The 54,713-nt window shown below is 73.8% G+C and carries 54 protein-coding genes and 2 pseudogenes (2 of these 56 only partly in view); 24 read left to right on the top strand and 32 right to left on the bottom strand.

The features are described from left to right. Positions 1-1,388: the 3' portion of a condensation domain-containing protein gene (locus tag AB0D48_RS10925; protein WP_362393499.1), read on the top strand. The gene continues 76 nt to the left of window position 1, outside the view; 1,388 of the gene's 1,464 nt are visible here — the last part of the coding sequence; the start codon falls outside the window, past its left edge; its stop codon occupies positions 1,386-1,388. Between the two features lie 37 nt (positions 1,389-1,425). Here the strand turns inward: AB0D48_RS10925 and AB0D48_RS10920 are convergent, their stop codons facing one another. The 4 genes and pseudogenes from AB0D48_RS10920 to AB0D48_RS10905 all read right to left on the bottom strand — a co-directional run bounded on the left by AB0D48_RS10920 (position 1,426) and on the right by AB0D48_RS10905 (position 4,482). Continuing rightward, the gene (locus AB0D48_RS10920) at positions 1,426-1,995 is read right to left on the bottom strand and encodes a S8 family serine peptidase (protein ID WP_362393497.1); all 570 of its coding nucleotides are present in this window, start codon (positions 1,993-1,995) and stop codon (positions 1,426-1,428) included. 376 nt (positions 1,996-2,371) lie between these two features. After that, positions 2,372-2,746: pseudogene (locus AB0D48_RS10915) on the bottom strand (hypothetical protein); the annotation flags it as partial. A gap of 100 nt (positions 2,747-2,846) precedes the next feature. Then, entirely contained in the window at positions 2,847-4,067 is a 1,221-nt protein-coding gene (locus AB0D48_RS10910; protein ID WP_362393788.1) for an RNA polymerase sigma factor, read from the bottom strand. Positions 4,068-4,125: 58 nt separating this feature from the next. After that, a complete protein-coding gene (locus tag AB0D48_RS10905; RefSeq protein WP_362393494.1) occupies positions 4,126-4,482 on the bottom strand; it encodes a YciI family protein in 357 nt (118 codons plus the stop codon). Between the two features lie 178 nt (positions 4,483-4,660). Here AB0D48_RS10905 and AB0D48_RS10900 point away from each other — a divergent pair, with 178 nt between their 5' ends. Continuing rightward, on the top strand, positions 4,661-5,038 hold the full coding sequence (locus tag AB0D48_RS10900) for a hypothetical protein (RefSeq protein ID WP_362393491.1): 378 nt from the start codon (positions 4,661-4,663) through the stop codon (positions 5,036-5,038). Positions 5,039-5,131: 93 nt separating this feature from the next. Here the strand turns inward: AB0D48_RS10900 and AB0D48_RS10895 are convergent, their stop codons facing one another. Next, positions 5,132-5,401 carry a hypothetical protein gene (locus AB0D48_RS10895; RefSeq protein WP_362393488.1) on the bottom strand — a complete coding sequence of 90 codons (270 nt, stop codon included), beginning with the start codon at positions 5,399-5,401 and terminating at the stop codon, positions 5,132-5,134. Between the two features lie 106 nt (positions 5,402-5,507). On the opposite strand from AB0D48_RS10895, the gene AB0D48_RS10890 reads away from it, so the two are divergent. The 5 genes from AB0D48_RS10890 to AB0D48_RS10870 all read left to right on the top strand — a co-directional run bounded on the left by AB0D48_RS10890 (position 5,508) and on the right by AB0D48_RS10870 (position 8,406). Next, a complete protein-coding gene (locus AB0D48_RS10890) occupies positions 5,508-5,846 on the top strand; it encodes a thioredoxin family protein (RefSeq protein WP_362393485.1) in 339 nt (112 codons plus the stop codon). A gap of 130 nt (positions 5,847-5,976) precedes the next feature. Then, complete coding sequence (locus tag AB0D48_RS10885) at positions 5,977-7,164, top strand: cytochrome P450 (protein ID WP_362393482.1); 1,188 nt, start codon at positions 5,977-5,979, stop codon at positions 7,162-7,164. A 20-nt stretch (positions 7,165-7,184) separates the two neighbouring features. Continuing rightward, a complete protein-coding gene (locus AB0D48_RS10880) occupies positions 7,185-7,379 on the top strand; it encodes a ferredoxin (protein WP_362393785.1) in 195 nt (64 codons plus the stop codon). Positions 7,380-7,480: 101 nt separating this feature from the next. Then, complete coding sequence (locus tag AB0D48_RS10875) at positions 7,481-7,834, top strand: DUF1304 domain-containing protein (protein ID WP_362393478.1); 354 nt, start codon at positions 7,481-7,483, stop codon at positions 7,832-7,834. Continuing rightward, a complete protein-coding gene (locus tag AB0D48_RS10870) occupies positions 7,831-8,406 on the top strand; it encodes a TetR-like C-terminal domain-containing protein (RefSeq protein WP_362393475.1) in 576 nt (191 codons plus the stop codon). The genes AB0D48_RS10875 and AB0D48_RS10870 overlap by 4 nt, the downstream gene beginning before the upstream one ends. Positions 8,407-8,645: 239 nt before the next feature. Here the strand turns inward: AB0D48_RS10870 and AB0D48_RS10865 are convergent, their stop codons facing one another. Beyond that, positions 8,646-8,852, bottom strand: coding sequence for a cold-shock protein (locus AB0D48_RS10865; protein WP_362393472.1), 207 nt, complete (start codon positions 8,850-8,852; stop codon positions 8,646-8,648). 205 nt (positions 8,853-9,057) lie between these two features. Further along, the gene (locus AB0D48_RS10860) at positions 9,058-9,426 is read right to left on the bottom strand and encodes an HGxxPAAW family protein (RefSeq protein ID WP_362393469.1); all 369 of its coding nucleotides are present in this window, start codon (positions 9,424-9,426) and stop codon (positions 9,058-9,060) included. 91 nt (positions 9,427-9,517) lie between these two features. Between AB0D48_RS10860 and AB0D48_RS10855 the strand changes: the two genes are divergently transcribed. Together AB0D48_RS10855 and AB0D48_RS10850 are read left to right on the top strand one after the other, a co-directional pair. After that, on the top strand, positions 9,518-10,036 hold the full coding sequence (locus AB0D48_RS10855) for a MarR family transcriptional regulator (RefSeq protein ID WP_362393466.1): 519 nt from the start codon (positions 9,518-9,520) through the stop codon (positions 10,034-10,036). A 168-nt stretch (positions 10,037-10,204) separates the two neighbouring features. Beyond that, positions 10,205-11,581 (top strand): DEAD/DEAH box helicase, encoded by a 1,377-nt coding sequence (locus AB0D48_RS10850; RefSeq protein WP_362393782.1) that lies wholly within the window; start codon positions 10,205-10,207, stop codon positions 11,579-11,581. A 60-nt stretch (positions 11,582-11,641) separates the two neighbouring features. On the opposite strand, the gene AB0D48_RS10845 is transcribed toward AB0D48_RS10850, so the two are convergent. The 7 genes and pseudogenes from AB0D48_RS10845 to AB0D48_RS10815 all read right to left on the bottom strand — a co-directional run. Then, positions 11,642-12,112, bottom strand: a complete 471-nt coding sequence (locus AB0D48_RS10845) for a hypothetical protein (protein ID WP_362393463.1) — start codon at positions 12,110-12,112, stop codon at positions 11,642-11,644. Then, positions 12,109-12,345, bottom strand: a complete 237-nt coding sequence (locus AB0D48_RS10840) for a hypothetical protein (protein WP_362393460.1) — start codon at positions 12,343-12,345, stop codon at positions 12,109-12,111. The genes AB0D48_RS10845 and AB0D48_RS10840 overlap by 4 nt, the downstream gene beginning before the upstream one ends. Before the next feature lie 107 nt (positions 12,346-12,452). Continuing rightward, positions 12,453-13,118, bottom strand: a complete 666-nt coding sequence (locus AB0D48_RS10835; protein WP_362393458.1) for a GNAT family N-acetyltransferase — start codon at positions 13,116-13,118, stop codon at positions 12,453-12,455. Between the two features lie 139 nt (positions 13,119-13,257). Beyond that, positions 13,258-13,833, bottom strand: coding sequence for an SRPBCC family protein (locus AB0D48_RS10830; protein ID WP_362393455.1), 576 nt, complete (start codon positions 13,831-13,833; stop codon positions 13,258-13,260). Positions 13,834-13,984: 151 nt separating this feature from the next. Continuing rightward, positions 13,985-14,617, bottom strand: a complete 633-nt coding sequence (locus AB0D48_RS10825; protein WP_362393452.1) for a hypothetical protein — start codon at positions 14,615-14,617, stop codon at positions 13,985-13,987. A 362-nt stretch (positions 14,618-14,979) separates the two neighbouring features. Continuing rightward, entirely contained in the window at positions 14,980-15,102 is a 123-nt protein-coding gene (locus AB0D48_RS10820; RefSeq protein WP_362393812.1) for a hypothetical protein, read from the bottom strand. 377 nt (positions 15,103-15,479) lie between these two features. After that, positions 15,480-15,539 (bottom strand): annotated as a pseudogene (locus tag AB0D48_RS10815) (hypothetical protein); the annotation flags it as partial. 1,704 nt (positions 15,540-17,243) lie between these two features. On the opposite strand from AB0D48_RS10815, the gene AB0D48_RS10810 reads away from it, so the two are divergent. Further along, positions 17,244-18,731: a hypothetical protein gene (locus AB0D48_RS10810; protein ID WP_362393449.1), complete on the top strand. Its 1,488-nt coding sequence runs from the start codon at positions 17,244-17,246 to the stop codon at positions 18,729-18,731. A gap of 29 nt (positions 18,732-18,760) precedes the next feature. On the opposite strand, the gene AB0D48_RS10805 is transcribed toward AB0D48_RS10810, so the two are convergent. After that, positions 18,761-19,816, bottom strand: a complete 1,056-nt coding sequence (locus AB0D48_RS10805; protein ID WP_362393446.1) for a WYL domain-containing protein — start codon at positions 19,814-19,816, stop codon at positions 18,761-18,763. A 78-nt stretch (positions 19,817-19,894) separates the two neighbouring features. Here AB0D48_RS10805 and AB0D48_RS10800 point away from each other — a divergent pair, with 78 nt between their 5' ends. From AB0D48_RS10800 to AB0D48_RS10790, 3 genes are all read left to right on the top strand, one after another. Next, positions 19,895-20,554, top strand: a complete 660-nt coding sequence (locus tag AB0D48_RS10800; RefSeq protein WP_362393443.1) for a TIGR03086 family metal-binding protein — start codon at positions 19,895-19,897, stop codon at positions 20,552-20,554. A 119-nt stretch (positions 20,555-20,673) separates the two neighbouring features. After that, entirely contained in the window at positions 20,674-22,449 is a 1,776-nt protein-coding gene (locus AB0D48_RS10795) for an RNA ligase family protein (RefSeq protein ID WP_362393779.1), read from the top strand. Then, positions 22,449-25,355: a poly(A) polymerase gene (locus tag AB0D48_RS10790; RefSeq protein WP_362393440.1), complete on the top strand. Its 2,907-nt coding sequence runs from the start codon at positions 22,449-22,451 to the stop codon at positions 25,353-25,355. Before AB0D48_RS10795 ends, AB0D48_RS10790 begins: the two co-directional genes overlap by 1 nt. A 14-nt stretch (positions 25,356-25,369) precedes the next feature. On the opposite strand, the gene AB0D48_RS10785 is transcribed toward AB0D48_RS10790, so the two are convergent. From AB0D48_RS10785 to AB0D48_RS10765, 5 genes are all read right to left on the bottom strand, one after another. Further along, complete coding sequence (locus AB0D48_RS10785) at positions 25,370-26,287, bottom strand: NADP-dependent oxidoreductase (protein ID WP_362393776.1); 918 nt, start codon at positions 26,285-26,287, stop codon at positions 25,370-25,372. A gap of 120 nt (positions 26,288-26,407) precedes the next feature. Then, a complete protein-coding gene (locus AB0D48_RS10780; RefSeq protein WP_362393437.1) occupies positions 26,408-27,847 on the bottom strand; it encodes a GH1 family beta-glucosidase in 1,440 nt (479 codons plus the stop codon). Next, positions 27,844-28,707 (bottom strand): carbohydrate ABC transporter permease, encoded by an 864-nt coding sequence (locus tag AB0D48_RS10775; RefSeq protein ID WP_362393434.1) that lies wholly within the window; start codon positions 28,705-28,707, stop codon positions 27,844-27,846. Before AB0D48_RS10775 ends, AB0D48_RS10780 begins: the two co-directional genes overlap by 4 nt. Then, positions 28,697-29,746 carry a sugar ABC transporter permease gene (locus AB0D48_RS10770; protein WP_362393431.1) on the bottom strand — a complete coding sequence of 350 codons (1,050 nt, stop codon included), beginning with the start codon at positions 29,744-29,746 and terminating at the stop codon, positions 28,697-28,699. Before AB0D48_RS10770 ends, AB0D48_RS10775 begins: the two co-directional genes overlap by 11 nt. Before the next feature lie 10 nt (positions 29,747-29,756). Beyond that, entirely contained in the window at positions 29,757-31,070 is a 1,314-nt protein-coding gene (locus AB0D48_RS10765; RefSeq protein ID WP_362393428.1) for a sugar ABC transporter substrate-binding protein, read from the bottom strand. A 175-nt stretch (positions 31,071-31,245) separates the two neighbouring features. Here AB0D48_RS10765 and AB0D48_RS10760 point away from each other — a divergent pair, with 175 nt between their 5' ends. Both AB0D48_RS10760 and AB0D48_RS10755 read left to right on the top strand, forming a co-directional pair. Then, complete coding sequence (locus AB0D48_RS10760) at positions 31,246-32,544, top strand: ROK family transcriptional regulator (protein ID WP_362393425.1); 1,299 nt, start codon at positions 31,246-31,248, stop codon at positions 32,542-32,544. A 27-nt stretch (positions 32,545-32,571) separates the two neighbouring features. Further along, positions 32,572-33,039: a GNAT family N-acetyltransferase gene (locus tag AB0D48_RS10755; RefSeq protein ID WP_362393422.1), complete on the top strand. Its 468-nt coding sequence runs from the start codon at positions 32,572-32,574 to the stop codon at positions 33,037-33,039. Between the two features lie 71 nt (positions 33,040-33,110). Here AB0D48_RS10755 and AB0D48_RS10750 read toward each other — a convergent pair whose 3' ends face one another. The 3 genes from AB0D48_RS10750 to AB0D48_RS10740 all read right to left on the bottom strand — a co-directional run bounded on the left by AB0D48_RS10750 (position 33,111) and on the right by AB0D48_RS10740 (position 36,568). Next, positions 33,111-34,187: an RNA ligase (ATP) gene (locus AB0D48_RS10750; protein WP_362393419.1), complete on the bottom strand. Its 1,077-nt coding sequence runs from the start codon at positions 34,185-34,187 to the stop codon at positions 33,111-33,113. Between the two features lie 136 nt (positions 34,188-34,323). Then, the gene (locus AB0D48_RS10745; RefSeq protein ID WP_362393416.1) at positions 34,324-35,127 is read right to left on the bottom strand and encodes a peptidoglycan-binding domain-containing protein; all 804 of its coding nucleotides are present in this window, start codon (positions 35,125-35,127) and stop codon (positions 34,324-34,326) included. A 196-nt stretch (positions 35,128-35,323) separates the two neighbouring features. After that, on the bottom strand, positions 35,324-36,568 hold the full coding sequence (locus AB0D48_RS10740; RefSeq protein ID WP_362393413.1) for an MFS transporter: 1,245 nt from the start codon (positions 36,566-36,568) through the stop codon (positions 35,324-35,326). Between the two features lie 235 nt (positions 36,569-36,803). Here AB0D48_RS10740 and AB0D48_RS10735 point away from each other — a divergent pair, with 235 nt between their 5' ends. Next, the gene (locus AB0D48_RS10735) at positions 36,804-37,220 is read left to right on the top strand and encodes a hypothetical protein (protein WP_362393411.1); all 417 of its coding nucleotides are present in this window, start codon (positions 36,804-36,806) and stop codon (positions 37,218-37,220) included. Between the two features lie 62 nt (positions 37,221-37,282). Next, positions 37,283-38,149, top strand: a complete 867-nt coding sequence (locus AB0D48_RS10730; protein WP_362393408.1) for a MerR family transcriptional regulator — start codon at positions 37,283-37,285, stop codon at positions 38,147-38,149. Positions 38,150-38,171: 22 nt separating this feature from the next. Here the strand turns inward: AB0D48_RS10730 and AB0D48_RS10725 are convergent, their stop codons facing one another. After that, the gene (locus tag AB0D48_RS10725; RefSeq protein ID WP_362393405.1) at positions 38,172-38,468 is read right to left on the bottom strand and encodes a hypothetical protein; all 297 of its coding nucleotides are present in this window, start codon (positions 38,466-38,468) and stop codon (positions 38,172-38,174) included. Between the two features lie 237 nt (positions 38,469-38,705). Here AB0D48_RS10725 and AB0D48_RS10720 point away from each other — a divergent pair, with 237 nt between their 5' ends. Beyond that, on the top strand, positions 38,706-39,080 hold the full coding sequence (locus AB0D48_RS10720) for a hypothetical protein (protein ID WP_362393402.1): 375 nt from the start codon (positions 38,706-38,708) through the stop codon (positions 39,078-39,080). Positions 39,081-39,476: 396 nt separating this feature from the next. Next, positions 39,477-39,995, top strand: coding sequence for a GNAT family N-acetyltransferase (locus AB0D48_RS10715; RefSeq protein ID WP_362393772.1), 519 nt, complete (start codon positions 39,477-39,479; stop codon positions 39,993-39,995). A 191-nt stretch (positions 39,996-40,186) separates the two neighbouring features. On the opposite strand, the gene AB0D48_RS10710 is transcribed toward AB0D48_RS10715, so the two are convergent. After that, on the bottom strand, positions 40,187-41,185 hold the full coding sequence (locus AB0D48_RS10710; RefSeq protein ID WP_362393399.1) for a transcriptional regulator: 999 nt from the start codon (positions 41,183-41,185) through the stop codon (positions 40,187-40,189). Positions 41,186-41,304: 119 nt separating this feature from the next. On the opposite strand from AB0D48_RS10710, the gene AB0D48_RS10705 reads away from it, so the two are divergent. Further along, positions 41,305-41,715 carry a DUF3224 domain-containing protein gene (locus AB0D48_RS10705; protein ID WP_362393396.1) on the top strand — a complete coding sequence of 137 codons (411 nt, stop codon included), beginning with the start codon at positions 41,305-41,307 and terminating at the stop codon, positions 41,713-41,715. A 91-nt stretch (positions 41,716-41,806) separates the two neighbouring features. On the opposite strand, the gene AB0D48_RS10700 is transcribed toward AB0D48_RS10705, so the two are convergent. Beyond that, positions 41,807-44,539, bottom strand: coding sequence for a DNRLRE domain-containing protein (locus tag AB0D48_RS10700; protein WP_362393393.1), 2,733 nt, complete (start codon positions 44,537-44,539; stop codon positions 41,807-41,809). 184 nt (positions 44,540-44,723) lie between these two features. Further along, complete coding sequence (locus AB0D48_RS10695) at positions 44,724-46,652, bottom strand: cellulase family glycosylhydrolase (protein ID WP_362393390.1); 1,929 nt, start codon at positions 46,650-46,652, stop codon at positions 44,724-44,726. A gap of 215 nt (positions 46,653-46,867) precedes the next feature. On the opposite strand from AB0D48_RS10695, the gene AB0D48_RS10690 reads away from it, so the two are divergent. Further along, positions 46,868-47,170, top strand: a complete 303-nt coding sequence (locus tag AB0D48_RS10690; RefSeq protein WP_362393387.1) for a hypothetical protein — start codon at positions 46,868-46,870, stop codon at positions 47,168-47,170. Positions 47,171-47,308: 138 nt separating this feature from the next. After that, positions 47,309-47,785 carry a cyclic nucleotide-binding domain-containing protein gene (locus AB0D48_RS10685; RefSeq protein WP_362393384.1) on the top strand — a complete coding sequence of 159 codons (477 nt, stop codon included), beginning with the start codon at positions 47,309-47,311 and terminating at the stop codon, positions 47,783-47,785. Here AB0D48_RS10685 and AB0D48_RS10680 read toward each other — a convergent pair. Together AB0D48_RS10680 and AB0D48_RS10675 are read right to left on the bottom strand one after the other, a co-directional pair. Beyond that, on the bottom strand, positions 47,777-50,221 hold the full coding sequence (locus AB0D48_RS10680; protein ID WP_362393381.1) for an ABC transporter permease: 2,445 nt from the start codon (positions 50,219-50,221) through the stop codon (positions 47,777-47,779). The two genes, AB0D48_RS10685 and AB0D48_RS10680, sit on opposite strands and share 9 nt — an antisense overlap. Continuing rightward, positions 50,215-50,952, bottom strand: coding sequence for an ABC transporter ATP-binding protein (locus tag AB0D48_RS10675; RefSeq protein ID WP_362393378.1), 738 nt, complete (start codon positions 50,950-50,952; stop codon positions 50,215-50,217). Before AB0D48_RS10675 ends, AB0D48_RS10680 begins: the two co-directional genes overlap by 7 nt. A 330-nt stretch (positions 50,953-51,282) precedes the next feature. Between AB0D48_RS10675 and AB0D48_RS10670 the strand changes: the two genes are divergently transcribed. After that, entirely contained in the window at positions 51,283-51,726 is a 444-nt protein-coding gene (locus AB0D48_RS10670; protein ID WP_362393375.1) for a subtilase-type protease inhibitor, read from the top strand. Positions 51,727-51,800: 74 nt separating this feature from the next. Here AB0D48_RS10670 and AB0D48_RS10665 read toward each other — a convergent pair whose 3' ends face one another. Genes AB0D48_RS10665 through AB0D48_RS10655 form a run of 3 tightly spaced genes read right to left on the bottom strand, consistent with a single transcriptional unit; the run spans position 51,801 to position 54,085 of the window. Continuing rightward, positions 51,801-52,649, bottom strand: a complete 849-nt coding sequence (locus tag AB0D48_RS10665; protein WP_362393372.1) for a GNAT family N-acetyltransferase — start codon at positions 52,647-52,649, stop codon at positions 51,801-51,803. Continuing rightward, positions 52,646-53,599 (bottom strand): ATP-grasp domain-containing protein, encoded by a 954-nt coding sequence (locus tag AB0D48_RS10660; protein WP_362393369.1) that lies wholly within the window; start codon positions 53,597-53,599, stop codon positions 52,646-52,648. Before AB0D48_RS10660 ends, AB0D48_RS10665 begins: the two co-directional genes overlap by 4 nt. A 42-nt stretch (positions 53,600-53,641) precedes the next feature. Beyond that, the gene (locus AB0D48_RS10655) at positions 53,642-54,085 is read right to left on the bottom strand and encodes a hypothetical protein (RefSeq protein WP_362393366.1); all 444 of its coding nucleotides are present in this window, start codon (positions 54,083-54,085) and stop codon (positions 53,642-53,644) included. Between the two features lie 179 nt (positions 54,086-54,264). Here AB0D48_RS10655 and AB0D48_RS10650 point away from each other — a divergent pair, with 179 nt between their 5' ends. Beyond that, on the top strand, positions 54,265-54,713 hold the 5' portion of the coding sequence (locus AB0D48_RS10650) for a Sir2 family NAD-dependent protein deacetylase (protein WP_362393363.1). Its footprint extends 283 nt past the window's final position; the window shows 449 of its 732 coding nt (coding positions 1-449); it begins with the start codon at positions 54,265-54,267; its stop codon lies beyond the right edge, outside the window.

The raw sequence follows: 54,713 nt of genomic DNA, 5'->3' as shown, positions 1-54,713 counted from the left end.
GTGATACGGCGGGCAGGAAGGCGTCCTTCAACCAGGACAAGCACTTCACCGTCGCCGAGGAGAGCCGGGCCGCCGACGACCCCGTCGCGTCGTGGATCGCGGTCACCTTCGAAGTGGCCGGGCGGTTGGACGAACCGGCCCTGGCGCAGGCCCTGCTGGCCTTCGTGCAGCGGCACGAGGTACTGAGGTGCGCGTTCCGGCGGCTGGCCGGGGAACTGGCCTGCGAGCCCTTCGACCCCGCCGAACTCGCCCTCGAAGCCGAGCACGTGGGCAGCTTCGAGACCTCCGAGCTGCTGCGGGGGTTCCTCGTCGAGCGGTTCACACGGAGCATCGACACGCTGTCCTGGCCGCTGTTCACCATGGGCGCGGTCCTGCGCGAGGACTCCGCGACGGTCTATCTCGCCTTCGACCACATCGTGTGCGACGGCATGTCGATGCCGATCGTCGTCCACGAGGTGCTGACCGCGTACGAGGCCCTGTGCCGCGACGAGGCCAGCGGGCTACCGCCGGTCGCCCCCAGCTACCTCGACTTCGCCGACGAGCAGCGGCGCCGCTACCTGTCCATCGACGCCCGCGACGAACGCCTGGACTACTGGAAGGAGTTCATCGCACGCGGCGGCGAGTTCTTCCCCCGTTTCCCGCTCGACCTCGGGGTGGAGCCGGGCCGGATGTACCCCATCGTCAACGAGGCCTCCCTGCTGCTGGACGCGGGCGAGGCGGAGGTGTTCGAGAAGACCTGCCTGACGGTCGGCGGCAAGCCGTTCATGGGGGTACTCGCCTCCGTCGCCGTGTGCCTGCGCGAGGCGGGCGGCCCCGGTGTCTACCGGGGTTTCATGCCGGTCAGCGAGCGCGGCCGGGAGGGCTGGGCGGACTCGGTGGGCTGGTTCGTCAACACCATGCCCATCGAGTTCGACGCCTCCCCAGGCCGGGACTTCGCCCAGGTCATGGCCGCGGTCCGGGCCGGATTCTCCGAAATGATCGGCCATGTCGACGTGCCGTTCGTCCGGGCGTGGGAGCTGCTGGCGCCCGAGGAGTTCGCCGCCCGCTCGTGGCCGTACCCGGTGAACTTCTTCTCGTACATCGACATGCGCAAGTGCCAGGGCGCCGAACGCCACGAGGAATGGCGGCCCGCCACCCACGTGTGGTCGGCGCGGGCCAACGGGGCCTGCTCGTGGTTCCAGCGGGACGCCGACGGACTGCACATGAACTCCCTGTACGTGGACACCGCCGCGGCCCGCCGCACCATGGGCGACTTCCAGGAGGCCCTGCGCCTGACGGTCCAGGAGATCGCCCGCTCGGGCGGATTCCGCCGGCCCGTCGCGCTGACCGCGCCGCGCCGGCCCGTGGGAACGCCGCTCGACGTCGCCGCGTTCGCCCGGCGCGGCTGACCTGGGACCGGGCCCGGCCGGCCGCTACCGGAGCTCGTTACGGCAGGTACAGGGTGTACAGGAGCCTGTTCGGCTCGACCGGCGGGGTGCCCTGGAGCACGCCGGACGTGGCGTTCGCGACAAGGCCCTGGCTGACCTGCGCGGGAGTGTCCCCCGGCCGGAAGGCGAGGTGGAGGGCGGCGGCTCCGGCCGTGTGGGCGGTGGCCGCCGAGGTGCCGCTGAGGGTGGCCGTGGCGGTGTCGCCGTCCTTCCAGGCCGAGGGGACGGCGACGCCGGGCGCGAACAGGGCCACGCAGTTGCCGTAGTGGGAGGACGAGGCCCGGCGGTCGAGGCGGTCGCTCGCGCCGACCGCGAGCGTCTCGGCCACCCGGGCGGGCGAGGTGGCACAGGATCCGTCGGGCCGACCGGAGCTGCCCGCCGCCACGGCGTAGGTGATCCCGGAGCGGATGGAGTTCCGGACGGCGTTGTCGAGCGCGGTGTTGGCGGCTCCGCCCAGGCTCATGTTCACGACGGCGGGGCGGACCGCGTGCGCGGTCACCCAGTCGATGCCGGCGATGACTCCCGACGCGGTGGCGGATCCCTGGCAGTCGAGGACGCGCACGGCCACCAGCCGGGCTTCCTTGGCCGACGCCGTAGGTCCGGTCCGCGACGATCCCGCCGACGTACGTGCCGTGTCCGTTGCAGTCCTCGCCGCCCCGGCCGTCGCCCACGGTGTCGGTGCCGACGGTGGCCCGGCCGCCGAACTCCGTGTGGGTGGTGCGCAGTCCGGTGTCGATCACGAACACGTGCACGTCGGGGGCGGTGGTGCGGTAGGTGTAGGTGGTGGAGAGCGGGAGCCGGCGCTGGTCGACGCGGTCCAGTCCCCACGGGGCGCCCGGCTGGCCGGCGTCCGGAGCCGCGGGGACGGCCCGCGCTGTGGCGTCCAGGGCCACCATGGTGTCCTGCTGGACCCGGGCCACGCGCGGGTCGGTGGCGAGCCGGGCGGCCTGCGCGCGGTTCATCCGCGCGGAGAATCCGTGGAGCGCGGACCGGTAGACGTGGCCGAGCCGCGCGCCGCCGCCCGCCGCCCCGGCCAGGAGTTCGGTGACGGCCCGGTCACCGGCGGCGGGTTCCTTCAGCGTCACGATCCAGCCGTCCGGGACCGCCGTCTCGGCGGGTCCCGCGAGCTGTAAGCCGGCGGTGGGAGCGGCGTCGGCGGACGCGGCGGCTGCGGCGGCGGCTGCGGCGGTTGCGGCGGTTGCGGCGGTTGCGGCGGTTGCGGCGGTTGCGGCGGTTGCGGCGGGAACCAACGGCAGGAGGGCGGCGGCGAGCAGGGCGGCGGACGGCAGCAGCCTCGGGAGGCGTCTGGTGGGGGTCATCTCCGGTGCACCTGGACCTTTCGTCGACCGGGTGTGGGGCGTCAGATTCCCCGTTCCCGTGCGAGGGCACAAGAGTGCGCTCCCGGCCTGTGCCGGTCGGTCAGAGCCGGGCCGCGCGGCGGCGGAGCAGGGCGCGTTCCCGCGCGTTGCGGGTGAGGGAGGCCGCCCGCTCGAACTCCGCGCGGGCCTCCGCCGGCCGGCCGAGCCGCTCCAGCAGGTCTCCCCGTACGCTCGGCAGCAGGTGGTAGGCGCGCAGGGCCGGTTCCCGCGCCAGCGCGTCGACGAGGGGCAGCGCCACCTCCGGTCCCTGGGCCATCGACACCGCCACCGCCCGGTTGAGTTCCACCACCGGGGACGGGACGAGCGTGACGAGCCTTCCGTACAGGGCGGCGATCGTGCGCCAGTCGGTGTCCTCGTAGCGAACGGCCGCCGCGTGGCAGCCCGCGATCGCGGCCTGTACGGAATACGGGCCGCTGCCGGCGTGGCGCATGGCCTCGATGCCCCGGTGGATGAGCATGCGGTTCCACCGGGCCCGGTTCTGGTCGGCGAGCAGGACCGGATCCCCGTCGGGGCCGGTTCGGGTGGCCATCCGGGACGCCTGGAACTCGAGCAGCGCGGCCAGCCCGTGCACCTCGGGCTCCTTGGGCATCAGGGCCGCCAGTACGCGGGCCAGCCGCAGGGCGTCCTCGCACAGGGCGGGGCGGACGAGGTCCTCGCCGGCGGTGGCCGAGTAGCCCTCGTTGAAGACCAGGTAGATGACCTCCAGGACCGAGGCGAGCCGCGCCTCGCGGTCGGCGCCGTACGGGACTTCGAACGGTACGCCGGCCGTGGCCAGGGTCCGCTTCGCCCGGACGATGCGCTGGGCGACGGCGGCCTCGGAGGCGAGGAAGGCGCGGGCGATCTCCTGGGTCGTCAGCCCGCCCATCAGGCGCAGGGTGAGCGCGATCCGGGCCTCGGTCGCCAGGACCGGATGGCAGGAGGTGAAGATCAGGCGCAGCAGGTCGTCGTCGATGTCGTCCGGGTCGGCCGGGTCGGCGGGGGGTGGTGCGTCCTCCAGGGTCCGGCCTACCTCGGCGAGTTTGCGCGCGTACGTCTCCTTGCGGCGCACGAGGTCGACCGCGCGGTGCTTGGCGGTGGCCATGAGCCAGGCGCCCGGCCGGTCCGGGACACCGGACTGCGGCCACTGTTCGAGCGCGGCGACGAGGGCGTCCTGCGCGAGTTCCTCGGCGATGCCGACGTCCCGCACGATCCGGGCGACACCCGCGATGATGCGCGCGGACTCGATCCGGAACACCGCTTCGACCGCCTGGGCCGCACTCACTGCCGTCACGGCCACCCATCAGAGCAGCCGTGACGTGGCAGGGCAAACGCGGCGCGGATCACATCTCCTGGATCTCCCGGACCTCGGCGCTGACGTTCCACTCCGCCGGGTGGATCTCCAGGAACCGCTTCGTCCACTCGATGGCCTCGGCCTTGTCCTTGCACTGGGTCAGGGAGTAACCGCCGACGACCTCCTTGGTCTCCGTGAACGGGCCGTCGGTGTAGCTGATCTTCCCGCCGGACCAGCTGAGCCGGGTCCCCTCGGAGGTGGGGAGGAGTCCGGCGGTGTCCAGCATGACCCCGGCCTTGGTGATCTCCTCCAGCAGGGCGCCCATCCGCTGCTCGAACTCGGGCGGGAAGTTCTCGGGGGGCAGGTTCTGCTCGTCGATGCGGATCATCGTCAGGAAGCGCGGCATGGTGACTCCTCGGTCGGAAGCGGCGGGGCTTTCCCCGCCTCTCACCCCTGCGTCGAACGGGAGGCGCCCGGATCGACAGCTCCTCGAAGATTCTTCGGAGAATTTTCGGGAGCGGCCATCCGGCACGCCCCTACTCGCGAGTAGGATCGCGGCCCCGGCCGCTTCCGAAAGGTCCCCCATGCCGCGTACGCCTTCCTCCCCGGCCGTGCTCGCCGGTCTCCTGGCCGCGGCGGCGGTCGCGCACGCCGCCGCGCCCCGGCAGTTCGACGCGATCGTCCCTCGCTCGCTGCCGGGCAGCCCGAGGCAGTGGACGTACGCGAGCGGGGTGGCCGAGCTCGCCCTCGCCGCCGGTATTGCCCATCCGCGGACCCGCAAGGCTGCGGCGCTGGCCGCGGCGGCGTTCTTCGTCGGCGTTTTCCCGGCGAACGTCAAGATGGCCGTCGACGCGCGCCGCCGCTCCCCCGCCGTGCGCGCCGCGGCGTTCGCCCGGCTGCCGCTCCAGGTCCCGCTGGTGCTGTGGGCCGGGAAGGTGAGCCGCGACGCCGCGGCCCACTGACCTGCTGCCCCAGTGACCCGCTTGCCCACTGACCCGCTGACGCCGACCCGCTGAACCGACGACCCGACGACCCGCCGACCCGTCCGGATCCGGTCAGCGGCTGTCGCCCGTCCAGTCCCAGCACCCCGGGTCGCCCGCCCGGCGGCGGTAGTGGGCGCGGCCGCCCGCCCCGTAGCGCCCAATCTCCGTGGGCAGCCGGGCCTCTTCCTCGAGCTGCGGGCCACTCCAGCCGGTGATGTCGAGGAGGAGCCCGTCGAGGGGACCGCCCACGAGTTCGCCGTAGACGTGGCCGGGGCGGGGGCCGGGGTCGGGGTCGTCGTGGTCGGCGCCGTACACCCGGCGCCGGAGCATCCTGTCGTCCATGCCTCCCAGCTTCACAGGGACCACTGACAATCGGGCCCCGCGCGCAGCGGCGATGATGGGAACCGCCTCCCGGTCGCGGGCGGCGTGGGAGCGAGGAGCGGATCGCATGGCACGTCGGGTACACCAGCCACTGGAGAACCAGGAGTTCGACTTCATCCTCTCCATGGCACCGGGGCCGGTTCTCGCCTATTTCTGCGGGACCTGGCCGAAGGCCCTGGAGGCGTGCCGGGCGATGGACGCGGTCGTCGGCGAGCTGTCCGAGGAGTACGGGACGCGGTTCACCGCCGTCCGCACCGACATGACCCGCTGCCCGGAGGCGACCAGGCGTTACGGCGTGACCGGCGCGCCGACCGCCGTGCTCATCAAGGACGGGGAGGCGGTCGCGAGCCAGGCCGGGCCGATGACGCGCGAGGAGTTCCGGGCGTTCCTCGACGCCCACCTCTGAGGACCGGGTCAGCCGATTGGGCCCTGTGGGCGAACTCGGGTGATCTGGCTGAAAGTGGCATAGGTGGGATAGGTGCCTTAGGCATGTAATGGAGTCCGGCGAGACGGAACCATCGCTTGCGAGGTGCTCCATGTCAGAGACCGTTGCCTTCCCTCAGGACCGAACCTGCCCCTACCACCCACCGGCCGCTTACGAACCCCTGCGGGAGAGCCGGCCGCTCTCCCGCGTCACCCTCTTCGACGGCCGCTCCGTATGGGTGGTCACCGGGCACGCCGAGGCGCGTGCCCTGCTCGCCGACGGCCGGCTCTCCGCCGACCGCCGGAACGCTGCCTTCCCGGCGCCGACCAGGCGGTTCAAGGGGCTGCAGATCCGTCGCGCCGCGCTGCTCGGCGTCGACGATCCCGAGCACAACACCCAGCGCCGGATGCTGATCCCCGGCTTCACCCTGAAGCGGACGGCCGCCCTGCGGCCGGGGATCCAGCAGACCGTGGACCGGCTGATCGACGAGATGGTGGCGGGCGGCACGCAGGCGGAACTGGTGGGCGCCTTCGCCCTGCCGGTGCCCTCGATGGTGATCTGCGCCCTGCTCGGAGTCCCGTACGAGGACCACGAGTTCTTCGAGGGACAGTCGCGGCGGCTGCTGCGCGGCCCGGAGCCGGCCGACGTGGAGGACGCCCGTCGCCGGTTGGACGACTATCTCGTCGGCCTGATCGAGCACAAGCGCCGGGAGCCCGGGGACGGGCTGCTCGACGAGCTCATCGCGCAGCGCCTGGAGACGGGCGAGGTCGACGTCGAGGAACTGGTCGCCCTCGCCGTGATCCTGCTGGTCGCGGGGCACGAGACGACGGCCAACATGATCTCGCTCGGTACGTTCACCCTGCTGCGCCACCCCGAGCAGCTGGCCGAGCTGCGGGCCGACCCGACGCTGATCTCCTCGGCCGTGGAAGAGCTGATGCGGTTCCTGTCGATCGCGGACGGGATGCTGCGGGTGGCGACCGAGGACATCAACGTGGGCGGGGTGACGGTGCGCGCCGACGACGGGGTGGTCTTCTCCACCTCCGTCATCAACCGCGACGACTCCGTCTTCGAGGAGCCGGACGCGCTGGACTGGCACCGGCCCACCCGGCACCACCTGGCCTTCGGCTTCGGCATCCACCAGTGCCTCGGCCAGAACCTGGCCCGTGCGGAGATGGAGATCGCCCTGGGCACGCTCTTCGAGCGGCTGCCCGGACTGCGGCTGGCGGCCGAGCCGGACCGGATCCCCTTCAAGCCCGGCGACACCATCCAGGGCATGGTCGAACTCCCCGTGGCGTGGTGAGGGCCGTGTCGGCCGAGCGACTGCGCATCGACATCGACACCGGCGTCTGTATCGGCGCGGGCCAGTGCGCGCTGACCGCGCCCGCGGTGTTCACCCAGGACGACGACGGGTTCAGCGAGCTGCTCCCGGGCCGCGCGGACGGGGCCGGTAGCGCGCTGGTCCGGGAGGCTGCCCGGGCCTGCCCCGTCTCGGCCATCTCCGTCCGGGAGGACTGACCCGGCCGGCGGGGCTGTAAGGCCGGACTGGATTTCCTGTACAGTTGTCCAGGAAATTCAGTCCCGGCCCCAGCCCCAGTCCCCGAGAAGTGGAGGCGGCCATGCACACGGTCGCTCAGATCCTGACCGGCCTCGTGGCCGCACTGCACCTGTACTTCCTGGTGCTGGAGATGTTCCTGTGGCAGCGGCCGCCGGGGCGCGCGCTGCACGGCTTCGACGCGGACACCGCCCGGCTCACCGCGCCCCTCGCCGCCAACCAGGGCCTCTACAACGGGTTCCTCGCCGCCGGCCTGGTCTGGGCGCTCGTCATCGACTCGCTAGCCACGCAGGTCTTCTTCCTCGTCTGCGTGATCGTCGCCGGGGTGTACGGGGCCGCTACCGCCAACCGCCGGATCCTCGTCGCGCAGGCCCTGCCCGGGGCGCTCGCTCTCGGCGCGGCGCTGCTGACCGCGTGAGTCCCCAGGACTCGCGCGCACCGGACCCGCGCACGGCCAGGACGAAGGCGCGACTGCGCGAGAGTCTGCTCGCGGAGTGCGCGGGCAGGCCGCTCGCCGAGGTGAGCGTCTCGGCCGTGGTCCGCGGGGCGCAGGTCGGCCGCGCCACCTTCTACCTCCATTACGAGGACCTCACCGCACTCGCGGTGGACGCCTGCGCGGATGTGGTGCACGCGGCGGTCGACGCCCTGCACGCCTGGCAGACGGGGCCCGGCTCGCTCCCCCCGGCCCGGCCTCCCGCCGCGCTGGCCGATTTCCTGGCGGACGCGGCGGACCGCGCGCCGCTCTACCGCACACTGCTCCTCCCGGGCGGCGGCGGCCCGCTCGGCGACCGCCTCCACCACGAACTGCGCGCCCGCGCGCACGCCGAGCGCACGGCGGCGGGCGCACCGCACTCCGAGCTCGTCGCCTCGGCGGTCGCCGCCGCCTTCACCGGCGTCCTCGCGGACTGGCTCCACGACGCCATCCCGGCGGATCCGACCGAACTGGCGGACCACCTCTGGCGGCTACTGCTGGCCCTCCATCGCGCCTGAGGACTGTCCCGTAACCCCCGGCGGGCGCACGACGCCGGCTACGGCACCCTCGCCGCGTTGTCGGAACGCCCGAATACGCCCGGTACGGGGGCGCCCCTCCGCCGTGGGATGCACCGCATCCGACGCCGTGCGCCTGACCCGCCAGGGATTACGGGACAGCTCTTGGGCCAGAGCCCCGAGAGCCCCGCCGGTTCGGACCGGCGGGGCTCCCGAGTCACGGGCTCTGCTCGTGAAGCGGACTACGAGAGGGGAACCACCCGCTCGGCCTGGGGGCCCTTGGGGCCCTGGGTGACGTTGTATTCGACCCTCGCGTTCTCTTCCAGCGACTTGAAGCCGGTGGTCTCGATGGCGGAGAAGTGCACGAACACATCCGGGCCGCCGTCGTCCTGCTGGATGAACCCGAATCCCTTCTCCGAGTTGAACCACTTCACGATGCCTGTTGCCATCTGGCTGATCCTTCTCAACGTTCCACTGCGGGCCGCACACGCGGCCGTCTCGATCCTGCCCAAAGGTCCCGCGGACCACACGCTGGACGCGGCCAACCGGGGCGTGACGCGCATTCGAACTTCTGCCCGCCCTGTCGGTGATTCGAGGGACCGGCGACCCCGCACAAGGCGCCCTCCACATACGGGGAGCACGTCACCCGCGTGTTCATGCGCTGCCCTCCGCGGCGGGCAGCGAGGCGGCGGATCGAGGGTGACGGGCTGCCGCGCGGGCCCGCCCCGGTCCGCCGACCCGGCAGCCCACGCAGTCGGCGTGGCCCGTGTGCGCCGCAGTGTCCCGGGTGCGCCAGTGCCACTCGGCCTCGGGGCGGGGCCCGCTCGGTTTGCCCCACCCCGCGAGGTGCAGCAGCCAGGTGACGACCCCGGCGACGGCGACGATGCCGAGGCCGAGCCTGATGCCGGGGGTCCACGCCGCGCACACGGCGGCGCCCGCGCCGGCGAAGCCCAGCAGGGCCAGGGAGGTACCGGTCCAGCCGGCCACCGTGTGGCCGAGATCGACATGGCCGTGCGCGCTCATGGTTCTCCTTGGTCGGTCGGTCGGCAGTACGCTCGGGGAAAGGTTTATTTATCTCACGAGCTAAGTAACTTAGATGCTAAGGAGTATCAGCGTGGAGGGCAAGACCCGCCCCCCGGCCACGGCCGCGGAGGCGATGGCGCGCATGGACCAGTACGTCGCCCTGGGCATCGTCGGCCAGCAGGAGGTGGCGCACCGGCTGGGGCTCAACGTCACCGACCTGACCTGCCTGGGCCACATCCTGGGCGCAGGGGACACCCCGCTGGCCGCCGGGGACCTCGCCGAGCTGGTGGACCTCACCACGGGCGCCGTCACCGGGGTGCTCAACCGCCTCGAACGCGCCGGGTACGCGCGGCGCCGACCCGACCCCGCGGACCGGCGCCGGGTGCGGGTGGTGGCCGAGCCCGAGGCCGCCGCCCGGGTCGTCGCCGTCTACCAGCCGTTCTACGACCGGCTCGGCGCCCTGTTCGCCGACTACACCCCTGACGAGATCGCCGTGATCGCCGACTGGTTCGAGCGCGCCGCGGTCGAGGTCCGCGCGCACTGCGCACAGGTGCGGTCGGGGGAACTGGACGGAGGACCGGACGGGAAACCGGACGCCGGGCCGCGGTAGGCGCCGCTGGTACCATGGGCGGTTGACCATCTTCTTCCTTGTTTCGAAAGGTCCTGCATGAGGAACCCGTCAGTTCACGGACGCTTCGGTGTGAAGGGCGGTGCCAAGGCCGGAGCCAAGTCCGGCGGCAAGACCCCCCGGAGCATCGGGCCGCAGGGCGAGTTCACGATGCACGAGCCGAAGAATCCGGCGCTGCCGCCGGTGGAGTCGTTCTCCGAGCTCGACCTGCCCCTTGAGCTGGTGACGACCATGGCCTCGCTGGAGGTCAAGGAGCCGTTCCCCATCCAGGCCGCGACGCTCCCCAACGCGCTGGCCGGCCGGGACGTCCTCGGCCGCGGCCGGACCGGATCCGGCAAGACCCTCGCCTTCGGCCTGGCACTGCTGGCACGTACGGCGGGACAGCAGGCGGACCCGAAGCGCCCGCTGGCGCTGGTCCTCGTACCGACGCGCGAGCTGGCACAGCAGGTGACCGAGGCGCTCGCTCCGTACGCCGAGGCCCTGAAGCTGCGGATGGCCACGGTGGTCGGCGGGCTGTCCATCGGGCGCCAGGTGAGCGCGCTGCGCACCGGCGCCGAGGTCGTGGTGGCCACCCCCGGGCGCCTGAGCGACCTGGTCGGACGGCGTGACGTCCACCTGGAGCGCGTGAAGATCACCGTGCTCGACGAGGCCGACCAGATGTGCGACATGGGCTTCATGCCGCAGGTCACGGAGATCCTGGACCAGGTGCACCACGCGGGACAGCGCATGCTGTTCTCGGCGACCCTGGACCGCAATGTGGACCAGCTGGTGCGCACGTACCTGAAGGACCCGGTCTCGCACTCCGTCGACCCGCAGGCGGGCACGGTGACCACGATGGACCACCACGTGCTGCACATCCACGCGGCCGACAAGATCTCGGCGGCGACCGAGATCGCCGCCCGCGACAACCGGGTGCTGATGTTCCTCGACACCAAGCACGGGGTCGACCAGTTCGTGAAGCACCTGCGGGCCATGGGCGTACGGGCGGAGGGACTGCACAGCGGCAAGTCGCAGCCGCAGCGGACCCGGACCCTGGCGCAGTTCAAGAGCGGGGCCGTGACCGTCCTGGTCGCGACGAACGTCGCGGCGCGCGGCATCCACATCGACGACCTCGACCTCGTGGTGAACGTCGACCCGCCCGCCGACCACAAGGACTACCTGCACCGGGGCGGCCGCACCGCCCGGGCCGGCGAGTCCGGCAAGGTCGTCACCCTCGTGACGCCGAACCAGCGACGGGACATGGTCCGGCTGATGGCGGACGCCCGGGTCCGGCCGACCATCACGCAGGTGCGGTCCGGCGAGGCGGCCCTGAGCCGGATCACCGGCGCGAAGGCGCCGTCCGGGGTGCCGCTGGCCGGGTCCGCGCCGACCGATGCCAAGGGCAGGCCCTCGGGGTCTGACCTCGGCTTCCGCGGGATGGGCACCCGCCCGGGCCGCCCGGGCAAGGGCAAGGAGTCCCGCAAGACGATCGAGGCCCGGCAGACCGCCGAGGCCCGGCGTGCCGCCAGGGTGCGCAAGGGCCTCTGACGCGGGTGCCCGACCCGGGTCGGGGCGGGCACCGACGTCCCGACCTGCCGGTCAGGCCGGTCAGGCCAGGGTGCGGCGGCGCAGGCGTTCGGCGGCCGCGTTGCGGACCCGGCGGGTGCGGGCCTCGGCGGCGAGCAGACACAGGGCATCGTACGAGGTCAGGGACTGGGCGGCGGTGCGCTGGCACCAGTCGGAGGCGGCCGTGAGCTCCGCCGCGGACCAGGATTCACCGCGGGTGATGGCTTTGAGCAAGGTCCACTCGCGCAGCCGCCGCTGCGGGAAGGCGCGGCCGTCGAGCGCGGCCGTCATCGCCTGCGCCCAGGCGGGAAAGCCCTCGTCGGCCAGCAGCCGGGCCGCCCGGCGGTTCAGGTGGGTGACCACCGCGCTCTCGGCCATCACCGGATCGGGATCGCGCAGCACCGCCGCCACCGCCTCGGCTTCCGCGGACTCCCCCGGTGCCACGGCCAGGAACTCCAGGTGGCGCCCGTACCGCCAGTGCTCGGGCGGCGTGCCGGCATCGGGACGGCTCATCGCGCCTGGCCTTCACGAACGCGGCCCGGCCGGACACCGACCAACAACGGCTCCCGGGCGGTCTCGGCCGTCAGCCCCTGGTGGCGGTGTGCGGTCCGCGTCACCGACACGGCCGCACCGGCCCCGGCCTGCGCGGCACCGGCGGTGCGCGGATCGGGCCGCCTGCGTCCGACGCCGGCGACGGGCCGGGCCCAGCCGCCTGCCGCGGGCAGGACCAGCACGCTTTGCGGCATGCCGGCCGTGTGCCGCTGCTTCCTCTTCCCTCTCCCCATGGCACCCATTCCACACGACCGCCGTCGGCGGCCGGCGGTCAGGGTGCCGTCGGGAGCCTTATCGGGGCTCAGCCCGCGGGAGGCAGCATCAGCGACTCCGCGCCGACCGGGCGGTACCCGGCGGCCTGGAAGGCGCGGACGCTGCGGGCGTTGCCGGTGGCCTGCTGGGACCAGACCGGCCGGCCGTCGGGGACGAGGTGGCGGGCGGCGCGGGCCAGGTCCCGCCCCATCCCCCGGTGGCGGACGTCCTCGTCCACCTCTATCGCCGTCTCCCAGCGGCCCGCGACGCCCCGGCCGAGGATGAGGACTCCCCCTTCCGCCGCCCAGACCCGCACGTCGTTGCGGCGGTGCAGGGCCCGCCGCACCCGGGGGTGGTCGGGATCGTCGATCTCGCGCAGCGGCAGCGGGGGTTCGCCGGGCAGCGGGCCGGCAACGGTGAGCAGGTCGACCGTGTCGGTGGTGCGGCCGGTACGGTCCAGCAGCGCGGCCAGGAAGCGGGCGTTCATGGTGGCGGCCAGGGCGTCGCACGTGAGGGCGGCGAGTGTGGACCGTACCCAGTCCGGGTCCTCGTCGGTGAACACCACGGAGTGCGCGGTGAAGGCGATGACGCCCGCGTCGCGCTTGCTCTCCTGCGGCACCACGGTCGTACCGCCGTCGGGCGGCGGGAACCGGCCGTCCGCCGCCGCGTCCAGGATCTCGACCAGGGTCCGCCCCGTGCCGTGCTCGCGTGCCATGTCTGTGCTCCTGATTCGTGGTCGGTGCACATGATCTCAGGCGCGGTCCTGGGGTGTTGGGGCGGGGCGGGGGTGGGGACGGCGGCGGGGAGAGCCGGAACGGTGCCCAGCGGGCCGCACCGGCTCTCCGTACCGCGGGTCAGCCGCCGCCGGGCTCGCCGGGGCCGGCGGTTCCGCGGGTCTCACGGGTCTCGTACGCCTCGTGTCCGCCGTACCCCTGTTCCGTGCCGTCCCCGGGCTCGGGCAGCGGGGCTCCCGTCTCCAGGAGGGTCTTGAGGCTTGAGGCGAGCATGGGCCAGGCCCGCCCGCACATGCCGATCAGCGTGCCGCCCGGCTCGAAGCCCTCGTGCAGGATGGTCAGCCGGGCGAGGGCGTCGCCGACCGGCTCGATCTCGTACGTCACCTTCGTGCGCCGCTCCCCGGCCAGTTCGGCCCGCAGTTCCTCGTCGATCCCGACGGCGGCCGCCCACTGCGGGGTGAAGGTGTGCCAGGTGTAGGAGAGCAGGCGGTCCGGGACGCAGTCCAGGACCACCTGCTCGGGATCGCTGGTGCGGGCTCCGCGCTCGACCCAGTCCATCGTCGAGCCCACGGCCCAGTCGGTCTCGAAGCTCAGGCCCCAGTAACGGCGGGTGAGGGCAGGATCGGTCAGGGCCTGCCAGACCCGGTCGGGATCAGCCTGGATGTACAGGGTGTAGGTGATCGCACTGTCGCTCATGGCCCCATGCTGCGGGACCGCGGACCGCGGACGCCGGATTTCCCGATCATGGCGGCGGACGAGGCCGGTCCTGCCGTCCCGACGGCCGCGGGCACGCGGGGACGCGGGGCGGGGACCCGGACACCCTCACCCAGGCACCCAGGCACCCGGCTCACATCACGTGGAACGCGACCCCGCACAACCCGAGCCCGTTGCGCGCGGCCGCGCGCCAGGCCCGGAGCGGCCCGTCGAGGACGCCCTCCTCGCCGTCGGGCCGGTCCAGCCAGTGCTGCTCCTGCTCCTGCGCCCGCTCCCGCTCCCCCGGCGTGAAAGCCAGCGCCCGCTCCACTTGCGGCAGCGCCCGCCGTACTTGGGCCGCCGTCAGCAGGAAGTTCCCGCACCAGCCGGGCAGCAGGGCGGCACGCCGGGGCCCGATGGCGTGGAAGAGCGCGGTGACCGCGTAGTCCTTCCGCTGGACGGAGACGAACATCTCCGCCGGTTCCGACAGGTGCTCCCAGACGTCGTCCGCAAGGTGGAACTCCGGGTCCGCGGTGCCGTTGCACAGGTAGTCGACGTGACGACCCGGACTCGTCAGCTCCAGGAACGAGCGGATCGCCTCGTCGTGAGCCGTATCGGTCCACCACGTCCGGTGGTCGGGCAGCGGGGCGCTCTGCCACCGCGCCCACCGACGGCGGGCGTCCGGGCAGGCGCGGTCGGCGTCGATGGCCACCGCTATGCGTGGCGCCAGCTCCCGGATGACGGAGTCCTCGTGGCCGCTGATCGACCAGGCACTGGTGAATCCCATGCCGTCGACGCTAAGAGGCGGCACCGACAACGGTGGTCGCACTCACCAGCCGGTGCCGACCTCCGGGAGTTCGGGCTTCCGCCGGCCGCGGCCCCTGAGCGCGCCCGCTTGCTGGCCACCCCCGAACAGGTCCGCGAACTGAGCGAATGGGGCCGGGCCCGGCGACGACGAACCAGCGGCGGTCCGCACCGCCCGCGTCCGCCTCTCCGTGCCCTCCCCGCCTCGCACCCCGCCCACGGGGTGAGGCGGGCCGCGGTGCGGGCGTGGCGCCCTGGTCGCCGTACCGGTGGCCGAGCGGGACGGCCCCGACGGCCGGGGCCGCCGTCGGAGGCGGGAGGTGGCGGCGCCGGTGGCGCGGGCGATCAGGACCAGGACCTGGCCGTCGGGGCGAAGAACCACGCCGAGCGGTCCCGTACGGGCAGGTGCGCGGGACCCGGGCCCGCGTGCCAGGCACCGTGCTGCGCGGTCCGGCGGGTGCGCAGCACGGTCCAGCCGGTCGCGAGCGGTGGGCACGGTGGGCGGCCGTCCTCCAGCAGGGCGGTCCCGAGCCGTTGATCCTGGCACGCAGCGCGGCCAGTGTGCGGCGGGCGTCTCGCCCGCGTCCGTCAGGGCGGGCAGGTCGGCCGGTTCGGCGAAGTGGGTGCCGGTGATCTCCTGGGGCAGGGAGGCGGACGGAGTCGATCCGGTCCTGGTTCCAGATGCCGCCGTCGTAGACGTGGAGGATCTCGCCGGGGAACCGCATCCCGGCCGGGAAACTCAGAGTGCCGGCCGGGATCCAGTCGATGGCGAGGCCGGGCGGGTAGCGGCCGTCGACGCCCAGTTCCTCGCGCATCTCGCGGGCCGCCGCGGCGGACGGCGCCTCGCCCGCGTCCACGGCGCCGCCGGGCAGCAGCCGGTCGGACCGGTACTCGACGCTCTGCACGAGCACCCGGCCGTGGGCGTCGGTGACGGGGACGACGGTTCCGGTCCACACGGCGGCGCGCGAGGTGCCGTACGCCCCGGGGTCATCCGGGTCCCCGCCCGCCGATAGTCGTCGGACCCGGTCCCGTCCTGGCCGGGCATGGCCTCGTCGGTCAGCTGCGGCATCGGAACCAGGTTCACCGTGGGCGGACCCGCCGGCTGCGCAACAGCGGGCGCGGCCGGCTGGTTACGGCGGACCCCGGCCTCCTGCACTTTGCCGCCCCTATACCTCCTTATTACCTCGTTATGCGCTCCTTGCTACGTTCCGCAGGCGGACCGACGGCATGAATCCCGCCGGTCCGACCACGTCACCGGGCAGCGGAGATCCATGGAACGCGCCGGTACCGCGGCCTGCCGGACGGCCGCTCCGGTCGGCTGGCCCGCTGCCCGCCGGCCGCAGTCGACGCCGTGCGCGGACCCGTCTGGCGGACCTGCCCGAAGGCTGGACGCGGCGCTACCGTCCCCTGTTGATGTCCGGGAGCGGGCGGCGGCCGGGCGGATGGCCGTGTGGGGTACGGCGGCCGCCCGGCCCGCCGCCCGCGTGTTCCGCGCCCGGGACCGGCTGTTGGAGGCGATCGCCCGCCACCACCCGGAGGCCGTGGCCGCCGCCGATCCCGTACGCGAGGTGCTGCGCGGGCAGTACGGGGCCGTCCCCGCACCTCGTGGGACCGGCTCCTCGCGGCCGCCCTTGGAGCCAGACCCCGCTGGAGACGCTCGGCAACGCGGGCGTGGGCTCCTGTGCCCTCATCGGCCTGTGCGCCCTCGTGCGCGGCACCCGGCTCGGTGCTCGCCTGCTGGGCCGCTCACCGTGCTCGGAGCGATGGCCTTGAGCGCGTACGTGAACCGCGCGCTGGTCCTGGCCGGCCCGGCCCACGGCGCGGCGTCCTGGACGGCCTGGATCGCCCTTGGCGCGCCTGACCGGACCTGGCAACGCGTCCAGCCGACGGCCCCCTTAGCCGCGGCCCCTCGCACACCCCCTCCGCCTGCCACCTGACTCCGAAGCCAGAGCCAGGCCCTGTCCGGAGGGCCGGGCGGGACGGGCCGAGCGGGGCGGGGCGGGGCGGCGGGCAGCGGGCAGCGGGCAGCCGCACACTTCACCCATCAGCGTGACCGGTGCGGCTCCCGGCCGCCCTGTACGGCAGGGTGGGCGGATGCAGCTGCGCCGGGCCCTGCCCCTGACCCTTGCCACACTCGCCATGGCCAGCGGATGCGTGACCGTGCATCCCGCCGCCCCGCCCGAGGCCCCGCGTCTCGCGCCCGCGGCGGACCGTACGGAGCCCCGCCAACCACCCGTCCCCGCCTTGCCGTTGGGGCACCTCCCGGAGGCTTCGGAAACTTCGGAGCCCCCGAAGCCCGCACCGGCGGAGCCGGTACCCGCCGCCGCCCCGGAGCCTGCGCACCGGGCGGCCCGGACCGCCAGGCCGCACAAGCCCGCCCGCCCCGCACCGCAGGCCAAGCCCCACAAGCGCCCGTCGGCGAAAGCCAAGTCCCGCCCCGCGTCGCCGCAGCGTACGTACGACATGACGTCACTGTGCGAGGCGGCCCGCGGCACGGTGCCGCCTTCCATCGTGACCCTCTGTCACTGGACCCCGTCGTCAACGTCCCGCCCGGCCCGACCGGCGGATACCCTCGGAGCCGCACGGCGGACGACTCGGGGAGCGGGCACATGAACGACGCGGGACCGGAGGCGGCCGCGGCCGTCGTCCGTGCGCTGCGGGAGCTGGCGCGGGAACGGCCCGACGAGGTCGAGCTGTTCGACGGTTTCACCGACGCGGAGTTGGACGGCTGGGCCGTCCCGGTCCCGGAGGACGTCCGGGTCGTGCTGCGGGAGATCGGCGGACTGGAGAGCGAGGAGCACGAGTACCGCTTCGGGCCGCGCGGCCGCGCGGTGTTCGCGGACGGCTGCTGGAATCTCGGTGAACTGGACTTCGGCGAAGGCTCGTTGGTCGTGGGCGTGGGTTGCTCCAGCTGGGGGCCGGTCGTGGCCGTGCGTCCTTGGGGGGACGACCCGGACGTCACGGTCGAGGCCCCGGAGTTCGTCGGCTGGCTCGCCGGCTTCACGCAGCGGCTCGCCGACGGGGCGGTGGACCGGGCCACCGCGAAGCACTTCGTACCGGCCGTCCCGACCGTCGAGGTGGCCGAGGGGACGGACACCGGGCTCGCCGCGCTCGTCGGGCGCGGCGACTCGCTCACCGATCTCGTCGACCTGCGCGGCCTGCCCGGCTATCCGTGCGCGGTGGGCTGGGAACCGTACTACTCCACCGCCCACAACACGGCCGACACCGGGAGCAGCGAGGTCCAGTACCGGATCGTGGGGGACGGCCGCGCGCTGCTGCTGCGCAGTGTGGTGAGCGGGGACTTCCTCGGGCGGCCGGTACGCAGGCACCGCCCGCCGGCGGATGCCGCACACCGTGCGGTCGCCGAACTGCTGGCCCTGGCAGCCGAGTTCCCCTCCTTGGTCGTACTCGGCGCGGGTGTCGACGACCGCACCATGGACGGCTGGGCCGTTCCCGTCCCGGAGGACGTCCGGGACGTGCTGCGGGAGATCGGCGCGGTGGCGATCGCGGGTCTGCCCGCGCTGCGGCTGCTGCCCGGGGCCCCCGAGCACGAGGTGGACCCGGAGGTGCACCGGATGCTGGGCGGCGACGGCACGTACTGGCCGCTGGCCCGGATCGGGTACGGGCACAGCCCCGCGCTCCTCCAGATCCGCGTCGACCCGGAGACAGACCGGTGGGGGTACGCCGTCTCCGTGCCGGCCGAGGCGAAGGCGCTGCGGGAGTACCCGGAGCTGGCCCTGCTCGCCGAATCCCTGCCGGACCTGCTGCTGACCTTCGCCCGGCTGGCCCGACAGGCCGTGGACGGCCCCGACTTCGCGGGCCGCGTCTCCCGCGACACGCGGTGGCTGTTCCCCAACACCGGGGAGCCGTGGCCGCGGCCCGCCCCGGTCGGCGAATGGGCGGGATCGGCGGACCCGCTGCTCGCGGCGGCCGCCGGACTGCCGTCCGGCACGCACGCCGCCGATCTGCGGGCGGTACCGATCCCGAGCGACCTGTGCTTCTACCGGGCGGCGGGCTGGCCGTACGCGGCCCGGCTGGACCGGCTGCACTTCGCGGCGGGCGGTGGGCTGGCCGCGGCGGTACCGGCCGTCGGCTGAGCGCCGCGGCGGGCCTCCTGTCCGGCGTGTCACCCCGGGCCGTCGGCCGGGGACGGGCCGTCGCCCCGGGACGGGCCGTCGTCCGTAAACCGTCCGTCGCCCCGGGACGGGCCGTCGTCCGTAAACCGTCCGTCGTCCCGGGGCGGGCCGTAGAGGCCGGCGAGTTCGGCGCCCAGCCGGGCCAGCCACTCCCGTACCTCCGGCGGTTCGAGCACTTCGATCCGGGCTCCCAGCCCGGACAGGTGCGCGGCCAGCGCCCTCGGCGCCGGGCCGTCGACCCACACTTCCGTCCAGCCGTCGGACAGCGGCCCGCCGACGCGCAGCCGGCCGCCGGACAGCCGTGCCAGCAGCGCCACCGCCCCGGGGTCGACGCGGGCTCGGGCGGTCACCGCGTACAGCCGTTCCTCCATGGCCCCGGCCAGTTCCCGCCAGGCCGTGGCGAGGTCGAAGCCTGCCGGCCGGTGGGCGGGTTCGCCGGTCGGCTCGACCGAGGTGACCCGGCTGAGGCGGAAGGTGCGCAGCCCCTTCTCCGTACCGGCGACGAGGTAGTCGACTCCGGCCTTGGCCACGAGGCCGAGCGGGTCGACCGCGCGGACGGTGGCCGGTTTGCCGACGCCCGCGTACCCGAGGCGGATCCGGGTTGCGTCCACCACTGCCCGCTGGAGGGCCGCGCGGTGGGGAGCGTCGGCGGTGACGGGAGTGCGCGACCAGTCCTTGACGTCGACGGCCGCGGCCCGCGAGGCGGCCTCGGCGCCGCCGCGGAGGGTGGCCGGCAGGGCCTGGACCAGTTTTCGCAGCGCGGTGCGCAGTTCGGGGGTGGTGGCCAGGGGGCCGGCGACGAGGAACAGGGCCCGGATCTCGTCGGCGGTGAGGCCGGTGAGGTTGGTGCGGGCGCCGCCGACCAGGGACCAGCCGCCGCCGCGGCCGCGCTGCGAGTAGACGGGGATCCCGGCCGCGGCCAATGCCTCCAGGTCGCGCCGTGCGGTCCGCTCCGAGACGTCGAGTTCGGCTGCCACTTCGGGGACGGTGACGCGCCCGCGCTCCTGGAGGAACAGCAGGGCGGCCACCAGCCGGTCAGCCTTCACGGGGTTCGTTTCGCATGGAATGGATTCTCTCCGGAAAACTGGCCAGAGGATGGCCACTTCAGCCGCCAGGATGACGTCATGACCGAAACCCAGCAGTTCACCGCCACCCCGTCCTCCGTCGCCCCGTCCTCCTCCACCCCGTCATCCGTCACCCCGTCTGACTTTCCCGCCGTCGACACCCGTCCGGATCTGGCGGCTGCGATCGACCTCGCCGGGCGCACCCTCGCCGCAGTCCGGCCCGACCAGTACGACGCCCCGACTCCCTGCGACGAGTTCGACGTGCGGCGCCTGTCGAGCCACCTGGTCGCCGTGCTGCGGCGGATCGCCGTGATCGGGCGCGGCGAGGACGCCTTCAGCGTCCCGTCCTTCGCCGACGAGCTCGCGGACGGAGAGTGGGCGGCAGCCTGGGAGCCGGCCGCCCGTGAGGCGGCACAGGTATGGGCGGATCCGGACGTGCTCGGCCGCGACCTGCGCCTGCCGATGGGGGTCCGGCCGGGAGCGCTCGCGGCCACCTTGTACGCGAACGAACTGACCCTGCACACCTGGGACCTCGCCACCGCCACCGGGCAGCGACCGGACTGGGACACCGCCCTGCTGGAGCGGCTGGTCGAGGTGGTACGCCGGGCGATGCCGGCCGAAACCCGCGGCGGCCGCATCCCGTACGGCGAGGTGGTCCCCGTGGCGGCGGACGCGTCCGCCCTCGACCGGCTGGTGGCCTGGTCCGGCCGCCGCCCCTGAGCGGCCGGCCGGCCCGGCGGTCGGCCCCCTGTCGGCGCCGACCGCCTGTTAATCGATGGATGAGGCAGCTCCGGATACCTACAGTGACGGGGCACCACGTCGTCGAGCAGGAGCAGATCATGCGCACGCACTACCCCCGTACGCCACATCTGCCCTGGTCCCCCGGGGCGGCGGCGGACGACGTCCGCGTGACCGGGCCGGGGGCCCTGGCGGGGCTGGCCGGGCGCGAGGTCGTGGTGACCGAGAAGCTCGACGGGGAGAACACCACCCTGTACGCGGACGGCCTGCACGCGCGCTCGCTCGACTCGGCGCACCACCCCTCGCGCGCGTGGGTCAAAGGCCTCCAGGGCCGGATCGGCGCGGGTATCCCGGCCGGCTGGCGGGTGTGCGGGGAGAACCTGTACGCCCGGCACTCACTCGCGTACGAGGATCTGGACAGCTGGTTCTACGGGTTCTCGGTGTGGGACGGGGAGCACTGCCTGGACTGGGACCGGACCGTACGGTTCCTGCGCGGTCTGGGAGTGCCCGCTCCGCGCGTCCTGTGGCGGGGCACCTTCGACGAGCGCGCGCTGCGCAAGCTGAAGCTCGACACCGCACGGCAGGAGGGGTACGTCGTACGGACGGTCGACGGCTTCGCGTACGAGGACTTCGGGCGTTGCGTCGCGAAGTGGGTGCGCGTCGGGCACGTGCAGACGGACACGCACTGGATGTTCGCACCGGTCGTGCCGAACGGGCTCGGCCCGGCCGCCCCGTTGTGGGCGGTCCGGTCGGGGGCGCAGGCCGACGCGGCGGAGCTGCTCACCGCGGCCGGGGTGACGGATGCGCCCTGGGCGTCCGAAGCCACCGAAGCGACCCGGACCGGCCACGCCGCCGACGCGGTGGCGGAAGTCGCCGCGCGCCTGGACGGGTTGGGGCGGACCGGCGAGGCCCGGCTGGCCGGGGTATTGGCAGCCGTACTGCACCGCGCGCCGCGGGCCCGGGTCGCGGCGCGCCTCGCGGCGGCTCCGCTCGGGATGGAGCTCGCACGGCAGGTGTCCGATCTGGTCGGGCTGTACCCGTACCTCCAGCGGCCCTTCCCGGACGCGGAACGGCGGGCCGGGCTGGTCCGGATGGCCACCGCGGCCGACCTGGGCGTGTTGCACGCGCTGGCGGGGGCGGCGGCCGGGGACGCGCAGGCGCGCGAGTGCGTGGAGTGGTCCGCGCTGTACGCCGAGGAGGCGGGGCTGCTCGGCCCCGACCCGCTCGGGGCCTTGCGCACCGCGCTTCGGGAGCGCCTCGGCGCGCTCGACGCGGACGCGGCCGACCGCTGCTGGGCCGAGGCGCGGCGCGCGTTCGCGCTGGGCCGGATCGGTACGGACGAGGAGGCGGTGGCCGCCACCTGGCGGTGGCGCGACGGATCGTTTCCCCGAATGGTGCAGCTGTGTGGCCCTTCGGGCAGCGGCAAGAGCACCTTCGGCCGCGCGCTGCCCGGAGTGGACACCTACATCAGTCTCGACGATCTGCGCACCGCCCGGGGTTCCCGTGCGGACCAGCGGGCCAACACGGAGGTGCTGAGCGAGGGCCTCGACCGGCTCGACGCCGCGCTGGCCCGCGGGGGCACGGTCGTGTGGGACGCCACGTCGCTCACCGACCAGCAGCGGGGACTGGCAGGGTCGGTCGCGCGCCGCCGCGACGCGCTGGTCACCCATGCCGTCGTGCTGGTCGACGCGGAGGAGCTGGTACGGCGCAACGCCGTGCGCCCGCATCCGGTACCGCCACAGGTGCTGGACTCGCAGCTGCACCGGTTCAGCCCGCCGTATCCCGGTCAGGCGCACCGGACCTGGTACCTGGGCGCGGCCGGGAGCGTCGAGGACACGGCGGGCGGCCTGGCCGCCCCGGCGGCCGGGGAGCGTTGATGCGTACCAGTGAACAGCTCTACCACCAGGTCCGCTGGGACCCCCGGTTCGATCCGGCGCGGTTCGTGCTCGGGCTGCTCCAGCGCGGGGCCGCCCCGAAGCGCGTACCGCTGCCGTCCTTCGTGCCCGGCGGCGACATCCCCTGGCACCGTGTGCTCTTCGTCGAGGCGGACGGCGAGGTGGTGTGGGACCGGGCCACGGGAGTGGACCGGATCGACGCCACCGCCGCGGGCCGGGTCCGTGATCCGCGCCTGCTGCGGGCGCCGTTCTTCACCGCCCGGACCCCGTACGCGTGGGATCCGGCGGACGGCGGTGCCTGGCGGCCGGCGCAGGCGCCACCCGGCGGCGGGGCGGTGGCATCGGTGCGGCTGCTGACCTGGAACACCCTCTGGGACCGGTACGACGCTCCGCGCATCGCCACCGCGCTGCGCAGGCCGCTGCTGCTGGCCGACCTGGCGTCCTCCGATGCCGATGTCATCGCACTCCAGGAGGTCGAAGCCGGACTGCTCGGCATGCTGCTGGCCGAGGAGTGGGTGCGGGAGCGGTACACGCTCGCCGCGGATCCGGGCGGCCGGGACGTCGCCGAGCACGGGCTGCTGTTGCTGAGCAGACTGCCGGTGCGGGAGGCGGGGCTGCACCGGCTCGGCCCGCACAAGGCGGTCACCGCCGTCACGGTGGACACCGCGGGCGGCCCCCTGGTCGTCGCCGCGACCCACCTGAGCAGCGACCACACCGAGAACGGAGACGTGCGGCGGGCCGCCGAACTGGCGCGGCTGGCCGAGGGACTGGGCGGGGTGGAAGCGCCGGTGGCGCTGCTGGGCGACTTCAACGACGGCCGCTCCGGGGCCGACGGACCCGCGGCCACGCTGGGGATGCGGGACGTCTGGAGCGACGTACACGGGGCCGACGACGGTACGCCCACGTTCGATCCCGTGGCCAATCCCCTGGCGGCGGTGGGCTCGCTGTCGGGGCTGGCCGGGCGGCTGGACCGGATCCTGCTGAGGGCCTCCGGGTCGGCGCGGGGCACCCGGGCGGCGCTGCGCGGCCACGCGCCGGGCCCGGACGGCCTGTTCATCTCCGACCACTACGGGGTGGAGGCGACGGTGGAGTTCGGGGCGCCGGGCCCCGGACCCGCGCGGCTCGGTGTACCGGCGACGGCGCGTACCGCGGTGGCGTGGCTGCCGCCCCGCCTCCCGGAGGCGGTCGGCGCGCTGCGGCGGGCGCACGACCCGCAGGCCGACCGCTGGCCCGCGCACGTCAACCTGCTCTTCGGCTTCGTACCCGAGTCCTCGTTCGAGGAGGCCGTACCGCTGCTGGCCGAAGTGGCGGCGGCGACGCCGGTGTTCACCGCACGGCTGGAGGGGGTGCACAGCTTCGGGCACCGGGAGGACGCCACGCTCTGGCTGGACCCGGCGGCGGCCGGTGACGAGCCTTGGCCGGAGCTGCGCGGGGCGCTGGCGCGGCGGTTCCCGGGGTGCGGCGGGCGCACCGGGGAATACACCCCGCACCTGACCCTGGGCCGCAGCCGGGATCCGCAGCGGGCGGTGGCGGAGTTCACCGCCCGGCTCGCGGTCGCGCCGGACGCCGGGCAGACGGTCGCGCGCGTCGGGGAACTGGCCGTGCTGTCGCGGCGCGGGGACGGGCCGATGCGGGTCCGGGCGACGGTGGCGCTGGGGACGGGCGAGGTGCGGTGGGTGGCGGCGGAGGCCGCAGGGCCGGTAGCGACGCCGGTCACGGCACCGGTCATGGCGCCGGTCAGCGACCGGTCCGTCATGTCCGTGGCCGATCGGGTGGCACGGGCTCTCGGCGACGGGCTGGTGCGGGTGGCCGGTTCGCGCCGCATGCGGTGCGCGCTCCCGCACGCGGACCTGGACCTGGTGGCGGCGCTGCCGGGCACGGCCGATGTCGCGGAGGTACGGCGACGGGTCGAAGCCGCGCTGCCGGAGGCCGAGCGCATGCGGGAGGTGACCGGTGCGCGGGTGCCGGGACTGCGCTTCCGGGTGGGGGCGCTGGACGTGGACCTGGTGGTGGTCGGCTGCGGCGCGGTGGAACCGCGGCAGGCGCTCGCCCGGCGGGCGGAGCTGAGCGAGGCGACGGCCGTCGCGCTGAGCGCGCTGAGCGACGCGGATGCCGTACGGGACTTCGTGCACGGGCAGTTCGCCGCGTTCAGCCGGCTGGCACGGGAGGTCAAGGCCTGGGCCCGGGCGCGGGGTCTGGACTCGGCGCCGTTCGGCGGGCTCCCCGGCCTGGCCTGGGCGGTGCTCGCCGCGCGTACCGTACGCGCGACCGGACCGGTGCCGCCCGAGGCCCTGCTCCGGGAGTTCTTCGGCATGTGGGCGGCGTGGGACTGGCGGGAGCCGGTCGGCCTGGCGCCTTCGCCGCCGGGACCCGGCCCGGTCACGGTGCTGACCCCCTCCGAGCCGGTCCGCAGCTGCACGGACCAGGTGGGACCGGGCCTGCGTGACCTGCTCGTACGGGAGCTGTACCGGGCCTGGGAGCTGCTGGACGCGGAGCCCGGGGCCTTCGGCGAGGTCCTGGCGGCGCCGCCGCTGCACCGGCGGCACGCCGCCTGGGCGGTGGTGACCGTACGGACGCCGGAGGAGCGGGAGTTCGAGGCGCTCCTGGGCCGGGTGCGCGGACGGCTGCGGGCGCTGCTCGGCGCTCTGGAGGAGGCGGGGACCGCCGACGCGCACGCCTGGCCGCGCCCCTTCGCGACGGGCCCGGGCCTGGCCCGCTATGCGATCGGGCTCGGCGCCGCCCCGCCGGACGCGGCGCGGCTCGCCGCCGTGGCCGCGCCGTGGTCGCGCGGCCTGCCCGGCGTCGAGGTGACGTGGGCGGCGTGCGGCGAGGTGCCGGACCTGGGCACGGACCTGGGCACGGCGGTCGGCGCGGCGGTCGGCGAGTAACGGCTCTGCCGGTTTCAGAGCTCGATGACGATCTTGCCCGCCGTGTGTCCGGCCTGGCTCAGCTCGAAGGCCGCGGCCAGCTCGGACAGCGGGAAGGTCCGCGCGACGGTCACCGTGAGCTGCCCGCTGTCCGCGAGGCGTCCCAGTGCCTCCAGGTCGCTGCCGACCGGGCGGACCCACATCCACTCGCCGCCCGAGCCGGTGACGGTGGGGTCGGCGATGGAGGCGTGACGGCCGTCGGCGTGCAGCACTTCGCGGGTGACGTCGAGGACCCCGCCCACGAAGTCGGCGACGACCGTGACGCCTTCGGGGGCGAGGGCGCGGACCCGGCCCACGAGTCCGTCGCCGTACGCGACGGGCTCGGCCCCGAGCTCTCGTACGCGGTCGTGGTTGCGGGGGGACGCGGTGCCGATGACCCTGGCCCCGAGCGCGCGGGCGATCTGGACGCCGAAGGAGCCGACCCCGCCGGCGGCGCCATGGACGAGGACGGTGTCGTCCTTGCCGGTGCCGAGCCGGGTGAGCACCTGGTAGGCGGTCTGGCCGGCGAGCGGGAGCCCTGCGGCCTCGGCCCAGCCGAGCGAGGCGGGCTTGTGCGCGAGGGACCGGGCGGGCACGGTGACGAACTCCGCGCAGGTCCCGCCGTGCACGTAGTCCTTGCGGACGTTGGCCATGACCTCGTCGCCCTCGGCGAACTCGGGGGTGTCGATCCCGACCCGCTCGACGGTGCCGGAAACGTCCCAGCAGGGAACCACCGGATACACGATGTCCATCAGGCCGTCGAGCCCGCCCGCCATGACCTTCCAGTCGACGGGGTTCACAGCGGCGTACTTCACCCGGACGAGGACCTCGCCCGGACCGACCTTCGGCAGGGGCAGCCGGGCCTCTTCGAGCACCTCGGTCCCGCCGTACGTCTTGTAGACCATCGCTCGCATGGTGGTGTCCTGCGCCATCTACCCGACCTCTCCGTGAGCTGCTGGATCCCCCCGGTCCCCATCCCACCACGCACGTCGCGCCCGCCCCGAGAAGCGGGGCGGGCACGGTGCGGCGAAGGATCAGCAGGAGCGGTGCGCGGCGATGATCTCGGCGTAGCGGCGGCCGCTGGACTTGACCGTGCGGCGCTGCGTGGCGTAGTCGACGTGGACCAGGCCGAAGCGCTTGTCGTAGCCGTAGGCCCATTCGAAGTTGTCCAGCAGCGACCAGGCGTAGTAGCCGGCCACGGGCGCGCCGCGGCGGGCCGCGCGGGCGCAGGCGGCCAGGTGGGCGGTGAGGTAGGCGGTGCGCTCCGGGTCGTGGACGAGGCCGTCGGGGGCCACGGTGTCGGGGTACGAGGAGCCGTTCTCCGTGATGTGGACCCGTTGGGCCCCGTACTCCTCGTGCAGGCGCATGATCAGCGACTCCAGGCCGTCGGCGTCGACCTCCCAGTCCATGCCGGTGTGCGGGACGCCGGGCCGGTCGATCTGGCGGGCGAACGGCGCGGGGCCCGCCGGGTCGTCGGTGACGACCTGCGGGAAGTAGTAGTTGAGGCCGGTCCAGTCGAGGGGGGCGGCGATGGCGGTGAGGTCGCCGGGGCGTTCGGGGAGGTCCACGCCGTAGACCTCGCGCATGTCGGCGGGGAAGCCGCGGCCGTGGACGGGGTCGAGCCACCAGCGGTTGACGTGGCCGTCCATGCGGCGGGCGGCGGCGTGGTCGGCCCCGCTGCCGGTGGCCGGTGCGACGGTGGAGAGGTTGTTGACGATGCCGATCCGGGCGCCGGGTGCCGCGGCGCGGACGGCCTGGGTGGCGAGGCCGTGGCCGAGCAGCAGGTGGTAGGAGGCGCGGACGGCCGCGGTGAGGTCGGTCAGGCCGGGGGGCATCCTGCCCTCCAGGTGGCCGATCCACGCCGAGCACAGCGGCTCGTTCAGCGTGGCCCACTGGGTGACGCGGTCGCCGAGACGTGCGGCCACGAGACCGGCGTACGCGGCGAAGTGCTCGGCGGTGGCACGCTCGGGCCAGCCCCCGCGGTCCTGGAGGGCCTGGGGCAGGTCCCAGTGGTAGAGGGTGACGTTGGGTTCGATGCCCGCGGCGAGCAGGCCGTCGATGAGCCGGTCGTAGAAGTCGAGGCCCTTGGTGTTGGCGGGGCCGTCGCCGCCGGGCACGACGCGCGGCCAGGCGACGGAGAGCCGGTAGGCGTTGGTGCCGAGCTGCCGCATGAGGCTGATGTCGCCCCGCCAGCGGTGGTAGTGGTCGCAGGCCGTGTCGCCGGTGTCGCCGCCGGCGACGGCTCCGGGGACGCGGGAGAAGGTGTCCCAGATGGAGGGGGACCGGCCGTCCTCGTCGACCGCGCCCTCTATCTGGTAGGCGGAGGTCGCGGTGCCCCAGGCGAAGTCGCGGGGCAGGGCGGCGAGGTCGATGCCGAGGGCGCGGTCGGCGGCCACGGCGTGCGGCTCGGTCGCGGCGTGCGGCTCGGTCGCGGCGTGCGGCTCGGTCGCGGGGAGACTTTCCGAAAGGGTCATTTGACGGCTCCTGCCGTAAGTCCGGCCACCAAGTACTTCTGCAGCAGCAGGAATCCGGCGACGACGGGGATGCTGACGACGAGCGAGGCGGCCATGATCTGGTTCCAGTACACGTCGTTCTGCGTGGAGTAGCCCTGCAGTCCGACGGCGAGCGTGCGGGTGGTGTCGTTCGTCATGACGGACGCGAAGAGCACCTCGCCCCACGCCGTCATGAACGCGTACACGGCGACGGCGACGATCCCCGGCACGGCCGCCGGGATCACGACCCGCAGCAGCGCGCCGAGCGGGCCGCAGCCGTCGACCGTGGCCGCTTCGTCGAGGTCGCGGGGCACCGAGTCGAAGTACCCGATGAGCATCCAGATGGAGAAGGGCAGGGAGAAGGTGAGGTAGGTGAGGATGAGCCCGCCGCGGGAGCCGTAGAGCGCCACCCCCGTGCTGTTGCCGATGTTCACGAAGATCAGGAACAGCGGGAGGAGGAAGAGGATCCCCGGGAACATCTGGGTGGACAGCACGGTGACGGTGAAGAGGCGCTTGCCGCGGAAGCGGTAGCGGCTCACGGCGTACGCCGCGAAGACGGCGATGACCACGGAGCAGACGGTGGCCGCGCCGGCCACGATCAGAGAGTTCACGAAGTACTTGGCGAGCGGGACGGTGTGCCAGATGTCGATGTAGGGGCGGACGGTCAGCCCGCTCGGGATCCACCGGAACCGGCCCGCCACGTCTGCCAGCGGCTTGAGCGAGCTGGTGACCATCACGTAGACGGGCAGCAGCACGAAGCCGGAGAGCAGGGTCAAGAAGACGGCCCGGATCACCCGGAAGGACGGGGGCGGCTCAAGGGGCCCGCGCGGTCTAGCGGGCATCGTCGTACCTCCGTCCGCGCGTGGTGATGAGCAGGTACACGGCGGTGACCAGCAGGAGGAACAGGAGCAGGAGGACGGACATGGCCGATCCGGTGCCGAAGTTCCAGGTGACGAAGGACGACTGGTAGATGTGGACGGAGATCAGGTCGGCGGCTTCGGGGGCCGCCTTGCCGAACAGCACGAACGGGGTGTTGAAGTCGTTGAAGGTCCACAGGAACAGCACCAGGACCAGTACCTGGTTGACCGCGCCGACCGAGGGCAGGGTGATCCGGCGGATCTGCTGCCAGACGCCGGCGCCGTCCAGGGCCGCCGCCTCGTAGAGGTCCTTGGGGATGTTCTGGAGGGCGGCCATCACGATGAGGAACGCGAACGGCCAGCCCTTCCACACGGACACGGTCAGCAGGGCCCAGAAGCTGTTGTCGCCGAGGAGCCAGAAGGTGTGCTCCGCGCCGCCGAGGCCGAGCTGGTCGTGGAGGACGTGGTTCACCAGGCCGTTGTCACGCTGGAACATGAACGCCCAGGTGATGACGGCCGCGTAGACGGGCAGGGCGTACGGGACGAGGAACAGGGCCCGCAGGACGCCGCGGCCGCGGAAGTTCTCCTGCAGGAACACCGCGGCGGCGGTTCCGAGCAGCCAGCACAGGCCCACGGAGAGCAGGGTGAACAGGCAGGTCGTGAGGAAGGAGCCGAGCAGGGCCGCACCGACGGGCCGGTTGACGCCGACGGCGAGTTCGTAGTTGCCGAAGCCCGTCCAGGGGGCCCGGGACCAGTCCCGGATGAAGAACTGGGTGAGTTCCCGGAAGCTCATCAGGATGCCCATCACCATCGGGACGAGGTGGACGAGCAGTTCGAGGAGGAGGGCGGGCAGGAGCAGGAGGTAGGGCAGGGCGGTACGGCGCAGGCGGCCGGTGCGGCGTACGCGGACGGCGGTGCGGTGCGCACGGCCGGGCCTGGCGGCGTCGGCCCCGGCATCGGCATCGGCATCGGCATCGGCATCGGCCCCGGCATCGGGTGGCATCGTGGTGGGCGCGGAGGTCATCGGGCGCGGCTCAGTTCGGCATCTGCTGCTGGGCCTTGGTGAGCTTCGCCTTGACCGACCCGGTGGTCACCGGTCGGCCGGCCGCGGCGTCGGCGAAGAGCTCTTTGATCGCGGTGCCGACCGTGGTCTCGAACTGCGACTCCTCGGGGACTTGCGGGAGCGGAGCGGCGCTGGTGGCGAGGGTGTCGCGGAGCACGGTGAGGTCCTCGGTGGCGAAGGCCGGGTCGGACTGGGCGGTCTTGACCGGCGGGACGGATCCGTACGCCTTGTTGAGGATCTTCTGCTCCTCGTCGCCGGTCATGAACTTCACGAACTTCAGGGCGCCGTCGATGTTGTCGGTGCTCCTGAAGACGGCCAGGTTGATGCCGGCGACCATGGAGTTGGTGTGGGTGCCGGTGCCGGGGGTGGCGCCTGCGGGTACGGGGACGGGTGCCACGCCCCAGTCGCCCTCCTTCATGCCGTGTGCCTTGAAGCTGCTGGCGGCGCTCTGCCACAGGACCATGGCGGTCTTGCCGTTGGCGAAGTCCTGGAGGGACTGGTTCTTGTCGTACTCGGCGTTGCCGGGCGCGATGATCTCGTCCTTGGCCATCAGGTCGACGTACTGCTTGACGGCCTCGACGTTGGCGGGCGTGTCGAAGGCGGGCTTGCCGGCGGCGTCGAAGAACTCGGCCCCGTGCTGCTTGGAGAGCACGAAGGCCTGGTGGATGTTGTTGGAGAGATTGGAACCCTCGGCGCCGAGCGCCCACTTGCCGTCCTTGGACAGCTTCCGGCCGGTGGTGACCATCTCGTCCCAGGTGGCCGGGGGCTTCTCGATGCCCGCCTCCCGGAACATCTTCTTGTTGTAGTAGAGCGCGTACGACATCGAGTAGAGCGGGACGGCGGCCGGGTCCTTGCCGGCGGCTCCGGCCGAGCCGACGGCGGACTCCACGAAGCGGTCCTTGCCGCCGATCGCGTCGAAGTTCCCGGCGTCCCAGGGGAGGAGGGCACCGGTGGCCTGGAGGGAGGAGGACCAGGTGTTGCCGATGTTGAGGACGTCCGGGCCCTGCCCGGAGGCGGTGGCGGCGAGGATCCGGCCCAGCAGGTCCGGCCAGGGGACGACTTCGAGCTTCACCTTGATGCCGGTCTGCTGCTCGAACTTCTTCAGCTCGGGACCGAGGGCGGCCTGGTCCGCCGCGAGGTCGGGGCCCTGGTTGGAAGCCCAGTAAGTGAGCTCCTCGGGAGCGGTGTTGGATCCACGCCCGCTGTCCGCGGACCCGCCGCCGCAAGCGGTGACCGAGACGAGGAGGCAGACGGTGACGGCGGCTGCGGCTCTGGTTCTGCGCATGGCGGCTCGATCCCTTTCAACGGAGTGAGAGGTCAACGGAGTGAGGGGCGGAGGCCGACACGAGGTGCTCCACCCAGGCCCTTAATTCAGGACGTGAGTTAAGCCTCGTGAAAGGGTCGCGTCAAGGGGTGGCGCAAGGGTATGTTGCGAGGGATGTCACTGCGGAAGGGGCCGGATGACCACGGGGCGTAGCGGACGAACGGTGCGGGATCTACGGCGGGGCAATCGGAGCGCCGTTCTCCAACGGCTCTACTTCGGGGGGCCGATGAGCCGCCAGGAGCTCGGGCCCGCGACCGGGCTGAGCTCGGGTTCCGTCAGCAACGTCGTCGGTGAACTCGTCGCGGACGGGCTCCTGGAGGAAGCCGGGATCGTGGACTCCGACGGCGGCCGGCCCCGCACCCTGCTGCGCGTGGCGCCCGGCAGCGCGCACATGATCGGCGTCGACGTCGGCGAAACCCGGGTCCGCGTCGAGCTGTTCGACCTGACGCTGACCGAACTGGCCCGCACCGAACTGCCGTTGCTGCCGCGCGGCTGCTACGACGTCGGCCCGATCGTCGACCACATCGAGAAGGGCATCGCCACCGTGCTCGCCGAGGCCGGGGTCGGTACGGAGCGGCTGCTGGGCGTGGGTGTCGGAGTGCCGGGCATCGTGGACCGCGGGGCGCCGGGCGGGGCCGTGGTGCACGGCCAGACCATCGGCTGGGACGCGGTCCCGCTGGAGGAACTGCTGCGCGCCACCGGGGCCCTGCCGGAGGAGGTCCCGTACATCATCGACAACGGGGCGCGGACCCTCGGCCAGGCGGAGATGTGGTTCGGCGCCGGACGCGGGGCCCGGGACGCGGTGGTCGTGCTCTTCGGCTCGGGCGTCGGCGCGAGCCTGGTCACCGACGGCTCGCCGGACGGCGGGACGACACAGGGGACTCCGCTGGAGTGGGGCCACCTGACGGTCTCCGTACGCGGCCGGCGCTGCCGTTGCGGGGCCCTGGGCTGCCTGGAGGCGTACACGGGCGCCGAGTCCCTGCTGGCCCGCTGGGCCGAGCGGGGCGGCGGTCCGGTGGACTCCGTGGACGAGGAGGAAGCCCTGTCGGCCCTGCTGGCCACGGCCCGGGCAGGGGACCCGGTGGCACGGGAGGTGCTGGAGGAGACGGCGGAGTACCTGGGCGCGGGCCTGTCGGACCTGATCAACCTGTTCCGGCCGGAGCGGATCCTGATCGGCGGCTGGGCGGGCCTGATGCTGGGACCACACATCCTCCCGGCGGTACGGGAGCACGCCACCCGGTACTCCCTGCGCCATCCGGCGGGCCGGGTCACCGTGGGCCTGGGCTCCCTGGGCCCGGACGCGGTCACGGTCGGCGCGGCCACCCTCCCCCTCTCGGCCTTCTTCGCCACGGGTGGCCGCCGCACGGCCCCGGAACCCCACGCCGAACCTCCGGGCTGGCGCACGGCCCTGGAGGTCCGCAAGGGGTTGCTGTAAGAGACACAATCGCCCTAGGGTTATTACATGTTACGCATACGGCAGGCAGTGGAGGACGACGTCCCGGAGCTCGTACGCCTGCGGGCGCTGCTGTTCGAGACGCTCGGCGGTGATTTCTTCAACCCCGGGGGAGGCGGCGACTGGCGGGACCGCCTCGCGGCGGTACTGAAGGAGCAGATCACGGCGGACACCGTGCGGATCCTCGTCGTGGACGGCGAACAAGGCCTTGCCGCCTGCGGCATCGGCACCGTCGAGCAACGGCTGCCGAGCCCGCACCTGCGCAACGGACGGATCGGCCACGTGCTCGGCATGGTCACCGATCCGGTGTACCGGCGGCGCGGCCACAGCCGCGCGGTCATGCGGGGGCTGCTCGACTGGTTCAGGGAACAGGAGGCCGCCCGGGTCGACCTGTACGCCTCTCCCGACGGTGAACCGCTCTACCGCGCACTCGGCTTCGCCGACCACCCCAACCCCTCGCTGTACTGGCGGCCGTGACGGGCGAGGGGCGGGGGGACCGCATCGGCCGCCCACCCCCGCTCCGCACACCCCCCGCTCCGCCCCGCCGGTCACTCGTACTCCGTACCGCCCTTCCGGGTCAGGTACGCCGGGCTCACCGCCTTGCCGATGGCGCGTCCGCCGACCACCGGGCTGTACCGCTCCACAGCCGGCCGGATCACGACCCCCTCGCGCAGGTGCAGTCCACGCCCCGACACGGTCTCGCGACCGCTCGCCAGCTCCAGCACGGTGTCGAGGTCGTACGGCCCCTCGTACAACCGCGGCACCAGCGGCAGCTCGCCCTCCTGCAGTACGGCCGCCGGATCCAGCCACCGCACCTGCCCGTCGATCTCCGCGGACACGTCGAAGACGGCGTATCCGGGCGGCGCGTCGGCGCTGCGCACATTCGTCCCGTACCCGAGGTCCTGGACGCCCGCGCCGTACACCTCCCCGAAGATGCCGATCCGGCTCGCGCCGAGCCGGGCGGCCAGCCCGGCCGCGACGGCCGGCACTCCGTGCCCGCGCACGGCCCGCCAGTAGACGTTGCGCTCGTCCTCGCTCAGCGCGAGCCCCTTCGACCCGAAGCCCTTGGAGGAGACCAATGCCCGCTCGCCCTCGACGACGTACGTGAACAGGCAGGCGGTGCCGTGCAGTTTCTCGGTGAGGACGACCGGCTCGCCGGGCTCGAAGAGGTGCGGATAGCGCTGGAGGTTCTCGATGTCAACCCACGGCATCAGGTCCGGGGCGGATTCGACGTCGCCGTCCATCGTCGTCGGCACGGGCGGAACCCATTTGGTGATGCCGAGCAACTCCGCGAAGTCCCTGCCCTCCTTGGCCGCCAGCACCAGATCGACATCGGCGAGCGCGCGCGGCCGGCACACCAGGCCCTGCGAGAGCTCTCCGCGCAGCCGGACCGCCTTGACCCGGTCGGCGGAGCTCCCGGCGAGCCGCCCGGTCAGGCCGAGCTCCTCGATCAGGCCGGGCGGCAGGACGGCCTGCTCGGGTATGTACAGCGCGAACTCGCCCGTACGGTAGGCGCCCTTGGCGACGACTGCCCGGTACAGGCCCACCTGGGCCAGCTCCAACGCGTCGGCGTTCGGATGCTCGTGGACGGTCAGCTCTTCGACGGTGACCCGCAAGACAGACATGGGTGGGCTCCTCGGAGGTGGCAGGGGTGAGGGACATGGCCGTGGCCGAAGCCCACTTTCCCTCCCGCCATTTCCGCTGGTCCAGCGCTTATCCGGGTGTTAGCCTGCCGCGCGGCTGACCGGAAGTGCCGCAGGGTCAGCCGCCGATGGGGAACGCCGCCTGCGTGGCCGGCCCGTAGACACCGGGCTGGTCGCCCTTGATGTCCCGGTCGCGCTGGAGCTGGGCGACACCGCGCCGCGTCTGGCTGTCGTAGACGCCGGTCGTGGCGACGTACGTGAACCCCTGCCCGAAGAGCCGCTCCTGCAGGGCGCGCACGCCGGGACCGCTGTCCCCCATGCGCAGCGTCCCGTACGACGGCTGCCCGGACGAGGCGCCGGCCGCCGGCCCCTGCTTCGGCGCTGCGGGCGATGCCGACGGCGAGGACGAAGCGCTGGCCGACGCGGACGCCGAGGGCTTCACGGACCGTCCGGACGCGCTCGGCGACGGGGTGCCGCCCGGGCTGCGCGCCGGGAGCGCGGGCACCGTCAGCCCGAGCGGCGCCTCGGCCCGCGAGGGGGGCTCCGCCTCGTCGGGACCGCTCAGCAGGTGCACCAGACCACCGGCCAAGCCGAGCGCGAGCAGGGCGAGGGCCGCCGCCGGGAGTCGGCTGCCGCGGTCACGGTCACGGTCGCGGTCACGGTTGTCGTCGCGGTCTCGGTTGTCGTCGCGGTTGCCGCCGCGCCCGGCCGCGCGGTGCGAACGGGGCGTGGCAGGGGCGGCGTCGCGGGCGGCGGGCGCCTCCTGGAACGGTTCGGGAACGGGGAAGGACAGCGGCGCGGGGCCGGCCTGCGGCCAGGGGGGCGCCGTCGACCGGGGCGGGCCGTCCAAGGGCACGACGTAGGGGCGTATGAACAGGCGGTCGTCGGGGACGGTCCCGCGGTCATCGGGGTGGTGGGACACGGCTGCCGGTCAGGCTCTGCGACGCCGTGCGCCACCGGGTGCACCGAGAGCGGAAGAACCACCGGCCATGGCCGGGTGGAGCGAGGAGCGGACCGATATGGACATCTTGGAGTCTCCGAGTGCAGCTCATGCGGTGGTTCTTGATCGGGCGCACTCTCTCCCCCCTGCGTGCCCCGGGTCAAGCCTGGTGTCCGAACTATCCCTTCGGTCCGCTATCCCGGCGGCGGACCGACGTGACCCGGACGGTGCCCGCGGCCAGGAGCATCAGGGCGGCCCCGCCGAGCGGGGCGGCCGGGGCCGATATGCCGTCGACCGCGAGGCCGCCGAGCAGCGCGCCCGCGGCTATGGCCAGGTTGAACACGGCGACCATGAGCGAGGAGGCCGCTTCGGCCGCGGCCGGAGCCGACGTGATCATCCAGCTCTGCAGGCTCACCGAGACCCCGCCGTACGCCAGCCCCCAGGCGAGCAGCAGGGTGGTGCCGGCGGCCGCTCCCGGGAGGACGGCGATCAACGCGAGGATCACGGTGAGGCAGCAGCTGACCGTGAGCAGCGTCCGGTACGCGTCGCGCGTCCCGGCCAGGAAGTTGCCCGCGACGCCCGCCACGCCGTAGCCGAGCAGGAGGGTGCTGACGTACCGGGTGTCGACGCCCGAGACGTCCTGCAGGATCGGCCGTACGAAGGTGTAGGCGGCGAACTGTCCGGTCACCACGAGGAAGGTGACGATGACACCGGCGCGGACCGCCCGGTTCTCACGGAGCAGGGCGGGGAGTTCGGGGAAGGTGACGGGGCGGGTCGGCGGCAGTTGCGGCAGCAGGAGGACCAGGGCGGCCAGGGTGAGGAGGCCGACGGCGCCGACCGCCGCGAAGGCGGCGCGCCAGCCGCCGAGCTCGCCGAGCAGGGTCCCGGCGGGGACGCCGAGCACGGAGGCGGTGGGGACGCCGCCGAAGACGAGCGCGGTGGCCCGGGCGACGTGGTGCGCGGGGACCAGTCGTACCGCGAGCCCGCCGGCGATGGCCCAGAACCCGCCGACACTCACGCCGACGAGCAGCCGGGCCGCGAGGACGACGGCGAAGTTCGGGGCGAAGGCGGCGGCGAGGTTGGCGGCGGCCATCAGGGCGATGAGCAGGCAGAGCACGAGCCGCCGGTCGAAGCGGCCCGCGCCGACGGTGACGAGCGGCGCGCAGAACCCGGCGACCAGTCCGGGCACGGTGACCATCAGCCCGGCGGTCCCGTCGGACACGCCGAGGTCGACGCCGACGGGTGTGAGCAGCCCGACCGGCAGCAGCTCGGAGGTGATCAGGCAGAAGATCCCGAGCGCGACGGCGCAGACGGCCGCCCAGCCCTTCCAGGCGGGCCCGCTCCCAGTACCGGGAGCGGGAGCGGGGGGCGGCCCGGACTCGGGGGTCGACGCGGGGTTGCCGGGCGCGGCGGCTGCGGTCATGTCTGAGTACTCCGTACGGGCTGATCGGCGGGCAGAACACGGCAGCGCGGGGCGCCGGGGGTCGCGCCTCCCCCATTGCCCGCACCGCCGTTCCAATTCCCCGCCTGCCCTGGTAATTCCCGGGCCCTGCCGCGAAGCCTGTCGATCAGGCGGATCGATTCCGCTTCGCGGCCGCCGTCACCCGGACGCGTGAGGCCGGACTCCCGCCGGCCGGGGCGTACGGCAAGGTGGTCTGATGCAGTTACGCCGGGCCGTGCCCCTCTCCCTCCTCGCGCTCCTCGCGAGCGCCGGCTGTGTCTCCGTCGGCCCGCAGGAGCCGGCTCCGGTTCCGGCACGTGGTTCCGTACCGCCCGCCGACGCACCGGACGTGCCACCGCCCGCGCCGCTGCCCCTAGGGGAGCTGCCCGCGGCCGCGGCGGACGCCCCTGACCCGAGTCAGGACCCGGACCCCGACCCGGACCCGCCGGCCGCGCTGCCCCGGGCCAAGACCTCCCGGCCGTCCGCCGGGCGGCAGCGCGCTGCCAAGCCCACGCATCCGCACCCGCGGCGGAAGCCGGCTCCGCCTCCGCGCATGGACGAGCTGTGCGCGGCCGCGGAGGGCGCCGTACCGCCGGCCATCGTCGACCTGTGCCTGCGCCAGTACGGACATTGAGCCGGCGCTGCGATGCGACGCTTGACCCTCCCCCTGTGTCAGGCCCTGCACTGGAGAGCGTCATGTTCACCATCGGAGACTTCGCCAAGCACGGCCGGGTATCGGTCCGCATGCTGCGTCACTACGACGCCCTCGGACTGCTGCGCCCGGCCCGTGTCGACCCCTTCACCGGCTACCGCTTCTACGAGGCCGGGCAGCTTGCCCGCCTCAACCGTGTCATCGCGCTCAAGGAACTCGGCTTCAGCCTCGACCAGGTGGGGACGATCCTCGACGAGCGGGTGGCTACGGAGGAGATGCGCGGCATGCTGCGGCTGCGCCGGGCGGAGCTGGAGGCCGCCATGGCCGCCGCGGCGGCCCGCCTGGTCCAGGTCGAGGCGAGGCTCCGCACCATCGAGAGCGAGGGTTCCATGCCCGCCGACGACATCGTCGTGAAGAGCCTCCCGCCCGTCCGGCTCGCCGAACTGGCGGGGATCGCGGAGAGCTACGAACCAGAGGACATCAGCCCGGTCATCGGCCCGCTGTACGAGCAGCTGTGCCGCCGCGTCGAGGAGGCCGGGGTGCTCCCGGCCGGTCCCGGCCTCGCCTACTACGAGGACGCGCCCGGAGCGGAGCCCGGCTCCGCGGTCCTCGTCCACGCCGGGCTGCCGGTGGCGGCGTCGGTCCGCGCCGAGGACCTGGGGGGAGGGGTACGGATCGTCACGCTGCCGGCGGTGGAGCGGGCGGCGACCGTGGTGCACCGGGGATCGATGGACGGGGTGCTGCCGACGGCCCAGGCACTGGCGCGCTGGATCGACGCACACGGCCACCGCTCGGCCGGGTACGCCCGCGAGCTGACCCTCGCCTGCCCGGAGGACCCGGACCAGTGGGTCACCGAACTCCAGGAGCCCCTCGCCACGACGTCGTGCCGCCGTGCCGCCGTGACGGCCTGACGCCCTCGCCAGACCGGGAACCTCAGGCGCTGCGCCCGCAGACGTGGGCGCAGCGCCGGGCCGTTTCCCGGCGGGCGGTGCGCAGCCGGTGCACGGTGCTGTGGCCGCGGCGCCGCCATTCGCCCCGGGGCAGGGCGGCGCGCTGGCCGCCGCCCGCGATCAGGGCGTTGACCGGGGTCATCGGGTCGGCGGCCATCGCCTTGGCGAACAGGACGCCGACGACGAGCGGGACCAGGGCCACGGCCAGGGCCGTACCGGCGGTGGTCACGTGCTGCATGCGCGGGCGGAGTGCGGCACTGCGCGGGGCGTCGGAGGTCATGGCCTCATTCGACCAGCGGCGGCGCCCCGGGGAATGGGGGCGGATACTCAGGCCGTTGGGCCTGAGGTACTCAGACGGGCGGGCGGGTGGTGAGTGATGCAGGAATCCGGGCAGGGCTTCGAGGCCGCGACCGGCGACGGCCCTGAAGTGCCCGACGCGTCTGCCGCGTCTGCCGCGACTGCCGCGACTGCCTCGTCTGACGCGTCTGCCGCGTCTGCCGCCGGGCGGGCGGCGGAGGTGCGCACGGCGTACGAGGGGCTGCTCCAGATCCGTCGTCTGGTCAACGGCCCGGCGGGCGCTGCGGTTCCCGCGCCGTGGGAGGTACGGCAGCTGCCGCGCGCGGTGGCCCTCGCACTGGAGGCGGCGGGGATCACGCCGTCGGCGCTGGACGCGGAGGGGCGGCGTACGCGGACGGGCTATCGCGTGGCGCCCGGAGCGGAGCCCGGGCGGGTGGAGGTGACCTGGCTCGGTCCCCCGGGCGGCGGCGCGGCCGGGGAGGAGCAGGAACGCCTGACGGCCTGTGCGGACGTGCTGGAACGGCTGGGGTGGGTGTGCCTGTTGTACCGGGGCGCGCGCCGGCGCCGGTTCCTGGAGGTGGAGCCCCCGCGCTGAGGAAATCCGGTGGCCGTCGCCGCACCGCCCGGGGATACTCTCCCGATGGGCATGCTCGATGCGCTGGCGGACCGTATCGGCCGGGGCGAGACCGTGGACTTCCGGCCGACCGGCGGATCCATGGCGCCCCTGATCCACAGCCGGCAGGTGGTCCGGGTCGCGCCGGCCGACCCTGCGTCGGTCGAGGTCGGCGACATCGTCCTGGCCCGCGTCGCGGGGGCGGCGTACCTGCATCTGGTGTCGGCGGTGGACGCGCCCCGTCGACGCGTGCAGATCAGCAACAACCACGGCCACGTCAACGGCTGGACGAGCCTTGACCGGGTGTTCGGCATCTGCCTGGCCGTGGACGGCGTACCCCGCGCGGGGGCGGCCGCCAAGGTCCGGCGGCGGCCCGCGATCCGGCCCGTCGCGCTCACCTCCCACCGCCTCGACCTGCTCCCGCTGCAGCCCGCCCACGCCGACGAGATGGCGCTCGTACTGGCCGATCCCGCCCTGCACTCCTTCATCGGCGGCGTGCCCCTGTCGCCCGACGAGCTCCGTGTCCGCTACGAGCGGCTGGCGGCCGGCTCCCCCGACCCCGCGGTCGTCTGGGTCAACTGGGTACTGCGGCTGCGCGAGCAGCGGCGGCTGGTGGGCGCCGTCCAGGCCACGATCATGCCGGAGCGGGGCCGGGCCGAACTGGCCTGGACCGTCGGCATCCCCTGGCAGGGCCGGGGTCTCGCCACGGAGGCCGCCCGGGCGCTCGCCGCCTGGCTGACGCAGCTCCCGGTCGGCCTTCTGGTCGCGCACGTGCACCCGGACCACGCCGCCTCGGCAGCGGTAGCCGCGGCCTGCGGGCTGCGCGCGACCGCGCACCGCCAGGACGGCGAGATCCGCTGGGAGTCCGCCGGCCGCGGCGGCCTCGGCTCAGCGTGAGCTGAGGCCGCCTCGGCTCAGCGTGAGCTGAGGCCGCCTCGGCTCAGCGTGAGCTGAGGCCGCCTCGGCTCAGGGAGTGCAGGAAGACGTCCGCCGCGGCCTCCTCCGCGCCGCGGGCCGGGGGGAAGCCCGGGCGCGGCCCGCGACGTCCTTCCTTCGCCCGGTGCGCGTCGAAGCGGCCCCGGGCATGGTCAGCGGTAGCGGGCGGCGAGCGCGGCGACCGTGCCGGCGAGGGCCGAGCGCAGCTCGGGCGGGCCGAGGACCTCGGCCTCCGTGCCCAGCCGGAGGAGGTCGCCGACCGCGACGGCCTCGGACTCCACGGGGAGCCGGACCGGTACCCAGCCCTCCGCGTCGGCCGGCCCGGCGTCGGCGAGCGCCCGTACCCCGGCCGCGCCGAACTGCATCGGCAGCAGCCGCTGCCCACGGGGCGAGAGCCGCAGCTCGGCGGTCTGCTGGTGGAGTACGGCGTCCAGACGGCGGGTGGACTCCCGCCAGTATCCGGCGAGTTCGAATCCGGCGGGCCGCTCGAAGGCGTCGGGCGAGGTGTCCACCGCCAGGAACCGCGAGACCCGGTACGTCCGGACGGAGTCCACCGGTTCCCCGGTATCCACCGAGTCCACCGAGTCCACGGCCCGGGCCACGAGGTACCAGATGCCGCCCTTGAGGACGAGGCCCAGGGGATGCAGCGCGCGGTGCACCTCGCCGCCCCAGCGGCGGTAGTGGGTGTGCAGGACCCGCTGGTCCCAGACGGCCTGGGCGATCCGCGCGAGGTGCGGGACGGGGTCGGCGTCCCGGAACCAGGCGGGCGCATCGAGGTGGAAACGGTCCTGGATCATCCTCGCCCGGCCGGCGAGCGCGGCGGGGAGCGCGGCCTGGAGTTTCAGCTGGGCGGCGGCCAGCTCGGCGCCGAGGCCGAGTTCCCGCGCGGGGCCGGGGGCCCCGGCGAGGAAGAGGGAACCGGCCTGGGCGTCGGTGAGGCCGGTGAGGCGGGTGCGGTAGCCGTCCGCCAGCCGGTACCCGCCGGCCGGGCCGCGGTCGGCGAGGACGGGGACTCCGGACGTGCCGAGCGCTTCGACGTCGCGGTAGACGGTACGGACGGACACCTCCAGCTCTTCGGCGAGTTCGGGCGCGGTCATCCGGCCGCGGTTCTGCAGGAGCAGGAGCAGGGAGAGGAGTCGGTCGGCGCGCATGGCACTCATTGTCGCCGTACCTGACAGGAGGTGTCAGGTACGGCTGCCAGCCTGAGGGCACAGACCGGACAACGACCCGGACGGGGATGAGCCGTCCGGGCCCCGCCGAGAGGATCACCATGCCCACGCCCGTAGAGACCGGCGGCCGTTTCACCTTCACCGACTGGCAGGAGCGTCCGGTCGGCCCCGCGGAGACCTCTCCGCGCCTCGCCCACGCCGAGGTCACCAACTGCTTCACCGGCGGCGTCGAGGCGGACCGGACCGCCTGCGCGTACACGATCGCCTACACCGGGGAGAACGTCGGCACGTACACGGGCATGGAACTGCTCTCCGGCAGCGTCGACGGCCGCAAGGGCACCTTCGTGCTGGAGGAGCGGGGCAGCTTCGACCCGGCCGGCACCGTCTGCCGCTTCGAGGTGGTGCCGGGCTCCGGCACCGGCGATCTCGCCGGACTGACGGGCTCCGGCGGGTTCACCTCCCGGCACGGCGAGTCCTCCGTGGAGTACACCTTCACGTACGACATCGCCTGAGTCCCAGCACGCCGCCGCTCGCAGGCATGCGTGGGGCGCGGACCCGAACGGCCCGCGCCCCCACATGCCCGGCTGCCCGGCTGCCGCTACTTCACGGAGCGCCGAAGGTCAGCGTCAGCTGCGGGGTGCCCTCGTTGGCCTGAGCCTCCGAGGACCACAGCCACAGTGCGTCCGTACCGGCGCTGGTCAGGGCAATGCTGTAGCCGGAGCCGAGAGCCGCGGCGAGGGTCGGGGCGTTCAGCGCCGTGGTGTGCACCGCGGAGCCGTCGGGGATCCCTGCGAAGGCGCCGAGCGCCGGACCGCCAAGGGCGGGGCGGTTGCTGTACGTCGTCCCGCCCTCCGTCCACGAGCCGGTGACCGGGACGACCGAAACGGTGTCCGCCGTGCCGGCGCCGCTCATCGTGCTCGTCTTCACGCTGAGGGTCGCCGACTTCAGAACCGTGCCCGCGGGCGCGGCCGGCAGGTTGAAGCGGAGGTAGCTCGTGTAGAACGAGGTGCCGCGCACGGCGAGCGAGCTCGAAGTGCCGTAGTTGGCGTCGGGCGCGCCCGCGTTGGCGTAGGTGTCCTCCGCGGCGGTCACCTGGACCACCGAATCAGCCGGCGCGGTGGCGAGGGCGTAGTGTTTCTGCACCTGCGCCGCGCTCAGCACGGTCGGGTAGACGGCGGTCTCGTCGAGCCGGCCCGCCCAGTACTCGCTGGTCGGGCGGTCCGGCCAGCCGCCGAGGCTGTCGCCTCCGGCGTGCCAGTAGCCCGAGAAGTTCTCGTGCGTGGTGACGTTCAGCGTGCCCTTCTGGGCGCCGTCCACATAGAGGGTCATCCCGCCGGGGCCCTGGGTGGCGACGACGTGGTGCCACATGTCGTCGTTGTACGCGGCGCTGGTGGTGACGGTGCGGGTCGCACCGGTGTAGACGCCGTAGACCAGTCGGCCGTCATTGGTCATGTAGATGTGCTTGTCGTACTGATTGCTGCCGCGGGACTGGTTGTTCCCGAAGCCGAAGAGCTTGCCGCCACGGGTGGTGTTCGTCCTGAACCAGGTCTCGATGGTGTAAGTGGCACCCACCGTCTGGCGCTTGTCCCCGTAGACCTGGGTGTCCGTTCCGTTGAAACCGATCGCCGTGCTCGCGCCGGGGACCGCACCGGGGGTCTGGCGCAGGGCGGGGGCGTTCAGGTGCACACCGCTCTGGTTGCCGCCGTCCGAAGAGTCGGCGGCGAAGGGCAGGGCGGACTCGTCGTAGCGCCAGTACTGCTGGGCTCCGTCGGTGCGGACCTGGTTCGGGTAGCCGTCCACCGAGGTCGGGACCGTCACGCTCGCGGTGCCCGACAGGGCGCTGGTGTTGCCCGCCGCGTCGGTCGCCGTCACGCGGTACGTGTACGACTGGCCCGGCGTGACGCTGGTGTCGGTCCAGGAAGCCTGCGGACGCCGGAAGAACAGCGAGTCCGCGGTGACCGTGGCGATCGGCGTGGCCGCGCCGTTGCGGTAGACCTTGTAGGTCAGCGCGCTGTCGTCGAGGTCGAGGCTGGTGCGCCAGCGCACCTGGGCCTCGCCGGGCTTGAAGCTGACGGCGCTCGCGACGGGCACGGTGGGCGCGCCGGTGTCCCCGGTGGAGGCGAAGCGCGTCAGGCTCTGCTGCGCCGCGCCGTTGACGGTGGTGAACTCGCCGCCGACCCACAGGTACTGCACGCCGCCCTTGGAGCCGACCGTCATCACGCGCGGGCCGATGCCCTCGCCGATGCCGTCGTTGGTGTCGGGGGCCCAGCCCAGCTTGCCGGTCCCGCTGGTGGGCTGGGCGAGCAGGTGGTGCCGCTGCCCGTCGGGGAACTCGCCGACGCTGGAGCAGTCGTGGGCGTGCGACGCGCTGTAGAGCACGCTCTGGTACGGCATGACGGCCTGCGTGGCGCCGAGACAGGTGTCGCGCCAGCGCTGGTTGAAGTCACCGAGGTCGAGCGCGATCCGGCCGTCGAAGACGCCGCCTCCCGTGCCCTCGTTGGCGGTGTAGAAGCCGGTCGCGTCGGTCGCGATGTCCTTGACGACCGAGTTGGTCTCGATGAAGCCGGGGTAGGACTTGGCGAGCGCGCCGCTCGTCGCGTTCACGACGGCCAGCGCGTGCGTGTTCGTACCGTTGACGGTGAAGAAGTCGCCGCCGAGCACCACGCTGTTGCCGTCCGGGGTGACCTCCACTGCGCGGCCGGGTTCGTCGGCGTGGGCGGTGAAGGGCCTGAGGGCTCCGTCGGCCGCGTCGACCGCCGCGAAGCGCTCGCGCTGCTGGCCGGCGACGCTGAGGAAGTCGCCGCCCGCATAGACCGTGTCGCCGGTGACGGCGAGGGCCCGTACCGTGGCGGCGAACGCGGGCCGGAACGCGGACTTGACCGTGCAGCTCGCCACGTCGATGGCGGCGAGGCTGGAGACGGGGGTTCCGTTGACGGCGCCGAAGTAGCCACCCGCGTACAGGGTCTGCTTGTCCGGCGAGAGGGTGAGCGCGCGGACGGTGGCGGTGCCACCCCCGACGGTGAAGGACAGCTGGCAGGAGGTCGGGGCGCCGGTCGCGGCGTCGAGCGCCGCGAAGTTCACCGCCGGCTGCGCGCTGCCGGCGGCGCCCTCGGGCGGGCGTACGGCGGAGAAGGTGCCTCCGACGAAGACCTTGCCACCCGCCTCGGCGAGGGCCCAGACCACGCCGTTGGGCTGCCAGGTCGGCAGGGCGTCGGCGGTGAAGGCGACGGGCGGGGTGACGGCCGCCGCCTGCTGGACGAGGCCGAGGCCGATGCCCGCGCCGGTTCCGGCCAAGGACAGGGCGAGAGCGGCCGCCAGCCCTCTGGATCTACGCATGAACCCCCCAGTTCGTGTGCGGTGTGGCCGTGTGGGGCGCGGCCGGGTGAGCCATGGCCGGAAACCGCCGAACAGCCGTCCGCAGCCATGCGTACGGGCGCACCCTAGGACGGATCTCGGCGCTGTTCATCCCACTTGACGCATCGGATGCCAAATCGCGCCGCGCCTTTGCGCCCGGCCGGTGTCAGGCACCCGGCACAGGACGGCAGAGCAGGGCGGCCGGGGAGGGGCGGGCGGCGGCACGGGTGGTGAAGGCGATGCCCGCCGCGTACTCGGTGGGCAGGCACTGGCCCTTGTAGTGCCCGGAGGAGAAGTCGCCGCCCGGGCCGCCCGCCGGGCGGTTGTCGCCGCGGTCGAACCAGAGGGTACGGCCGCCGGCCGGGAGGGCGGTGCGAGCCGGGGCGCACAGGGCCGCCGAGACACGCTCGCCCCGCAGGCTGTAGCCGATCAGGAAATCGCCGGCCGGGCACTGGAGTTTGGTGTAGCCGGTGGCCCAGTCCCCGCCCGGCGGGACGTACGTCTCATCCCGTACCACGGTGGGTCCGCCCGTCGGGGCGCGCAGGTCGGAACTGGTGCACAGACCGCGGCCGCCGGTGTGGCCGAGCCCGGCGAGGCGGGCGCCGTCGGGGCAGACCGCCTTGCGGGCCCCGCTGTCCCAGTCGCCGCCGGCCCGGGTCAGCAGCGACGCGTTGTGGTCGCGGTGGTCCGTGGTCAGCTGGTACCAGGCGGGGGTCGCGGCCACCGGCCCGGCGCGGCCGGGGGTGGTGGCGAGCGGGGACCAGTGCGCGGTGCGCCAGTCGCCCGTGTCGAGTACGCCGGACCGGCGGCCGGTGGCGTCGTAGCGGAGCACGGCCCAGGTGTCGCCGCCGGGAGTGCCGTGCGCGCTGGTGCTCCAGCCGACGAGGGGCCAGTACGCGAAGTCGGCGTCGGAGCGGGTCAGATAGCCGGTGAGGCGGTCGAACCAGGCGCGCGGCGCGGCGCCGGTCTCGTCGGCTCCGATGCCGAACTCGCTGATCCACACGGGGGCGGTGAAGTGGGTACCGGTCTCGGCGGAGACGAAGAAGGCCTGGTCATAGAGGGTCTGTTCCAGTTGGGCCGCGGTCATGTCCTGGTAGCGGAGGTCGCTGGTCTCGCCGATCCCGGTCGCACCGCTGTGCCGCGGTCCGGTGTAGCCGTAGAAGTGCGCGGAGTAGACCAGTTTGTGGGAGACGACCAGGGTGTGGGACAGGGTGCGTACGGGGGTGAGGGTGGGGCGGCCGTGGGGGAAGCCGTCCACGGGCAGGCCGGTCCAGTTGATGCCCTCGACGACGATGAGCAGGTCCGGGTTGGCCTCGGTGAGGATGCGGTCGGCGGCCTCCTGGGCGGCGGCGTGCCAGTCGTGGCTGTCGCCGAGGCCCCAGTTGGGGTCGTCGAGGACGTCACGGCGGACCTCGTTGTAGAGGTCGGCGCCCACCACGCGCGGGTTGTCCCGGTAGCGGCGGGCGAGGAAGACCCAGTCGTCGGCCCACTGGGCGGTGGTGCGGCCGCTGTTCCAGCGTTCGTTGCCGTCGAGACCGCAGCACCAGCGGGTGGTGACGGTGTGGTTGTTGAGGATGACGGCGAAGCCGCCGTCGGTGAGCGCGGCGACCACCGCGTCGTAGACCTGGAGCGGTGTGCGGCCGCGGAGCCCCGGATTGGCCGCGACGGCCGCGTCGGGGACCGGGGTGGTGGTGCGGAGCATCTCGTTGGAGAAGGGCAGCCGGACACTGTTGAGTCCGAGGGCGCGGAAGTCGGCGACGAGGGTGGGCAGGGGCACCCGGTCCAGGCCGAGCGGGATGCCGTGCGAGTCCTGTCCGCTGTGGTGCGTGGCGGGGTCGGTGCGGTCGCCCGAACCGTTCCATGAGCCCTGGGCTCCGTCCCAGTTGCCGGAGCGCAGGCGGAAGCGGTTGCCCCGCGCGTCCACGATGTACCGGCCCCGGGTGGACAGCGGAGGGGTCCAGCTCTCGGCGGATTCCGGCCCCGCACTGGTCGCGGCCGCCCCGGCGGCGAGCGCTGCGGCTGTCGCCGCCGGGGCGGGCAGGGCGCCGGCCAGGAGCAGCAGGGTGCCCAGGACCACGCGTAAGAGGCTCTTCATCTCGCTCCTGCCAGGGGTCGCGGCGCCCGTAGCGGGCGGTTGCCGCGGTCAAGTTACCGGCCGGTCGGCGGCCGGCGGAAGCCCGGCGGTCGATCGGAACCCGTCGGCGCCCACCCCCTTCACGCAGGGTCACCCTGGCGAAACGGCCCCGCGCGGCGCCGCGCCCCTCTACCGTTCCCTGAGGGGACGGGCACGGCACCGGAGGGTGGGGCGGGATGGACGAAGAAGAGGACATGCGGCTGGCGGGGATGACGCCGGAGATTTCCCGCCGCACGCTCGCCATGCTGCGCGGTCTCGCGGGCCTCGAACCGCCGGAACAGGTGCCGGAGGACGCCATGGTCGTCGCCGACGCGATCCTGGCCGATTACGGCACCGACGGGCTCCGTGTCCTGGCGATGACGCTGTCGGCCTGGGCGACGGCGCAGATCGAGAACGTCGCCGAGCTGAGCGGGCGCAGCAACGAGGCGGTGCTGGACGCCATGGAGCTGGCCTGTCTGGAGGCCAACGCCGACGAGTAGCCGGCCCCGCCGGGACGGGCGGGACGGCCGGATGGGGCCGGTCCGGAAGAAGCACCGGCCGTTGCGGTCTCGATCGGGCGTGCGTCGGCGACACTGGGTGTAGCAGTGCGCCGTGGGGGGTCGTGATCGGAGGCCGTCGTGAGCACACCTTCCCCCGTCCGGATGGCTGCCGTGCTGTCCACCGAACATCGTGGCCGGCTGATGGCTCAGGCCCGTGAGGTCAATTTCTCCGAAGGCGCGCGGATCTTCGACGAAGGGTCCGCGGCGGAGTCCTTCTGGATCGTCCGCTCCGGCACGGTGACCCTGCAGATCCCCTCGTCCGGCCGCCGGCCCACCCCCGTGGAGAACCTCGGCCCCGGTGAGCTGGTGGGCTGGTCGTGGCTGTTCCCGCCGTACGTGTGGCAGCTGAGCGCCGAGGCGATGACGCCGGTGCGGGCGTACGAGTTCGACGCCACGAACGTGCGGATGCTCATGGACGCCGATCCCGCTTTCGGGTCTGCGATCGGCCACTGGGTCGGGCGGGTGCTGGCCATTCGGCTGCACCAGACCCGCACCCGTCTCCTCGACCTCTACGCCCCGCGCGCCGCGGCGACCTGGGGAGTTTCGTCAAAGTAGCGCCGGCCGCCGCAGCAGCACCCCGGCCGGGACGGCGGCGGAGACCACGGCCAGGGCCGCGCAGGCGCCGGCCGTCGCGCCGAGGGCGTCCCACGGGATCACCATGCCGCTGCGGACGCCCAGCAGGCCCAGGGCGGCCCGGATCCCGGCCAGGTTCAGGACGGCGACGAGGCCGCCCATGACCGCTCCGGCGAGGACGACCGTCAGGGACTCCCCCGCGACCAGCCGCAGCACCTGCCACCGCGTGGCGCCCGCCAGCCGCAGCGCGGCGAACTCCCCGGCCCGCTCGGAGGTGGCCATGACCAGGGTGTTGGCGAGCCCGATACCCGTGTAGAGCAGGGCGATGCCGAGGACGAGCAGCAGACCCATCCGGGTGGTGCGCTTGGTCTCGGGGTATTCGGCCGCCACCCACTGGTCCTTGGTGAGGACGCGTCCCCCGGCCTGCCGGGCGGCCTCGGCCAGGGCGGAGCCGACGGCGGCGGCGTCCGCGCCCGGGGCGAGCCGTACGTCGATCCGGTCCACTCGCGCGCCGGGAGCGTTGGCCGGGGTGATGTAGGCCCCGTTGTTCCCGGTGCCGATGCTCATGACGGCGGCGATCCGCAGCGGTTTGCGGCTGCCGTCGCCGAGCCGGACGTCGACGGTGGATCCGACGGTGTGCCGCTCCCATTCCTCGGTGACGATGACGGAGTTGTCGTCGAGGTCGGCCACCCGGCCCGCGGTGACGGGCAGTTCGGTGGTCCGGGCGAGGGCGGCCGGGTCGACGGCGCGGGCGTCGGAGCGGATCAGTGCCACGCCCTCCTCCACCACGTGGACGGCGGTCGGGGCACTTGCCGAGACCTCGGTCGCGGGTACGGCCCGCACCCGCTCGACGGCGGTGGGGTCGAAGCCGCCCGCACCGCCGGTGAGCACGAAGTCGGCAGTGGTGTGCTGCCTGGTTTCCGCGGCCCTGGCCTCGTTCAGGGTGGCGGTGGTGCCGAGCAGGGATCCGGCCAGGGCGACCGTGACCAGGACGGGCGCGGCGATGGCCGCCGTACGGCGGATGCCCGCCGCCGCGTTCTCCCGGATCAGCATCCCGCCGGCCCCCGGCAGGAGGGCCGGGAGCCAGCCCATGAGCCGGACCAGTGGCCGGACCAGCACCGGGGCCAGCAGCGCGAAGGCGACGATCAGCAGCATCGGGCGGCTGATGTAGGTCTTGCGGTGGAGCAGGTCGGACGGATCGGCGAGCAGCGCGTAGGCCAGGGTGCCGAGGGCGGTCAGCAGCAGCCCGGCGCCGGAGGTCCAGCGGGCCGCGGTCATGATCCGCGTCTCGACGGCGGCTTCGCGCAACGCCTCGACGGGGCCGACCCGGCCGGCCCGCCAGGAGGCGGCGACGACTCCGGCCATGCAGACGAACAGGCCGGTCCAGAAGGCGAGGTGGAAGGGCCAGGTGGCGTCGCCGATGGCGAACCAGTGCGGTGCGATCCCGGCCTCCACCGTGTACGCGGCGAGTACGGGTGCCCCGTACGCCCCGAGGACGCAGCCGGCCGCCGAGGCCACCGCTCCGAGGAGCAGCGCCTCGGCGAACACGGTGCGGCGGATCTGCCGCGGGGTGGCTCCGGCGGTGCGCAGCAGGGCGAACTCCTTGCGGCGCTGGGCGACGGCGAAGGCGAAGGTGGAGGCGACGACGAACACGGAGACGAAGGCGGTGATCCCGCCGGACGTGCCGAGCATGGCGTTGACGGCGAGCAGGGCTTCGCTGTCGCGCTCCGGGTCGGGGTCGGCGAAGCGGCGGTCGCGGTCGGTGAGGACCCGGACCGAGGTGTCCTGCCCGACGGCGGCCCGTACGGCGGCCGGGTCCGCGGCGACGACGAGCTGGTCGACGACGGGAGAGATCCGGGCGGCGCGGGCGTCGGTCCAGAAGACGGCGTCCTCGAAGCCGCGTCCGCCGCCGGGAGGTGCGAGGGTGCCGACGACGATGGCGGGACCGCGGTCGGTGGTCAGCCGGTCGCCGGGCCGGGCCCAGCCGGTGGTGACGACCTCTGCGTCGGACTGCGGGGGGCGGCCCGCGGCGAGGGTGTACGGGGCGAAGGCGGCGACCGACCACGGGTGGCCGACCAGCTTCTTCGGTCCGCCGTCCGCGCGGACCGGGAAGGAGCGGTCCTCGGTGGTGGGGCCGAGGGCGGCCATCCTCCGGGCGGTTTCGGGGGCGACGGGCTGCGGGTGCGCGAGCTTCCCGGTGCGTTCGCCGTGCTCGGTCGGGACGCGCAGGGTGTCGTTGCCCTTGACGACGACCGGCGCCTGGGCGAATCGTTCCGGCTGGCGTTGCGGGCCCTCCAGGGTGGCGGCGAGGCCGAGGCCCATGGTGGCGATCAGGCCGACGCCGAGGGCGAGTGCGGTGAAGCTTCCGACGAAGGTGACCCAGCGGGTGTGCAGGGTGCGCAGGGCGAGGCTCAGCACGGCGCGGCCTCCAGCTGCGTCATGTGCGCGGCGATGTCCTGGGCACCCGCCCCGGTCAGTTCGCCGCTCGGCCGGCCGTCGGCGAGGAAGACGACGCGGTCGGCGTAGGAGGCGGCCACCGGATCGTGGGTGACCATGACGACCGTCTGGCGCTCGGTGTCGACCATGGTCCGGAGCAGGGTGAGCACCTCACGGCCGGTGGTGGAGTCCAGGGCTCCCGTGGGCTCGTCCCCGAAGAGCACCTCGGGGCGGGTGATCAGGGCGCGGGCCAGGGCCACGCGCTGCTGCTGGCCGCCGGACAGTTCGGTGGGCCGGTGCCGGGCCCGGTCGCCCAGGCCCACCCGGGCCAGGACCTCGCGGACCTCGGCCTTGGCGGGGCGGCGGCCCGCCAGGCGCAGCGGCAGGGCGACGTTTTGCTCGGCGGTGAGGGCGGGCAGCAGGTTGAAGGCCTGGAAGACGAAGCCGATCCGGTCCCGGCGCAGCAGGGTCAGCCGGGTCTCGCCGAGCCCGGTGAGGTCGGTGCCGCCGATGGTCACGGTGCCGGAGGTGGGGCGGTCGAGCCCTGCCGCGCAGTGCAGCAGGGTGGATTTGCCGGAGCCGGAGGGGCCCATGACGGCGGTGAAGGTGCCCTGGGGGAAGTCGAGGGATACCCGGTCGAGGGCGGTGACGGCCTGGTCGCCGGCGCCGTACACCCTGCTGAGGTCTCTGAGTTGGATCGCGTCGTGTGCCATGCCTCCACCCAACCCGGGCGGGCGGCTCGGCACAGCGGGTCCAGACCGAGTCCTGGGGGTAGGGCCGGCCCTACCCCGCCGACGCCGCCTTGAGGGGTCCCAGAGCCGCTGCGGGCACCTTTCGCAAAGGTTTCAGGCGTGTCTCCCGGTCGGTGTTCGGCCGTTTCGGCGGCCCGCTCCCGCACAGGTCAGCCCCGGTCGCACCGCTGCGGTCTGCAGTCATCCGTACACGATAGGTGACGAAAAATGGGTGTCCGAACGGGCGTTCACGGCCCGTGTGAGCAAGACTCTGTCCGCTATCCGAAACAACAACCCAAGGGAGTGTTCGAAATGCGGTCCATCACCAGGGGTCTCGGGCTCGGTTCCGCCGCCATGGCGCTTACCGCGCTCACTGCGCTGGCCTGGCCCGGAGTGGCCGGAGCCGCTCCTTCCGGCACGGCAAGCCTGTACGCCCCGTCCGCGCTCGTGCTCGGGGTGACCGCCGGAGACGACACCGAGGCCGGTACGGTGCTGCGCGCGGTGACGCTGGTATGCGCGCCGACGCCGAGCGGCACGCACCCGAACCCGGTCGGCGCGTGCGCCGAGTTACGCGCGAACGCGGCCCGGATGGACGTCCTCGCGGCGCCCGGGCCCGACGCCGCCTGCACCAAGGAGTGGAACCCCATGACCGTGACGGCCGACGGAGTGTGGCAGGGCCGTCGGCTGACCTACGACCACACCTTCGGCAACCCGTGCGGTCTGCGCAGCGCCAACGGTGTCCTGTTCAACTTCTGACGCCCGCCCAGCGCGTGCGACGACCGGCCGGGCGGCACGCCGACAGCCGCCCGGCCGGGCTCGCCGCGCGGGGGTCAGCCCAGTTCGAGGCTGGTGACCCCGTAGATCCCGGGCAGTTCGAGCTCGGGGGCCGGGCCGGTGTACATCCTGGCGGTCTCGAAGGTCGGGACCAGCCCGAGGCCCTTGAGCAGGGCGACGGCCTCCGGGTTCGCGTCCGGGGCGTCCACGGAGACCAGACCGCCGGACGCCTGCTCCGCGAGCCGCCGCAGCAGAGTGGCCGCGACGCCGGGGGTGGCCGCGTACAGGGGGCCGATCCGGGAGGCTCCGCTGCACGGCCGGATGACGCCGATCCCCTCGATCCGGCCGTCCCGGACGGCCGCCAGCGCCGTCCGGCCGGGCAGAGCGGTCCAGGCGGAGAGGAAGGCGTCGCGCGCCTCCGGGAAGAACCGGCGGTCGTAGGCGGCGAGTTGTCCGAAGGGCAGCGCGGCCGCGTCCACCACCTCGACGCCGTCGGCACCGGCCGCCGCTCCGTGCGGAACACCTTCGTGGCGGACGTTGTTCCAGGCCGGACGGAAGCCGGACTTACGGTAGTTGTCCTGCTGCTCGACGACCCCGTCCAGCCCGATGAGCCGCCCGCCCAGCCGCTCCATCGCTGCGTGCCAGAGCCTGATGCCGTATCCCTGGCCGCGAAACGCGGGGCGGGTGATGTAGAAGCCGATGAACCCGAAGCCTGCGCCGTAGCGGACCGCCGAGACGCAGGCCACCGGCTCGCCGTCGAGCCGGCCGACGAGGAAGCCCTCCGGGTCGGCGACCGCGAAGGCGAACCGGTCCGTGTCCCCCGGGTTCCAGCCCTCCTCGTCGGCCCAGCCCCGGATCATGTCCATGTCGGCGGCGCTCGCGCCGGTGATCTCGAATCCCGTCATGCCCGGTGTTGTACCAGATGCGTGAGGGACGCGCCCGGGGGCAGCGGGGCCTGACCGGTCGTCAGGAGCGCTGCGAACACCGCGCGGTCGGCTTCCCGATGGAGGTCGCTGACCTGCCCGTCGCCCACTTCGACCACCCGCCACGCCCCGTCCGCGCGCAGCGCGAGGTCCGTGGTCACGAAGGGACAGCCCAGGGCCTCGACGGCCGCACGGACCGGCTCCAGCTCCGGCGCCCCGGCCTCGGCGACCGGGCTGTCGGGGTGGGCGGTGACCAGCCGGGGCACCCCGTCCCGCCACCACACGCGTACCTCGGCGGCCGCCGCCTCGGGCGCGACGAAGGACTCGAAGGCCCTCAGGACCACCCCGCCCGCCAGGAACTCGTCCTGGAGCTCGACGAAGCGGCTCACCACGCGGTGCAGGGCCGCCGAGTCGGCCAGATCGGGCACGTAACAGGCCTCGTCCCACTCGTGCTTGCGGGACTTCACGTAGTCCTTGACGACGGCGGGCCCCGGTGGGAGGTCCGCCGCGAGCGCGGTGAGCCGCGCCGGTTCCGGGCTCTGCCCCGGCCGCGCCGGAAGCCAGCCGCTGACCGGGGTGAGCCCGGCGAACGCCTCGTACCAGCCGGGCAGTTCGTGGGCCCGGCGGTACGCCTGGGGGGTGACGACGAGTTCGCCGCCGCGCCGGCGCAGAGCCCGGTCAAGCTCGGCATACCGGCCGGAGGGGATCATCCAGCCCCGGTACCAGACGGCTCCCGACCCGGCGGGCACGCGCGCGACGGCCCGCTCGGCGTCCCCGGCGAGCAGCGCGTCGTGGTCGAGGAGCAGCACCGTGCCGCCGCCCTCGCGAACCTGCCGGGCCTCCGCCGCGAAGTGGGCGTCGACCCGGCGCTCGTTCAGCGGGTCGCGGCAGTACAGGACGGCCGTGGTGGCGGGTGTGGTCGTCGCGGGCATGGCCCCACCCTACGGACGGCGCCGTGGATCACCGTACGGTTTTCAGCCCGCGCAAATCACGTCGTCGAGCCGGATGGGCTCGGAGTCGAGGCGTACGTAGGCGGTGAAGGTATCGGTCTCTCCGGACTCCCAGTGGGTGGTGACGGTGGCCCAGCCGACGGCGGCCGACTGGGCGACGGTGACCGGGCCGATGGCGATGGCCATCGGTTCGTTCTGCCCGCAGAGGAGCACGTCGACGTCCGGGGTCTCCTTCTGTCTGTCCTTGAGCACCTGCGAGACGCGGCTCTCGCGGTCCTGGTGGGAGGGGCCGTGATCGCCGTAGAAACCGGCGAGGAAGCGGCCGATCGCGTCAGCGGTGTGCATCGGCGGGGCCGGGACGGCCGCCTGGACGGCCGCCGGCGCGGCGAGAGCGGGTACGGGCGACAGGGCCGCCGGCGCCAGCAGGGTCAGCAGCAGGGCGCCAAGGCTGTACGGCTTGAGCTTCATGCCGGGTTTGTACCCGCCCGTGGGTGCCGGGGGGAGGGGCGCGGCCCGGATCTCACCCCAGTGGAGGGCGGGATTCACCGCAGGAACGTCGGCGGAGGGCGCAGAGGGATGGCAGACGGGTGAACGTGGAGGGAGAAATGCGGTCGCGGCCGCGGGGGACCCCTACGTAGGGTCGGCGTATGGGGAAGCCGCTCGTCGCAGTGTTCAGTGGGGCCGGGATGTCCACCGATTCCGGGATCCCGGACTACCGGGGGCCGCAGGGCCTGTGGCGGCGTGAGCCCGACGCCGAGAAGCTCGTGACCTACGCGTATTACATGGCCGATCCGGAGATCCGGCGCCGGTCCTGGCTGATGCGCGCCGAGCTCGGGGCGCTCGGGGCGCGGCCCAACGCCGCGCACCTGGCCGTGGCGGAGCTGGAGCGCGGCGGCACCCCGGTGCGGGTGATCACGCAGAACGTGGACGGGCTGCACCAGCTCGCCGGGATGCCCGCGCGCAAGGTGTTCGAGCTGCACGGCACCACCCGGTCGGTGGTGTGCACCGCCTGCCACGCCCGGTCGGGCATGGACGAGGCGCTGGCCCGGGTCGCCGCCGGGGAACCGGATCCCGCGTGCCTGCGGTGCGGCGGGAT

This window comes from Streptomyces sp. NPDC048269 (assembly GCF_040652395.1).
Lineage (GTDB): Bacteria > Actinomycetota > Actinomycetes > Streptomycetales > Streptomycetaceae > Streptomyces.
This window is presented reverse-complemented; position numbering and strand designations above follow the sequence as displayed.

Coding starts and splice junctions, on each gene's coding strand:
- AB0D48_RS10760 (WP_362393425.1), top strand. CDS start 31,246: ATGACCACGGGGCGTAGCGGACGAACGGTGCGGGATCTACGGCGGGGC.
- AB0D48_RS10825 (WP_362393452.1), bottom strand. CDS start 14,617: ATGGGATTCACCAGTGCCTGGTCGATCAGCGGCCACGAGGACTCCGTC.
- AB0D48_RS10765 (WP_362393428.1), bottom strand. CDS start 31,070: ATGCGCAGAACCAGAGCCGCAGCCGCCGTCACCGTCTGCCTCCTCGTC.
- AB0D48_RS10895 (WP_362393488.1), bottom strand. CDS start 5,401: ATGGACGACAGGATGCTCCGGCGCCGGGTGTACGGCGCCGACCACGAC.
- AB0D48_RS10655 (WP_362393366.1), bottom strand. CDS start 54,085: ATGAAGCTCAAGCCGTACAGCCTTGGCGCCCTGCTGCTGACCCTGCTG.
- AB0D48_RS10770 (WP_362393431.1), bottom strand. CDS start 29,746: ATGACCTCCGCGCCCACCACGATGCCACCCGATGCCGGGGCCGATGCC.
- AB0D48_RS10705 (WP_362393396.1), top strand. CDS start 41,305: ATGCCCACGCCCGTAGAGACCGGCGGCCGTTTCACCTTCACCGACTGG.
- AB0D48_RS10755 (WP_362393422.1), top strand. CDS start 32,572: ATGTTACGCATACGGCAGGCAGTGGAGGACGACGTCCCGGAGCTCGTA.
- AB0D48_RS10800 (WP_362393443.1), top strand. CDS start 19,895: ATGACCGAAACCCAGCAGTTCACCGCCACCCCGTCCTCCGTCGCCCCG.
- AB0D48_RS10835 (WP_362393458.1), bottom strand. CDS start 13,118: ATGGCACGCGAGCACGGCACGGGGCGGACCCTGGTCGAGATCCTGGAC.
- AB0D48_RS10850 (WP_362393782.1), top strand. CDS start 10,205: ATGCACGAGCCGAAGAATCCGGCGCTGCCGCCGGTGGAGTCGTTCTCC.
- AB0D48_RS10660 (WP_362393369.1), bottom strand. CDS start 53,599: ATGCCCGCGACGACCACACCCGCCACCACGGCCGTCCTGTACTGCCGC.
- AB0D48_RS10690 (WP_362393387.1), top strand. CDS start 46,868: ATGGACGAAGAAGAGGACATGCGGCTGGCGGGGATGACGCCGGAGATT.
- AB0D48_RS10735 (WP_362393411.1), top strand. CDS start 36,804: ATGCAGTTACGCCGGGCCGTGCCCCTCTCCCTCCTCGCGCTCCTCGCG.
- AB0D48_RS10830 (WP_362393455.1), bottom strand. CDS start 13,833: ATGAGCGACAGTGCGATCACCTACACCCTGTACATCCAGGCTGATCCC.
- AB0D48_RS10775 (WP_362393434.1), bottom strand. CDS start 28,707: ATGCCCGCTAGACCGCGCGGGCCCCTTGAGCCGCCCCCGTCCTTCCGG.
- AB0D48_RS10710 (WP_362393399.1), bottom strand. CDS start 41,185: ATGCGCGCCGACCGACTCCTCTCCCTGCTCCTGCTCCTGCAGAACCGC.
- AB0D48_RS10865 (WP_362393472.1), bottom strand. CDS start 8,852: ATGGCAACAGGCATCGTGAAGTGGTTCAACTCGGAGAAGGGATTCGGG.
- AB0D48_RS10665 (WP_362393372.1), bottom strand. CDS start 52,649: ATGACGGGATTCGAGATCACCGGCGCGAGCGCCGCCGACATGGACATG.
- AB0D48_RS10695 (WP_362393390.1), bottom strand. CDS start 46,652: ATGAAGAGCCTCTTACGCGTGGTCCTGGGCACCCTGCTGCTCCTGGCC.
- AB0D48_RS10840 (WP_362393460.1), bottom strand. CDS start 12,345: ATGCCGCAAAGCGTGCTGGTCCTGCCCGCGGCAGGCGGCTGGGCCCGG.
- AB0D48_RS10900 (WP_362393491.1), top strand. CDS start 4,661: ATGCCGCGTACGCCTTCCTCCCCGGCCGTGCTCGCCGGTCTCCTGGCC.
- AB0D48_RS10730 (WP_362393408.1), top strand. CDS start 37,283: ATGTTCACCATCGGAGACTTCGCCAAGCACGGCCGGGTATCGGTCCGC.
- AB0D48_RS10725 (WP_362393405.1), bottom strand. CDS start 38,468: ATGACCTCCGACGCCCCGCGCAGTGCCGCACTCCGCCCGCGCATGCAG.
- AB0D48_RS10700 (WP_362393393.1), bottom strand. CDS start 44,539: ATGCGTAGATCCAGAGGGCTGGCGGCCGCTCTCGCCCTGTCCTTGGCC.
- AB0D48_RS10845 (WP_362393463.1), bottom strand. CDS start 12,112: ATGAGCCGTCCCGATGCCGGCACGCCGCCCGAGCACTGGCGGTACGGG.
- AB0D48_RS10890 (WP_362393485.1), top strand. CDS start 5,508: ATGGCACGTCGGGTACACCAGCCACTGGAGAACCAGGAGTTCGACTTC.
- AB0D48_RS10885 (WP_362393482.1), top strand. CDS start 5,977: ATGTCAGAGACCGTTGCCTTCCCTCAGGACCGAACCTGCCCCTACCAC.
- AB0D48_RS10740 (WP_362393413.1), bottom strand. CDS start 36,568: ATGACCGCAGCCGCCGCGCCCGGCAACCCCGCGTCGACCCCCGAGTCC.
- AB0D48_RS10795 (WP_362393779.1), top strand. CDS start 20,674: ATGCGCACGCACTACCCCCGTACGCCACATCTGCCCTGGTCCCCCGGG.
- AB0D48_RS10750 (WP_362393419.1), bottom strand. CDS start 34,187: ATGTCTGTCTTGCGGGTCACCGTCGAAGAGCTGACCGTCCACGAGCAT.
- AB0D48_RS10905 (WP_362393494.1), bottom strand. CDS start 4,482: ATGCCGCGCTTCCTGACGATGATCCGCATCGACGAGCAGAACCTGCCC.
- AB0D48_RS10790 (WP_362393440.1), top strand. CDS start 22,449: ATGCGTACCAGTGAACAGCTCTACCACCAGGTCCGCTGGGACCCCCGG.
- AB0D48_RS10875 (WP_362393478.1), top strand. CDS start 7,481: ATGCACACGGTCGCTCAGATCCTGACCGGCCTCGTGGCCGCACTGCAC.
- AB0D48_RS10860 (WP_362393469.1), bottom strand. CDS start 9,426: ATGAGCGCGCACGGCCATGTCGATCTCGGCCACACGGTGGCCGGCTGG.
- AB0D48_RS10780 (WP_362393437.1), bottom strand. CDS start 27,847: ATGACCCTTTCGGAAAGTCTCCCCGCGACCGAGCCGCACGCCGCGACC.
- AB0D48_RS10785 (WP_362393776.1), bottom strand. CDS start 26,287: ATGCGAGCGATGGTCTACAAGACGTACGGCGGGACCGAGGTGCTCGAA.
- AB0D48_RS10670 (WP_362393375.1), top strand. CDS start 51,283: ATGCGGTCCATCACCAGGGGTCTCGGGCTCGGTTCCGCCGCCATGGCG.
- AB0D48_RS10810 (WP_362393449.1), top strand. CDS start 17,244: ATGAACGACGCGGGACCGGAGGCGGCCGCGGCCGTCGTCCGTGCGCTG.
- AB0D48_RS10675 (WP_362393378.1), bottom strand. CDS start 50,952: ATGGCACACGACGCGATCCAACTCAGAGACCTCAGCAGGGTGTACGGC.